Below are 42,620 nucleotides of genomic sequence, written 5' to 3' on the forward strand. Positions count from 1 at the left end.
CATTGTTCAAATTCGTTTGAATATTGCCATCGTTTGGAAGGAATTTCAGCGCTTTTTTGAAGTGCGAAATGGCCTTGTTCCAATCGCGGCTGTTGTAGGCGGAAATGCCTTTGTTGTTTTCCTGTTGTCCCTCGCGTGCGTACACGCCTGCCAAATGGACATTGCCATCTGAAACAGAAAATGCCGGAGGGGTTGGGGATGAGCCGGAGGATTCGCAATCAACGCATTGCGGAGGATTGACCGCGATCTGATTGAGCGGGCAGCCTGGGCAGGCATCGAGCAACTGTTGGAATGCCTGTGCTTGCAAGGTTCCAGAAAATCCCGACATCAATGCGCCAAAGCTGATGGCAAGCATCAGATGGAAGAAGGGAGAAGATGTTTGCTTTTTCATTGTATTTTCTTGGAATACCTTCATAATGAGATGGGTGCCGAATTATTCGGCAGTTGGGCCGATCAAGAATCCGACGCGCAAAAGCCAACAGGGTGTGATGGCGTATCCACTCGTGGCTTTCGTTCCTGGACGATAGGCAACGTTGACGGAAAGCCCGGAAACGGTCCGAATGGGCGAGAAACTGACTCCACCAAAAAGACAGGTGCGCCAATTGGGTTCCAAGTCCAAGCCTACCATGGCCCCAAGCGTCAAACGCAAGCCCATTTGTCCGATAATCAAAGTTGGCCGCATCGGCAAATACCTTACGCCGAAGTACAGTTCATGGGAATTGACGGCCTTGAGGTCCGGCACGCCGAGGTTTTCCAGATTGATTCGACGGTAATCGTATTCCAGAATGCCGCCAAAACCATTCGTCCCGAAACTGCTGCTCGCCCCAAATCCCAATTGCGAGATTTTTTGAGCCGATACCCCTTGCATCACTTTTGCATTGCCCAAGAATTCTCCATGCACCTCGATGACGCGCATGCTGAACTTTTGCTGGGCATGCGCAGATGTCATGCAAAGGACAAGCAGCAGAATCCAGACCGATTGAAAAAGATAGAAACGCATGGCAAACAAATTTTTCAGGGCCCTTCTCGGATACGACGATGGGATTGTCGTAGGCTCAAAATTCGGTATTTGCCAAAATGGACTTGCTGATGCCGCTTAGTTTTTTAGATGACTTTGGTTTTGTTTTCAAGCGTCGCTATTCCTGCTTATGGCTTGAAAATCAAAGATTCGCTTTTTGAAAATCACTTGGGATCACTTGAATTTTCTGGCTGCTTAGGCTCGAAGAAGACCAGCGCCAGCAATAGAATTCCAACGATCACGTCGACAATGTTCCAAATCGTTCGGCCCAATGCGATTTTTGCAACTGGCTGAAAAAGAATGCCAAGGGAAACGAAAAGCATCACCAATGACCGGTTCTCACGTTCATAAGCAAGGTAGGCAAACCAAAAGAAGGAGCCTGCAGCGGCGAATCGAACGAATTGGAAATACCCGTAGGGCAATGGCGCCAAACAGAGGAACAGCAGGATGGCCAGAATGATTTTGAGGATCTTTTCCATTCTAGGGTGTTTTCTAAAAAGCAGGGAAGATTGTTGGAATCACCCTGGTGATCATGGTTTGCTTTTTCTTCCTTTGACACGTGCATTTGCTCATTGTTTGTTCAGGAACATCGGTGCGGTGGACGTTGTCAGTGCCTAAATTCAGCCTCACTGAAAATTTCATAAATCGTGCCAAAGACGATAAAAAAGGCGAAAACGGAAAAGTACAAGACAGCAATCCCATACCAAAACAAAGGCCACCAAATCCCATTTCCCAGGAAAGAAGCCTGATCACGATTCCAATAGTCTAGAAAGTCCGGCACCAATGCACTGGTGAGCAAAACGTAGTGAAAAAGCCTTCCGAAGCGGCTGTGCGAAAGCTTCTCGACATAAAAAAAGAAGGAGCACGGAATCAGTACAATACCGGCAATGATCGGCCATTGATTCGATTCCACAGCTGGATTGAAAAAATACCAAATCAAGACCATCCAGCCAGCCATCACCGAGATTGCGAAGTTGCGGTTGGCGATTCGCTTGATGCGAACTTTCGTTTTCAAATCCAGGACTTCGTCCGAACCTTCGCCCATTTTGTGCCGTTTGGTTTTCCAACATCAAGCTACGAAAAAATCAGAATCAACGGGATGTGGAAACTAACCCAAACCACAAGGTGGTCATCCTCCTTAACTTGGGCCAGAAGTTCGTTGCATGCATGAATTCAAAGCCTATGAGAAATTGGAAAATCCTGGTGCCGGCATTGTTGATTGCCTTTGGGGTGGTTTCCTGTAATAGCGATGCCGCTTCGTCAGGAAATGCCGCAGGGAATACGGAATCGAATGGAAATTCGCAGGACAATTCGGGAGGCACAGCAATGGTCATGGAGGCTGGCGGATTGAAAATCACCGCATTGACAGGTTCGCCTGAATATCCGGGTGCAAAACTTGGGTTGATCAATCCACCTGCAGGCGCTGACCTCGTGGCAGGAAACAACCGATTCGAATTCAGCGTCGCCAATTTTGAACTTGGAGGATCGACTCCGGGAGCTGAAGACCAAGAAATCGCCAACAATCCGCAAGGACAATACGCGGCCTTGATCCTCAACAATGAGGCTGTGATTCAGATGAATGCCGCGTCATCGGATCAGAAACTCGAAGACGGACATTATATCATGCTTGCCTTTGCCAGCCGCAGTTATCACGAGAGTGTCAAGGCCGAAAGTGGCCACATCCTCCGGAAATTCAACGTTGGGCAACCTGAAAACTACAAGGCGGTGGACCTCAAGGCGCCGCATCTATTCTACCATTGGCCGACGGGCAATGTGACAGGAGAAAAGGTGCTTTTGGATTTTTACTTGGTCAATTGCACGCTCGGCACAGACAATTTCAAGGTGAAAGCCACCATCAACGGCACCGAATTTACCCTTACCAATTGGGCATCCTACACGATCGAAGGCCTGCCGATGGGCGAAAACAAGATCAAATTGGAACTTCTTGACGCCACGGGCGCCACTGTTGCAAGCCCCTTCAACCCCGTCGAGCGGAGCTTCACGCTCGAAGCAGGCGCCTAGGATGGCCGGTAATGCACAGCATTACCTCCTCGCTCTCACACTCACACTCCCACTCACACTGTCTTCAGTACCCCGAGCTCTTTTCCGACTTCGGTAAAAGCGGCAATGGCGCGGTCAAGATGCACTTGATCGTGTCCCGCAGACAATTGCACACGGATGCGCGCCTGACCTTTTGCGACCACAGGGTAGAAGAATCCGATGACGTAGATGCCTTTTTTGAGGAGTGCATCAGCGAATTGTTGGGCCAAAGGTGCTTCATAGAGCATGATGGGCACGATGGGGTGCTCGCCGGGCTTGATGTCAAAACCAGCGGCCGTCATTTTTTCGCGGAAATATTTGGTGTTCCAAGCGAGTTTGTCACGCAGCTCGGTACTGTTGCTGAGCATGTCAAAGACGGCAATGCCTGCACCGACGATCGCCGGAGCGAGGGTATTGCTGAACAGGTAAGGACGGCTGCGCTGACGCAACAATTCGATGATTTCCTTGCGGCCGGTGGTGAATCCGCCGAGAGCTCCTCCGAGGGCTTTGCCCAATGTGCCGGTGATGATGTCGACACGCCCGAGGACGTTGCGGTGTTCGATCGCGCCACGTCCAGTTTTCCCCAAAAATCCCGTCGAATGGCATTCGTCGACCATGACGAGCGCCTTGTATTTGTCGGCGAGGTCGCAGATTTTGTCCAGTTGGGCGATGGTGCCGTCCATGGAGAAGCTGCCGTCAGTGGCGATGAGCTTGTGGCGTGCACCTGCTGCATCTGCTGCTTGCAACTGCGCCTCCAAGTCGGCCATGTCGTTGTGCGTGTAGCGATAGCGCATTGCTTTGCAAAGGCGCACGCCGTCAATGATCGACGCATGGTTCAGCGCATCACTGATGATCGCATCCTTTTCGTCGAGCAAGGGTTCAAATACTCCGCCATTGGCGTCAAAGCAGGCTGCATATAAGATGGTGTCTTCGGTATGCAGGAATTGCGCGATTTTTTCCTCCAGTTCCTTGTGGATGTCTTGCGTGCCGCAGATGAAACGCACCGAACTCATCCCGAATCCATGGCTGTCGATGGCCTTTTTTGCGGCTTCGATCACTGCAGGGTGGCTGCTGAGTCCCAGGTAGTTGTTGGCGCAGAAATTCAGGACGGATTCTCCGGTCGAAACCGTAATCTCAGCGCCTTGTGGGCTCGTGATGATGCGTTCCTTTTTGTAAAGACCCGCTGTGCGGATGTTTTCAAGTTCCTGCTGAAGCTGCGGCTGAAGGGTATCGAACATGTTTTTTGTGATTTAGAACGGGGGCGAAATTACAGAGGAATTTGCGAAGGAGGAAATGCGATTCGTAGATGAAAGGAAGCCGAAAAGCTATACGGCCTCAACGCTTGCTTCAAAAACGGCGCAAATGCATCAAAAAGAAAAGGCGACCTTTTCAGATCGCCTTCCCCTTTATATTCTTGAACCTTGCATTCAGCGAATCACCACGCATGGCTCGCCGCGGTTAGGCAGCAAGATCGGCATGGAGAGGTCCATCACGTTGGCGGCACCGCTTTGGTAGTCGCTTGTGTACTTGATCTCGAGCACTTGAGGTGTCAAGTGGCTGTCATTGTCATAGATGGCAGCTTTCACCATCGTCAGCGCCTGCAAAGTTGCAGCAATGCTCGTAGGAGAAATTTCAGCATTCACAGGGAAGGCAGCTGTGACCTCTTCGGCCTCGATGCCCATGACGGAGCATGTGATGTGGCCTTTGAGTGCACCTTTTGCACCGGACGAAGCTCCGAGTACATACAAATCGGTCACTGTGATGCCTTTCTTGGCTGTTTGCATCACAGCTTCGATACGCATGCCGATACCCACACGTGCAATCCCGATGATTTCGCCAGTTTCGCTGTCTTTTTTGACAGGAAGCGTGGTGTACTTGATGTAGTCGGTTTTGACCACGTAAGTTGTTTTTGCCAAGGAAAGTTCAATCGCTGAATAGCTGATTTCATCCTTGGCGGTGATCATGATGATGTTCTTGTGCGAAAGTTCGTTGGGAAGCAAGTTGATGACCTGCTCGTTGTTGGCTTCATCGCTGAAAATTTCAGAGAATAGACGTCCGTCAAATACTTTGTAGTCCAGCGGAGCCGGTCCCACGCAGATGAAGTCATTGTAGGATTGCTGTGCGTAGAGGCTCATATTGGCCAATAGCACCACCAAAAGCAGGCTTTTAATCACTTTCATAGTTGAATTATAATTCCTTGTAGGATGATAAATGTGCAAATCAATTCCGTAAAAGATCGGGCTGAATTTAGGGAAAATTCAATTACAATCGCAAAGTTTGGATGTTTTTCGGTCGTGGAATTCTCCTGAATGCCCTAAAAAGCAATCGTCTTGACCGCATTTGGTTTTGCCCGCCCTGTTATCGGCAGACCATGAAGGTCTGACCAGCATCGCCGGCAGCCACAAACATGAAGGCATCGCCATCGACGCAAATTTCCGTGCCTACAGCAACCGAAATCTTGACCTTGTCTCCCTTGGCAACGACACCATTGGTCGTTGTGCCACCTGACTTCATCGTGTATTTGACGTCACGCGTGCATTTGTTTTGCAAGGTGACTTCCACGTTTGCTTCCATCCTTGCGGCTGAATGTCCGCCTTTGAAAGTTGTGCTTGGGGTGGAACCCATCGCAAAGGTCAGTGATGCTGACAGCAAAACCGAAGCGCAAACAAGTGTGAAATTTTTCATAACAAATACCTTTTGGATATCAGAACGATCCTAAAGGTTAAAGATACAAAAACCAAGCCAGATTGGTGGGAATGAATTTCTTATCAGCTGACCAATCTGATCGCTTTGTCATTCCTTTGGGGCGGAAAATGTCCCGATTGGCGTCTTTGCGTGCATTTCCCCACAACAGCTTAGCCCGTTTTGAGTACCAATTGGATCCATTGGTCGATTTCCGTGACGATTTTGTAGTTGAAGCGCTTGTTGTAATAATCGCGGTACTCGGGCTTGTTGCGCAATTCAAGACCCTTGGCCATGGAGCCGACCTCGATCATGCCATGGTCAGTTCCGGGGATCATCACAAATTTTCCCTTTCCAGGATGGTAATGATTGACGATTCGGGCGATTTCTTCCATCGAAAAGGCGTCAAAGACTTCAAAATCGGCTTCGCCAAACATGCTCAAGACATGTGCATCCGTTTTTGCCCAAGCATCGGTAAGCGTATGCCGCGAGATTTCCTGCCAATATTCCGCCCGTCGGAAAAGGATGTTGCCGGCAGCATCCAAGGCAAAGTCGCGCTCCAACAAGGCCTTCCATTGCGGATTCTGGATGATTTCGTTGAGGGGCTTGTACAAAACGTAGTGCTCATAAAATAGACGGATATAGGCTTGCATGTCCCCTTCGAAGGCAATGTAATCCTCCTCCGAACGCGGCTCCTGAAACCGCAGCATCATCAGGATGTATTCGTACCAAGTCTGAAAAACAGTTCCGTAAACCGCGATTCCCTTGGGGTGGTAATTGCCTTTTGTCGCCAAAAGTGGAGCCTGCACCCCTCCCATGGAATGACCGACAAGGAAAATGCGGTTTTCTGCGGCCCAGGGGTAGGAAAGAAGCTTCTTGTAACCCGCTTCGAATGCACTCAATTCCTTCTCAAATCCCGTCACTTCGCAGTTGCAAGGGCTTGGACCATCGCCCATTCCAGGTTTTTCCACGCGGTAAATGATGTTTCCCAAGGTTGCAAGGCTGTCAAACAACTTGCGATAGGGGCCGTTGGGGTTCATGTTGTCGATGGAAAAACAATTGTAGCCGGGAATGAAATAGATAATCGGATGCGGCCCCGCGGACTTTGGCGTCATCGTAATCGTACGCAACCATCCGTCCTCAAAAGCCGCTTCATCGTAGAGAATGTCATATTTTGCATTGCTTTGCTCCCGCGCAGCTCCCTTGATTTGTCCCTTCAGCTCCAATTCCTTCGATTTTTTGCCTGCGCTACGCCAAACTTTGATCGAAACCGGATCCCCTTCAAATTTTTGCATCAAAAGTTGGCGCAGACCGTCCCAATCGGGGACGGCCTTGCCATCGAATTGCATGAGTACATCATTGGGAAGTGCGCCAATCGCTTCCATGGTGCCGCCCGGAACGACGGCTGCGACCAACACACCTTGTTTTTGGCCGGAGGCAATCGCAAGCGAATCTGGAATCGGCGCGGGCTGCATGCCCATGAAACATTTTCGGCGCAGGTGGACCGGTTGCTGCGCAAAAAGGTTACTCCAACCCACAAACAAAACGGTGGTCAGAATAATCCAAGCAAAAAAATGCGGTGGTCGAATTCCTTTCATTTCCTAAAATTCGGCGTTTCAATCTGCCAAAAGGGGGAAAATCTTGGGAAAAGTGAAAAGTGAAAAGCAAAAAGTGAAATGAAGGTTGACGATGGGGGGCGACACGACGAGATTCGATGGGGGGATTCGCGTGGTCATAGGCTTCGAATGCATTTTGGGGTAATCTTTATTTCCAGGATGGTTTTCCTGCAAGGGAATCCCAATTGCGCTTCCGATGTTGGGACTGTGCTAAATTCACGTCAGCGATACGTTTCAGTGTTCATTAGTCATGCTGAATTCATTACGGTCAAAGTTCATTTGTCCGTTCCTTTGTAGCGGAGAAGAATCACCTCGCGTTTGGCAATGGATCCCCGGCTCAGGGCAAAATCGGATTTGTATGTATTTGGCGGCTATGTGCTCCTGGGACTAGTCGCCTTGGTCAATCCGTTGACACTGTCATGGTACCAAAATTGGGGATATTTACCACCAGTCCCCGCACATCACTTGTATGCCAACGACATACAATACCTGTTGCCAGCCTTGCTTGACATTTTGGCCTTGGTCAACGGTGGCATCATGGTTTTTGGGCAGCGTAGGTTGAGGTATTACCTGAACGACAGTTTTCCCTTCAACCTCTTTTTGTTCTCCATCTTGTTGGCGATCATGTTTTCATTGAACGTGATTCACCCCGGCAAGTACAATCTCCTTCGAATCGGCTTTTTGGTTTTGCTGGCCTTCTTCCTGACAAATACCTTGTACCAAGCCGTCGTAAAAAAGCGGGATACCGACGAAATTCATCCGTTTTACAGGAACTTGGCGGTGGCCATCTATGGGGTCTGCCTGGTTTTGTTGCTCTTTGAAGGTGTGTTCATGTTTCACAAATCCACCCACCGTTTCAATGGAACGTTGGGTTCGCGGGCATGGTTTCTGAAAAACTGGCAATTGAATACCGAGGGTTACCGGGACTCCGAATACGATTCTACAGCATTGGCAGGAAAGCGCAAGGTGCTGGTGATCGGTGACTCTTTTGTTGCAGGGCATGGCGTCAAAGATCCGAAGGATCGCTTTTCCAATCTATTGGGATCCAAGCTTCCCGCCGAATTTTACCACGTCTTCAATCTGGGTGTGGGTGGCTCCGATACGCGCGACGAAAACAAGCGCTTGCGCGCATTCCCCTACAAACCCGACTTGCTTGTCTTTTCTTGGTATCCCAACGACATTGAGCTCGACGGCGAATTGGCGGGATTGATCCTGCAACATGCGCGCAGCTACCACGACATCTGGGGACCGACGCGGTATTTCGTCCGGAGGTCATTTCTTTGGAATTATATTTATTGGCGATTCCCGCATCCCGACGAACTGAGCGACTATTTTGGCTATATCAAGCAGTGTTTTGCCTACTTGAAGGTGCGCACGATGCACCTCCGCGAAATCGACAAACTGATCGCCTACGGGGATTCCTTGCAGGTGCCGATGGCGGCGGTCGTTTTTCCTTTTTTGGAGAATGCCGAAGGAAGCGCTTTTGCCACGGACATCATCGAGCAACGGTTTCGCAAACACGGCGTACCAGTTGTGGGCGTCAGGCAAATGATCTTGGGAAAGCCGGCCATCGACTACATTGTCAATCAAAACGATCCGCATCCGAATGAAAAGTTGCACGCAATGGTCGCCGATTCATTGTTCCAGATTTTCTCCCGCCAAGGCGTGATCGTCAACGAACCGCTGAGCGCAACCCGCCCCGATCCTACTCCAGCGCCCACGTCTGTCGAAATTGAAAAGCCCGAAAAGCTACCCGCCCCGGTGAAGCCTGAAAAGAAAGCGGATTCGGTCACGAAAAAAGCGCCCGCAAAGAAACAGCCTGCGAAAAAGCCATCGCAAACCATGAAGCCCAAGAAACAAATTCCGGAAAAAGAAAAGCCGATCACCGAACCTACGGTAAAGGAAACCCCGGTCAAGGAATCGACGCCTTCCACAGAACCCGCCCAAAAGCCGGTCGAGCAGCCGACTTCTGTGAAACCCAAGCCGAAGTCGACCTCAAAGCCCAAGCCGAAGGTGGATCCCAATTGGCAGGGATCGCATCCTTTGAAGGAAAATTAAACCATTTTCAGGCCTTTTCCACCAGGATTTCGCGGTCAATCGCGCCTGCAAGCAATTCCACCTCCGCTTGCGCGTTGTCGATTTCGTGGCTGATGTCTTCGCTCGAAACCAGCATAATCCGCACGATTCTTGCCTCGATCACAACTTTGATGCTCTCCACCGAGTTGCGGTGTCCGCGGTCCAATTGATCGGCGATGCGCAAAATCCCAGCCAAAACCCTGACAAGCAGACGTTGTCGTTGCTCCAAGACCTTGAAATGGAAATGGTCGCGGGTCGGCAGGCTCTTGCGGTGATAACGCACGATATTTCCCAAAATGATGATCTCATCATGGGAAAAACCGGAAATATTGCTGTTCATCACCAGGTATTGGCCGTGTTTGTGATGGCCTGAGCGGTTCACAAATTGCCCGATGTCGTGCAGCATCGCAGCGTAGCGCAACAATTCGCGCTCCAAAGTTCCAAACGGATGCAGCGGTTTGAGCTGATCATAGATGCTCTGTGCCAATTCGCTGACTTTGAGCACGTGGGTCTTTTTGTAATCGTATTTTTCGCAGAGGTTGCGGATGGCTTTGGCGCGCAAGTTCCGCGTTGCATTGCCCATAAGCCGGTGCACACGCTCCTTCTGATCCTCGATATAGCGGTACAGAATGCCTTCCTTGAGCGCGTAGGTGGAAACCATCATTTCCTTGCAGCCGATTTCTTCGAGCAAAACCTCAATCAAAAGGCTGCCCATGTTGATCATTTCAGCCCGCAAGGGATCCATACCCGGAATGGCTTCACGCTCCAATTGCGTCGAATGAATCAGCAATTTGTTCAGCTCCCTGAAATCCTTGCCTGAGTAGCGGTAGCTGTTCAGGTTTTCCGAACTGAGGAAGTCTTTTTTGCGTTGCGCGATCATCGCGCTGATGGTTTCATACGTTCCCGAGGCGCCGACCACGAGTTTGATGTCAAACTCTTTGAGCTCGGTGAGCAAACCGGCCATCGTTTGATAAAGGTACTCGCGGATGGCGCGAATCTCGGCGGGTTTCATCGGATCGGAAGGCTGAAACCTGCCAAGCAGGCGCGCCGCGCCGATGTCTAAACTGCGCAGCAACAACGGCTTGCTGTCTCTGGCAACGATAAATTCGACGCTGCCACCGCCGATGTCCAGCACAAGCACGTCCTGATCGGGGGGCATCTGAACGCCGTTGCGTACGCCTTCAAAAATCAGTGAGGCTTCTTCATTGCCGTTGATCACCTTCACGTCCATGCCCGTCTCGGATTTGACAGCGGCAACGAAGCTCTTGCCATTGCTCGCCGAGCGAATGGCAGACGTGGCAATGGCACGTACTTCGGTAATTTGGCGCAGTGAAATGATCTGTTGCAACCTTCTAATCGCTTGCAAGCCCCTTTCATAGGCTGCATCCGAGATGCGTCCAGAATCTAGACCGTGCTCGCCCAGTTCGACGGGTTCCTTGAATTTTTCCAGGACTTTGAATTCCTCACGCTCGTCGATCTCCGCAATCAAGAGGTGAAATGTGTTTGTTCCCAGATCAATAATGGCCAATGATTCCGACATATCTCCGCACAGCTTTACGCTTGCTAGTTACTGCCTTTCGGGTTGCCTGAGAACCGCATTTTTCCACAAATCTTCGCCGGTCGTCGCAAAATTGACTACGGTAAAACCACCTTGCAATGGTTCACATCAGCTTGGCGATTTGATTGCGGAGTTTGCCTCCCTTTTTTGCCGTGGCATTGCGTGTCGATTGGCAGGCACGCTGCACCAAGACCATTGCTTCTGGCAAATCCTTCACTTCATTGGGAAAACTACCCAGCATTTCCACGACTTTTCCAATCGCAATTTCCCTGCATTCGGTGCTGTCAAAGTCATCTTCCGGCACAGCAAGCAACTCGGAAAGGATCAGGCTTTTTAGCGCGGGCTTCTCCTTCGCGATTTGTCCGAGCGCCTCAATGGCGTGGGCGGTCGTGATCAAATGGCCGCTATGCAGGAAGGAAAGCAATCTTGGAAGCTCCGATTCGACCTTGCCAAATCGATCGACCCGTGCGAGACGCCCCATCAGATCGATGGCTGTCCACTGCAAAATCTGGTTTTCGCCTTCCAACATTTGATGCCATCGTGAAAAATGCGGATACAGGAACTCTGGCGATCGCAGTGCAATCTGCAAAAGTTGCTTAGCAAAGCCGTATTTCACCTTCGGGCTTAAGGCATCAAGCTTTCCCAAATCAAAGTCGGTGGAATTTTCGGCGGAATTGGGTGGCGTTGGAATCGTCAAATTCCTGCGGTGAAGTTCGGCAATCAGCTTTGCGGGAATCTCGCGACAGCCACATACCCCCGCATGCTCTAAATGCCAATGAATGCGCTGTTCCAGCGTTGGGTTTTCGGGCATCGGGTGGCTGCGATGCCATGTGACGTTGAGTTTCATAGGCAATCCTTCGTAGGTCAAAGGTCAATACCGCTGCCTACGAAAGCATTGACTTGGATCAACTTGTGAACTGATTTTGCAAGGGTTCCAGGTATGTCTGCGGTTGAATGCAAACTTTGATGGCTGGAAATCAAGGATTAATAGATCGGAATGGTACAAGCATAAAACTTTTCAAGTTGCTTGGAGTTCGCATAGGCGAATGCGGCGTCGGAATTTTCCGCGCGCCAACCATGATCTGTGCAATTGTTCTTCAAATACCGGATGACGCTTTTGGTGGCCCTTTTGGGGCTCACAGCGTTCTTCCTGTTTTCACTCCGGGATTTCAAAGTCGAATTCAGTTTTGATTCCTTCCGACCCAAGGATGCGCCGGAATTGACCTTTTTTGAGCAGTATTCCGACTCGTTTCCCAACCATGAGAATACGATTTTGGTAGCCTTCGCAGGCCCAAACGGCAATGTTTGGAACCTTGGTTTTCTGCGGCAGGTCGATTCCGTTTTTGAGCAGATGCGCGGTCTTGCCAATGTCGATACGGTCGTTTCGCCCACGCGACTGCAACGGTACGAACGATCCGGCATGGGTGTGCGGTCACTTCCATTGTTGAACCTTGATTCGGTAGGTGGGATGGAAGCGGGCAAGCAGCGTGTCCAATCGGATGCATTGTTGGGTTCCGTGTTTTTCTCGGAAGACGGCCAATACATCAGCGGAACACTCCAAGTCGATCCGACAATTTTGGACGCCCCTGCACGCGACACACTCAGCCACGCCTTGCGCAAGGTTGTCGCCGCATCCGGTCTTACACATGTCATCTCGGGCGTACCTTATATACGCACCCAATATGTGGAGATGATCAGCTCCGAATTGGCCTTCTTTCTTTCGATTTCCATCTTCCTTGCCATCGTTGTCATGTTTTGGCTGTTCCGGAGTTGGTGGGGCGTCTTGCTCCCGCTTGTCGGCGTGGGCATTTCCATGGCGTGGACCTTTGGTTTGATGGCCGCGACTGGAAGACCGCTTGACATCATCGGCGAATTGTTGCCCACGGTGCTGTTTGTCTGCGGGGTGAGCGACATCATCCACTTGGTGACCCGCTATCAGCAAGATCTGCAAACAGGTTTGAATGCCAAGGACGCGATGCAAATAACCCTCAGGGAAATTGGCGGCGCCCTGTTGCTCACCTGCATCACCACCGCCATCGGATTTGTGACGCTATACACGTCACCTTTGCCGCCGATTCGGGCATTTGGACTGTATGCTGCCGCCGGTGTTGTTTTTGCATGGATCGCGGTGCTCGTATTCATCCCGATTGTCCTGTTGCGCATCGATCCCGAAAAGGTGCGTTCAAGCAAAGGAACCTCCAACAATCCTTGGTGGGGCCGCCAAATGAACCGGATTTTTCATTGGGTGAAACGCTGGGGCAACTGGATCATGGCGACTTCCGTGGTGATTTGCGCGGTTTCCGTGTATGGCATGTCGCTGATTTCCTACGACAGCTACCTGCTCGACGATGTCTCTCCCAGCGATCCGACCCGCGCCAACATGCAGTTTTTTGAGGATCACTTCTACGGTGCACGGTCCTTCGAAATGGCCATTCTCCCCAAAAACGGCAAACTTGTCACCGACCTCGACATCCTCCAAGACATCGATACGATTCAGGATTTTCTGGATACACAAACGCGCATCAGTCCGTTTTTCTCGACGGTCAACTATCTGAAAGGTGCCAATCAGCTGTACCGCGGCGGCAACGAACGATTTTTCAAGCTGCCCTCCTCTGAAGAAAAGGTGGAAGAATTGCTGGCCTTCGGGTACGTGGGCGGTGCGAAGGAAGTTTTGGAAATGACCATGACGCCCAGTCGTCAAATGGGCCGTCTCAGTGCAAAAATCGGCGATATCGGCAGTTATCGATTCGATTCCATCCGTCAGAACCTGAATACATTCGTCCAGAAAAACTGCCACCCTGAAAATTTCGATTACCACCTCACGGGCCTCGCGGTGATCAACGAAGCCAATGCCGACGTGCTCCGCGACGGTTTGTTTCTGGACTTGGTGATGGCTGTGGTGATGATCGCGATTTTGATGGGCATCATGTTCCGCGACTGGAAAATGGCACTTGTGGCGATGATTCCCAACATTTTGCCACTGTTGGTCACGGCCGGCATGATGGGTTTTTCAGGCATCACCTTGCGGCCATCAACTTCGATTGTGTTTTTGGTGGCCTTCGGCATCGCCACCGACGATACGATCCACTTCATGTCGCGGTTCAGGCATGAGCTGCGCATCGGCCGCGACCTCGAAACAGGCCTGCACAATGCGATGATGGGCACTGGCAAAGCCATGATCATCGCCGGTTTGATTTTGCTTTCGGGCTTTGGAAGCTTGATGACCTCAGACTTTGGAGGCACATTTGTGATTGGCCTGTTTACCACGGTGACCTTGCTTGTTGCATTGCCGGCCGACCTGTTGCTGTTGCCTGCTTTGATCCGTTTGACGGGAATCGGTAAACTAGCAGCAGATCCGACAAGGCGGTAGCCAATGGCTAGATTTGAGGCAAGCAAAAGCTTGGCTTTTTCGTAGTTTTTTGATAACGGCACATTCCTTAAATTGCGCCGCATTTTACCAAAGACACAAGGCGTTAAACGCAAAAAATATGGCAGAAATCCTCGAAATGCCCAAGCTGAGCGACACGATGACAGATGGCGTCGTTGCTGCTTGGCACAAAAAGGTCGGAGAAAAGGTCAATGCAGGCGAATTGCTTGCTGAAATCGAGACCGACAAGGCGACCATGGAATTGGATTCCTTCTACACCGGCACCCTGTTGTGGATTGCTGTGGAAGCCCAAGGATCCGTCACGGTCGGAAAACTGTTGGCAATCATCGGCAAGGAAGGCGACGATGTCAAAGCGATTCTGGCGGACTACGAAGCCAAAAAAGGCGGCGGAAAACCCAGTGTGAGTGCGAGTGTGAGTGAGGAGAAGAAGGCAGCGCCGGTTGCGGAAGCTCCGCAAACTCCTGCGGTTGCCCAGGCCGAAGCCCAGCATGCTGAATCCGACGATGACCGCGTCAAGGCATCGCCGCTGGCAAAGAGCATGGCCAAGTCGCGTGGCATCGACATCAACAGAGTTCAAGGCTCGGGTCCGGAAGGCCGCGTCGTGAAAAAAGACGTCGAAAACTACAAGGAATCCGCAGCAACCGCCAAAGGCTCGGGCATCCCGGCGATGGGCCTGCCAACCGGCAAGGAGGGCTTCACCGAAGTGCCGCTCAGCCAAATGCGCAAAACCATCGCCCGCCGATTGGTCGAAAGCAAAAATACCGCGCCTCACTTTTACCTCACGATGGAGATCGACATGGACAATGTCTGGTCTGCCCGTGCAGCCATCAATGAGTCGGCCCCGGTGAAGGTCTCCTTCAACGACATCGTGATCAAAGCCGTGGCCATGGCCTTGCGTCAGCACCCAGGCGTGAATGCGAGCTGGCGCGGAGAATCCATCCGCTACAACCAACACATCCATATCGGCATGGCCGTGGCGGTGCCCGATGGCTTGATCGTGCCGGTGATCCGCTTTGCCGACAACCTCGGCTTTTCGCAAATCGCAGGCGAAGCCAAAGCGCCTCGCCGAAATGGCCCGCGACAAAAAATTGCAGCCCAGCGATTGGGAAGGCAATACCTTCACGATCAGCAACCTCGGCATGTTTGGCATCGAGGAATTCACCGCGATCGTCAATCCACCAGATGCATGCATCTTGGCCGTCGGCGCGATCCGCGACGTACCCGTGGTCAAAAACGGCGCCGTGGTGCCTGGCAAAACAATGAAAGTGACCCTGAGCTGCGACCACCGCGTGGTCGACGGCGCGGTCGGTTCAGCTTTCTTGAAAACACTGAAAGAATACCTCGAGCAGCCCATGCGGATGCTGATTTGAGGGATTGGGTTTTAATTGAAAAAAGGCACGAAGTTGAATGACTTCGTGCCTTTTTTGATTGGTCCGCTGCAAAAATTAGAAATGGAAATTAGAAATGAGAAATGAGAAATCCCCCCATCATTTCTAATTTCTAATTTCTCATTTCTAATTGCTAACCTTTACTTCCTCAAGTGCGCATCCAAAAACTTCAGCACTTCGCCGTAGCCTTTGATTTCGTTTTCCTTTTTCACGAAGCCATGGCCTTCGTCGGGGAAGACGACGTATTCTGCGACTACGTTGTTTTTCTTGACGGCGGCGACGATTTCATCGCTTTCGACCTGCAGTACACGGGGATCGTTGGCACCTTGCAGCACCATGATCGGATGCTTGACTTGGTCGGCGTGAAACAACGGTGAAATATTATACAAACGAACGCTGTCGGCGGTGGATGGATCGCCCATTTCGGCATAAAGCGCCTTCCTGAAGGACTCCCAATACGGCGGAATCGAGCGCAAGGTCCGCAGCCAATTCGTCACGCCAAAGAAGTTGACGCCGACTTTAAATTCGTCGGGGGTTGTGGTCATCGCGCACATGGTCATGAAGCCGCCGTAGCTGCCGCCGATGATGCCGATTTTGGTCGAATCAATGTAATTTTGGGATTGCAGCCATTTTTTGCCCCAAATACAATCCTTCAGGTCCTTGTCGCCGTGGTTGCGGTCGTCCATTCGGTAAAATGACTTGCCATAACCATTGCTGCCACGGTTATTGACCGCGAGAATGGCGTAGCCGTGGTTGACCAAATATTGCACCATCGCATTGTAGCCGGTGCGCGACTGTCCGCCGGGGCCACCGTGCACCATCACCAACGCTGGCGAAACGCTGTCGGGCGTGGCCATCAGCGGCTTGTAGTAAATGGCTGGAATTTCCTGACCGTCAAAGCTCTTGAAGCGCACAACTTCGGCAGTGACCAAATCCTCGGCATTGATCTCCGGATTTAGCGTGTTGGTGAGTTTTTTGAGCTCCTTGGATGCGAAATTGTAGGCGTAGATATTCGAAGGAGCTTTGGAAGTTCCTACGGAAAGGCGCATCCAATTTTCGGCGTCGCTGATGTTCACGGCGAGGATGTCGCCATCTGGAATATCAGGGAATGCAACCTCTTGCATCGTCTTGTTGTCGAGGACCTTGAGGCTATTTTTGCCATCTTCGTTGATGGCAATGACGCGGTACTTTTCGGTTTCGCTGAGGTAGCTGTACTGCACATCCCACTTGGCTTCGTAGAGTTTGCGATGGGTTCCCGTTGCGATTTCATAATCCATCAAAACGGTGAATTCCGACTTGGCATTGGTGAGATAGTAGAAATGGCTCGCATCCTTGTTGAATCCACTTCCCAAGTAATTTCCGGGGGCCGTGCTGTCGTGGATTGCGGTCATTTTACCTGATGCGATTTCGCGGATGTACAGCTCGTTTTCGCTTGTGGTGACCGGACGGGCCAAGGAGACCATTTTCTCATCCATGGAAAGGTCAGCAACCTCGAGGGCATCGTCATTTTGGAAAATGAGCTGCGGTTTCCAATCTGCGGAACTCATTTTGTACAGGTCCATCGCCTGCGGATTGCGTTTATTGCTGCCATAATAGAAGGCATTTTTGGCCGAATTAAAATTCAAGAAATCATTGCGCGCATCGTTTCCGGGCGTGAGGTCGGTCGATATTCCATCGTGGAGGAAGTAGATATGGCTCAGCTCATTGCCGCCTTGATCGGCAGAATAGATGATTCCCTGATTGTCGAGATTCGCCTCCGGGCCGGCAGGATGAATGTAGCCCTGTGCATACAACGACTGCACGGTATCATGCGTGAGGGCCGTCATCTTGCCGTCGGCGACATTGATTTCATAGAGGTTGTAGATGCCGGTTTCGTTGCTGTGGACGAGGAGTTTGGATTCGTCTTGCGACCAAAAGCCACCGCCCACGTTCGTGTTCTTGTAGAACTGCTCGATGGTATATTGCCTGATGACGCGCGGTGGGGTGCTTTGCGTCGCATCCTTGCAGCCAAGGATACCCAATGTGAGCAGGAGTGTGAGCGCAAAAAACGCCCGACTGAGTGAATTGATTTTCATTTTCTTAAGTCTTGAGAAAGCGAAGATAACAAGAATATCGGCAGCCCGACGGGGGATGCATTTGGGGATTGGACGCGGCGGGTGTGGACTTGGTTACCGCCCCTTCGCAGAAAGCTTCGCAACCATCAACGTCAACACATGCAGCACCAGCCCCGTCACGAAAACGCCGACGAGCACATTCGCACTGTGCACGAAAACCTCCCCCCAGGAAAAGAAGGAGAAAACGAACTTGGGGATTTTCCAGAAGAGCACCCACATCGTCGGCAGCAAGGCCAACCAACCGATGACGCCCAAGAGGCGATAAGGCTTTTCAGAACCCCAAGCAATGGCGTGCATGACCCAATTCAGTGGCAGGCAAAGCAACCAATACACTCCGAACAAGGTCAAAGCAAACAGGGCAGGACTATTGTCGGTAAGCAAGGACTTTGCGGCGATCAAAAACTCGTCATGGGTGATGGAATCCGAAAACATGACGGCAAACGCATCGAGCACCAAAGCGTGGAAAGCAGAAATGGTCTCGACCAGACTGCGGTTGCCCGATTGCATTGTCATCACGACCAGAAACAGCAAGCCAATCAGCTGAAATGGAACACTTTGCAATAAGATCTTTACCCATTTGGGCTTGGTGAAAAACGCATAAGGAAGTTCCTCAACGGGAATCTGTTTGCGCTCCTCCTCCGTCATGTTCATACCGAAGACTTTGAGACTCGACCCGGTGGGAATCCAACCCAAAATGAATTTGATGCCACCAACCGTGGCACTGTGCAACGGCAGCCACCGATGATAGAAAGTGACAAATTCCAGCACGCCAATTTTGAAAAGCCTGCAAAGAAGCAAATTGAGCACGTTGCCGCCGAAAATCAGAACAGCCGAAATCATCGTACCGAGAAGGAAGGCATTGGGGGAATAGATACTCACATCAAATTCGTTTTAGAAATCCATTCTACAAAATTTCACAGCCTGAGCCTGCATCCCCAAAATACGAAGGGTATAAATCCCGGTTTCCAGGTCTGAAACATCCATTTGGAAACTCTCTGCCAACTGCGTTCCTAGCACAGCCGTTGCCATGACAACACTTCCTTGGGCGTTGATGACTTGCAAAATGCCTTCGCCTTCTGCTTGGGGCAACTGCACACGCAGCCAATCCTGCGCAGGGTTGGGGTAAACGGAAAGGCTTGGTGTTTGGTCCGCAATCCAAACCTGCTTCGCAGGCGCATACGCGACCGTGCCCGCTGCGTCTGTGTACGCGAGGCGGTACCAAGAATAGCCCTTCAAGGGCGCAATATCCAACAGCGAATATTGCGTTTGGTCGGCCCTCCTCGTTTCCATCGGTGCATAATTGCGGGCGTCTGCACTTCTTTCCACCGTGAAGGAACCTTCCGAATTGGGATTCGAATTTGCCCAGCTGAGTTCCACCTGATTCGTTGTATTGACTTGCGCATTCCAATCCGACAAACCTTGAGGAAGAATGATGCAGGTATGACACGGTGCCACACAAGGCGCTGTTTGCGAAGCCAATACCCCGTTTCCAGCCACCAACAACTGCGCGGTTCCGCTGACAGCAACGTCATATATTGCGCCCGCAATCGGGATCGTCGCCGTAGGCGCCAGGTTTACATCGTATTGATAAACATTGTTGTTGGAGCCGACAAATACGTTGCCACAATTGTCGACCGCGACGCCAGAATACTGCTCGGCGGTGCCTCCCGGAATTGCGACGCTCGTGATCAAAGCTCCCGTCGCCAGATTGCGTTTCATCAACGTCACGCCGTTGGTCGTGAAGGCAAACGTGCCGTAAACGGCAAGTCCATTGATCCCCGAAGTCGTATTCGTTCCATTGGCGTACAGCGGACCGTTGTACAATAAGCTGTAGCCATTTCCCACGTTGTAAATCGGTCCGTAGGTGTTGTTTCTGCCCAAAAATTCATTCCCGACCGCTGTCAAAACGTAATAATTGCCAGAAGCTGCGGGCTCAAACGCGCGCGGTTCCGATCCAGATACTACCACAGCCCCAGTCAGGGCGCCGGTCGTGAGATTGACTGTTGAAATCGAATTCGCGGGAACCAAAACGGCACTTGCTGAATATGCCGTCGCCATCGACAACCGCGAAAAATCGCAGGAAAAGGCGAGACGCCAGAATTCGTAGACGCCATTGTTGACGGTCCATTGCACGATGCCGCTGCTGTTCAATTTTTCGCGGTTGCCATCGCAGCAACCTTCGATGATGTAAACATTGCCGAGGTCATCGGTGATCATGTCGCCGTACCAATCGGTATGGTTGGTGTTGTAGTTCCAAACCAAGGCACCTGCGGACGTAAATTTCTTCACTTTCCACGGGCTGCTGCCGCCAAACGCGTAGATATTTCCACTGCAATCCCAGCCCACATCAAAGACCTTTCCTTGGGCTGTAAAACCCGGATTGATGATCCAAGGATCAATGAATAACGTCTGTGCGTGGTCATAATCTGCAACCTCAAAACGCAATACATTGCCCACCAATTCAAATCGAATGTCCACAGGATCACCGCTTTCCAGTAAATAAGCCGTCGGTGCGTGATCGATCAAGGCGGCATCGCCGAGGGTGGCGTGAAGATTGCCTTCGCTGTCTAGAAACATTTCGTCAGCTCCTGCGAATGCCAGCGCAATATTTGCAGCATTAGCGCCCGGCTTCACGGTCAAACTGTACTTGATTCCCTCGGATGCATGAAACGTATATTCGAGGTCTATTCCGTCATACAAACCGTTGTACTTCAGGGCTGAATAGCTGCGAGCCCCAACAAGTTGGCCTCCATTCGCAGCATAATGAAACAAAGGTGTTTGGAGGGAATCCAATCGAATGGCAGTGCCCGTGGAGCCCAACCATTCGGCGGAAATCTGAAGGGTGTCGTAGATGATTTTCTGAAGATCTTCCTTCTCGTTGTCGGGTTCGTCCTCGGATTCCTTCTCGACCATGTACCGCGGCACGGCGACGGGTTTCCGGAATCGGTAAGAGAACCCGGCGGAGGTGTAGAAAATCTCGGTTCCCTTGTTGTCCACGCCAGCAAAAACAGGCTTGCCCTCCACGTCATCAAACTGTCCGATATTTTCCACGAAATATCTGTCTTCGTAGGGATCAATGCGCCAATCAGGGCTTTGGGCAGCAAGCGAAGACCAGATAAAAAGCAAGGCAGCAAATAGGACAATTCTCATAGAATGAGCCGAATTGGGCATTTTGCCAAAGATACTTCGCCACGCGGGACTGTCCAAGTTTGGGAAAGGCCGATTTGATTCACCCAACCAATCTCGTGTGATGCCCCTTCGTTTTCATTGGATAATCTGACTGATCAAAGCAACACTGAAGATGCTGAGCAAAAACCATCCGACGAAACCTTCCAGGACAGCCATGTATTTGGCCATGCCTTGGAAAGGGATTTCGCCAAACCCGAGTTGCGTGAAGGCATTGAGGCTGTTGGTGAAGGCATCGAGCAAATGAATCGCGAGCTGTGTGACCACATGGGCGAGCAAAATCAGGCTGAAGCCCATTGTTGCCGTGAGCCGCTTCAACGTGCTTTGCATGCGCCATTTGCCCAAGGTGTTGTCAAAACTGCCATAAATCGCCTTCTGAAAGCGAAAATAAAGGCTGTCGACACGGATCCATCGCCATCCGCCGACATTGAAATAGGCGGGTAGCGTTTTTTTGTGCTCCTTGAGAAATTGTAGAAATTTATCGCGTTCCTCGTCGAGATAATTTTCCTCATCATGGTGGTCTTCGAGGATGGAAACCAGTGATTTACCTTCTGTGAACCACTTCGCATAGTTCTGCATGCGCAGCGGAATTGAAATCCGACTTTGAATACCGCAATGCCGTGGAAAGAAGAAGTAAAACAGTCCAAAGGTCAACAACACCCAAAAGGACCAAATCATAGACTTCACCGGATTGGTTCCGTAGTCGCAGAAGGTCTTCAAAAACACGTTCATCAACCATTGAAAATACACCTGAAAATCAGGATCTTTTTCGTACAGATAAGCAAGGTAGGCCGTTTCGACATCCTTCCATTCGTTGTAGCAAGCATTGGCAGAGAGGCGATTGCCTTGGTCACGGTAGGAGGAGTAAAACAAGGCATAAGTGCTGATAAGGGTGTTGAACCCAAAATTGCTGCGGAATTGGTTGATGTTGCCGCCGTGGAGCATGAGGTTTTGTTCGGGGTCGTAAATGGCAATTTTGTCGCCTGCAAGGCTCTGCCATTCGACTTTGGCATTGCTGGTGTTGAAATTGAAGGCCTCGGCCAAAATGTTGCCCTCCAAATTGCAGTCGTGGATGCTCAGTTGATTGTCGACGGCGGTGAATGAAAGATCGAGGGGAACGTTTGTCGTATTATGCGTGAAGTTGAAGGAGTTGAACGCCGAGTTTCCCAGGTTGATTTTTGCGCTGCGACGATTGGGAAGACCTTTGTCGAGGTGGAAAACACAGCGGTCGAAACTGAGGTCAAACGGATCCACGCGGTTCAATAATTCGAAAAAAGGCGGAACCGGCGGCAGGTTTTTGATGACATTCTGTGCTTCATTTACCCTCGGATTTTGCACCCATTCGGGGTTTTGGCTGAAAACGCAATTGGTAAAGCTCAAATGGTCACTGACTTTGCTCGCGGTAATTTCCATGCCATGATGGAAGGTGCAGCTGTCAAAGTCAAAAAATTCCAGCTGACTCGAATAGATATAAAGATGATGTTTGAACGTACATCCTTTGAAAATGCCCTGCAAGGATTGACAAGATCTAAAACCGACGATGTCCTCAAACACAACATTGCGCAGCAAGTACCAATAAGCAGACGGGAAAATGCAATTGTTGAATTCGACACCTTTGCGCACGATAATGGGTGGACCGTTGGTAACAAACCGTTTGTCGAGGTCATTGTCCTCCGCGCGGTCAAAAACCACCTCGACATTTCGGAGGATGACAAAATCCTTTTTGGAATGGTAGGAAACAGGATAACCGACGTTGTTTTCTGCCGGCAAATCCACCACATCGTTTGTCAGCTCCTCCATCAGGCGCCGGAATGAGACTTTTTGGCCGTCGATGCTCGAGCCCGACAATGCAGTGGGAACGCAAAGCAAAAGGCCAAAAAGAAACCGATGCATAGGAGAACCGATCAATCTCGTAAGGTGAATATGCTTCATCCTTCGCAATGCAAACCATTGCAAGGATCATTGTTCCTTGGAAATGTTTAATAATTCCATGATGATGGGATTTTGGTCCAGAAAGGCGCTGGAACGATTCAAGGCTACGACCGTATCCACATTCCATTTCGCATTTGCAAGGAATGTATTCGAAAACTTATTCCTTAGTTCAAATCTTGTTGTTTTGCTACTGAATTCCTCTGTGATTGTTAACTTGAGGAATGAATTCGAAATTGGTATTTCTTGTGTTGCTGCTCTTGCACGTCTACGGTCTGCAACTGGTAGCGGGACAGTCTTTGGGTAGCCCCTGTGCCAGGGCACAGTCCTACCATATCGTTGTCCTCGGCTCGTCGACCGCGGCAGGCTCAGGCCCAAGCAGCCCTGACAGTACCTGGGTCAACCGCTACCGCCGGCATTTGCAGACTGTAAATCCTGCCAATCTCCTTACCAACCTTGCTGTCGGCGGTTTCACGACCTACCGCATCATGCCCACGGGCTATACACCGCCGCCGGGACGGCCTACACCCGATGTGACCCACAACATCACGCAGGCCTTAAGCCTCAACCCCGATGCCATCATCATCAACATGCCCTCCAATGATGTTTCCAGCGGATTTACCGTCGCCGAGCAACTCCGCAACTTTGACACGATCATCGACCTTGCAGCTTTGGCCGGGGTACCCGTTTGGATCACGACCACCCAACCCAAAAACTACACCAATCCGCAATCGGTGCTCAAGCAAATCGAAGTGCGCGACTCGATCTATGCACGATACGGCAGCAAGGCGATCGACTTTTGGACGACGATTGCAGCCCCCAATGGCTGGATTGATACGCTTTACGATTCTGGCGACGGCACCCACCTCAACAATGCGGCGCACGGCATCCTCTGCAATCGGGTCATTGCCGAATTCATACCTGATTCGCTCTTTTTGCCGCTTCCTTTTGTGGACCTTGCGGCGCTTTCGCTCTCGCCCGTGTATGCGCCTGTATGTGGCGACCCACAAAGCATATTTCGTGCGTCGGTCGCCAATTTCGGGCAAGCCGCAACGAATTCGCCGGCCTTGACCATGCTTTGGGAAAATCTGACCACCAACCAACAAGGGCAACTCGTTGGCAGTCTGGCAGTTTTGGGAACCTGCGACAGCGATAGCTTTGACTTCATGGTCAATACCGCCACTGCCGGGTACTACCGCATGCGCGTATGGGTGGTGTACCCCGGTGATTTGGCTGCGGCCAATGATACCACCGAATTTTTAGCCCATTTTTCTGGAATTCCGACGCTGACAGGACAATCCGACACGCTTTGCGGCATCGGACAAATGCCTTTGTCGGTCATCGTGGATCCGCAAGACACTGTATTTTGGTATGATTCGCAGTCAGGTGGAAGCCTTGTCGGAAACGGACCCCTGTATTTGACGCCTAACCTTTCCACGACCACCACCTATTTTGCTGAAGCCGTCAGAGGTAACCTCTTTGAAGTCGGGCAATTGTCGACCACGCTCAATTCGGGTGTAAATTGGAATGGAGCAATGATGGATGTGCGTGCGCTGACGGCCTTGACCATCGACAGCTTTGGAATCAAAATCAATTCTTTGGGAATGCAAACCGTCGGTATTTATACCAAATCCGGCACCCATATCGGATTTCAGACCAATCCCGGAGCGTGGACCTTGCTGGGCACCACTACGGTTCAAGTGAACAATTCGGGAAATTTGACCCAAGTACCGCTTGGTGGACTTTCCCTGAATGCCGGAGACACGATGGGTTTGTATTTTTACTTGCAGAACACGGCTTCGACGCTTTCTTACAACTCCGTTTCGCAGCCTCAAACACGGAGCAATGCGGAAATTGCAATTTTTACGGGCAGCGGCGTAAGTACGGGCTTTTCCAACAGTTTCTATCCCCGTGACTTGAACGCGCGGGTGTATTACCACCATGGAAGCCGACCGCTCGGCGATTGCAGCACAGGCAGGATTCCGGTCACCGCCGTGTTGTCACAGCCTGATGTCGCCTTGCCTGCCGATACCATCATTGACTTTAATGCCAGTTTGCTGCTTTCAGCGCCTTCCGGATTTGTACAATACCATTGGTCGACAGGAGATTCAGGCAATAGCCTCCTGCTCACGGGGATGGGTTTGGGTACCGGCATCCACCACATCCTCTTGACCGTCACCGATAGCGTGGGATGTTTCGCAAGTGACACCATCGTCGTGGGCGTCGCCTATTTGCTGGCAACCACCTCGCCATTGGAAAATGATCTGGTTATATGGCCCAATCCTGCAGGCAACTTTGTCAGCGTTCGGGCCGAATCGGATTTGGAGGATGGGCTGCTGCGTTTTTTCAACCTTGCGGGCCAATTGCGCTCGGAGCATCGCCTGCTTGCAGGGCATGACGAACAAATCGACATCCGGGAGCTTGCAGCGGGTGTTTATTTCGTCGAATTCCAAACTGGTGATCGGATAAAAATTTACCGCCAAAGGCTGATTGTCCAGCGTTAGTGCGCAGGCGAATATTTGTTCTGCGCACGGTGTCTCCTGAATCGAACGCATTTTTCTATCTTGCCATTAAAAGAATACCATGAAAAAATTGCTCCTTGTCGGATGGATGCTTGCCCTGGGTTGGGTCGATTTGGCGGCACAAGACACGTTTTCCATCGTGGCGGTGGACAGCGTCACGGGCGAAGTGGGTAGCGCAGGCGCCTCTTGTGTGGACTTGTTTTCCTTCCCCGGATACACGAATCATTTTCTCGGTGACTTGATTCCGGGTGTGGGCGCGATCAATACCCAAGCGTACTACCTCGCTGGCAATCAGACGAATGCCCGCACGCGAATGAACGCTGGCGATACGCCACAACAGATCATCGATTGGTTGGTCGCCAATGACATTCAGGGAAATCCCAACATCCGGCAGTATGGTGTGGTCGGTTTGGTGAATGGAAGTCCGCAAGCGGCGGCGCATACCGGGGTGAATACCGACAATTACAAAGGTCACGTTCTGGGTCCGAATTACAGCATTCAGGGCAATATCCTGCTCGGGCAAATGGTTCTGGATTCGATGGAGGCGCAGTTCAACCGCGCCCCGGGCGACTTGGCCTGCAAACTGATGGCAGCCTTGCAGGGCGCCAATATGGTGGGCGCCGATACACGTTGCAGCGTCAATGGGACGTCCTCTTTGTTTGCATTCGTCAAGGTTTCGCAGCCCAACGATCCGTATGGCAGCCCCTCCTTTTTGGTTTCGGTCAAGACGCACAACAACGCAGGCATCGAGCCGATCGATACTTTGCAGACCTTGTTTGATGCGGTGAAGACCTGCAATGTGACGGCCATTCAACCCAGCGCGGACATCGCAAGCCTCCATGTTTTTCCTAACCCCGCGAATGACCGTCTGACGGTGGAGTGGGAGGGGGCAGGAAACAACCCGTTTGAGGTTCAAATTCTCGATGCAGTGGGGAGGGTCATCTCACGCATGGAATGTTTCCATCAGCAAACCATCAATATGGGACATCTACCCCCCGGACTTTACCGCTTGCAGGTCGTCCATGGAGAAAACAAGCAAGGCGTCACTTTGATCAAAAACTAAACGCAATCATTGAAAATATGGGATACGGAATCATGCCTTATCGGGTCAAACTGGCAGAAATCGAGCAATTGTTCGGGACGAGTGACCAGGAACTCGCAAGTCGCATCAGAAATGCCATCCAGGCGAGGCTCCAACAATTGGACAATAGTTTTGGGGATCCTTCCGCCACGGAAATTCTTACAGATTTTTTGGATGGGAAGATTTCACACCCTCAAAGCGGTCACCTGTATTGGTACGTTATCGAGGCGATGATCCGCTATTTTGGAACGTTTTTGGCCAACGGCGAATGGTATCCGGTGCGCGACGAGGAAATTTACAAAGTGGCTGGGACGAGCATGTATCACTTGCGAATTTCCAAAAAACTCCCTTCGCCGGATGACTTCCCTTCCGTCTACATGGTATTTCACGCCGATCTTGACAAGGCGTCCATGAGCATCAAGGATACCGATCATGACGCAGCGCAAAAAGCGCAATTCGAAGACTGGTGCACCAAGGCAAAATCGGCTGGCCAGGATTTGGTGATGTATTATTATTGAGCATCAAGAATATGAAAAAGCCACTCAATTTTCTTCCCGGATTCAAGGCGAGTTGCCTGACTGTCTGCATTCTCTACATCTTCCTGGCTGGCGGATTGTTTGCCCGTGGGTTGATGGTTGCGATGGCCGAATACCAAGTGCCACAAGCACAATTGGATTCGCCGCATTACTACGATGCGATCTTTTGGGTTTATTCCCATATGCTGATCCTCGGATTGCTCATCGGCGCGATTGGATGGCTGGTCAAGGAAGCCAAGGCGCAGATTTGGCTCTCTAGGCTGATTTTCATCGTCCATGTTTATTATACGATTCTGGATTTCAAGTCCTCTGATTCGGCCGTGGGGAATGCGCTTTACAAGGGGCCTGCCTCCATTTTTCCGGCGATCATCGCCCTTTTGGTGACTTTGTTGTTTTTGCACTTGAGTTTTGGGAAGGCAACTAACATCAGCCCTGGGACATCGCCGCAGGGAAATGACTGAAATTTAACCTGGCGAGACACACGAGGCCCCCGAAAACGTGCGGCACTTTACACCCGAGCCTAACAGCTCGATAACGCCCCGGGCAACAACACCATGCATTCAATACGACCTAATCCAGAATCCAAGTTTGTCAGACAGACCAACTCCCATTCGCTTACCAAAACCTCCAATACAAGGCCACGAGGGCGCCCACAATCAGGAGGCTGCCGACCAAAAAGCTTTTGGAGACCTTGAACAGGGCGATGTCCACGTCGAGCTTCTGGGCTTTGTCGCCGCTGCGGTTTTCGATCATGGAAATGACCCACATGCCGGCGATACAGAGGATGAAGACGAATCCCATCCGGTCCAGAAACGGAATTTCGTAGATACCGTCTGCTGTCAATTTGGAGAATCCCATGCCGGAGAGCCAAGACAAATCCATCATCCGTGGGAGGAACTTGAAGAGCACCGAGAACCCGAATCCGCCGATGGTAGCAAACAATGCGGCATTGCTCGTGGCCCGTTTCCAGAAGAATCCCAACAAGAACATCGCGAAGATGCCCGGACTTACAAATCCTGTATATTCTTGGATATAGTTCAATCCGCCCTTGTCAATGCCCAAATGGGGTGCAATCAGCACGGCGATGAGCATGGAAATCATCACGACAATTTGCCCGACCCGCACCTGTTGCTTTTCGCTGGCGGATTTGACGATGACTTTTTTGTAGATGTCCAAGGTAAAAATCGTCGCGATGCTGTTGATTTTCCCAGCCAAGGAGGCCACAATCGCGGCGGTCAAGGCTGCAAAGCTCAAGCCCTTCAGGCCTACGGGCAGCAAATTCAACAGGGTTGGGTACGCTTTGTCCGGTGCCATGGCGCCTTCCGGACCGATCATTTCAGCTTGGAATTGCCCATTTTTGAAGAGCACATACATGGCGATACCGGGGATGACGACGATCAAGGGCATCAGCAATTTGAGGAATGCAGCGAAGAGAATGCCGTTGCGGGCTGTTTTCAAATCCGCCCCAAGGGCCCTTTGCGTGATGTATTGATTGCAGCCCCAATAGCTGAAATTCGCGATCCACATGCCCCCTAGCAGAACAGTCAAGCCGGGCAAATCGAGGAAGTTGGGATTGTCGCGCTTCAGGATCATGTGCATGTGTTCGCTTGCCTGCGTGGACATCATGCTGAATCCGTCAAAAAATCCGCTGCCGCCGCCTTGTTCAGCGACCAAGTTCAGCGCCAAATAGGTCGTGACCAATCCGCCGAGAACGAGGAAAAAGACTTGAATCACGTCCGTGTAGCCGATGACTTTCATCCCACCGAGTGTGATCAAAATGGCAAATGCCGCGAGTCCGTAGGTGCACAATTCGAGGCTCAATCCCGAAATGCTGCTGATGGCCAAGGCTCCCAAAAACAGGATGCTCGTAAGGTTGACGACGACATAGAGCATCAGCCAAAACACCGCCATGATCATGGCCACGGTGTCGTTGTACCGCCGGCTCAGGAACTGCGGCATGGTGAAAATGCGGTTTTTGAGGTAAACCGGCATAAAAAACACGGCCACCACGATCAAGGTCGCTGCCGCCATCCATTCGTAGCTCGCCACTGCCAAACCGAGCTTAAATCCTGCCCCACTCATGCCGATGAACTGCTCGGCGGAGATGTTGGAGGCAATCAAGGAGGCACCGATGGCCCACCACGTGAGGGAACCTTCGGCCAAAAAGTAGTCTTTGGAATCAACTTCCGATTTGCGCTTCCGGAAATAGACCCACAAGCCGTAGGCGGCCACGATCACGAAGTATATCAGAAAGACGACGTAATCGAGCGGTTGGAGTTGGTGCATATCACTTACTTTGCAACAAAAGTAATCACCTTTTCACGGGCATCAAATTTTTCCAAAATCTGCTTATTTTGGAAATTGATGCGGTTTACATTGCCGATCTTCAGGCAACAATGGCTTCCCGTCGGAACGTCTTTGAGCATATTGCCGAGGCTAATTGAAATTCCATTGAAGGCGTCTTTGCCGCTACAGTTGGCACTGCCCACTTTTGTGAGGGTGCCTCCGGCTGTCTTTTGCGCAAGAATGTCGATCTGATCGATGGTGTAGCGGGCATCCTTGGGAAGGCCACTGCGAAAGCCATCGTCGGGAATGATCTTCACCATGGCATTGCTATTGGCGTTGATCGCGTTCAAGCCATCATATTCCTTTCCATCGACCATGAGTCGGATCTTTGGAGCGGGCGGCGCAATCACGCGAAAACTTAAGTCGGCGATTTTGATGCTTTGCCCATTGGTCAGCGATGATAGTGCGACGACACAGGTTTTACCCTTTGGCACGACCGTAACAATGCGCTTGTCTACGGGATTTAGGAACACTTCCGCCTCGGAGGCAGAAAATTTGGGGCTGTAATATTCACCCAGCAGCGGCACGTCAAGGGAAAAGGTATTGCCGCATTGAAAGTACAAATTCTGGACGGATTTGGATTCGAAAACAGCCTCAGGTTTTACGACAGTGTATTTTCCTTGCAACTGCAATTCCGCGATGTCGCCACTGGCAGTCGGAATTTTTGCAGTCGCCCCATAGCTTGCTTCCTTTTGATGCTGCCCGACTGGAAAGCCACCCGGCGCGGTCATGGACAGCGTCGCGCTTGTTCCACCTGGGTTCGCGCGAACGCCACTCCCAATAAATTCTGGCCGCACCTCGGAGTCAAACATGGCGACCGCCAGCGTGGTCTCAAATTTCATCCCTGCTGCAACGACCCTCGATCTCGGAATATCAAAGAAGGCCAACGAATCGACCTTGAACGTGGGCTGCACCGAGGACGCGGATAAAAAAACTTCCAGTATTTCGTTCTCCACCTGCAAAACCGACTGGCGAAGGCGCTCCAAGGTCACGAGGTCTGTGATGACGTTTGTTCCCTCAAATGTGGCAACCTCCCATGGTTTCGTTTTGTCCTCATAATTCGGTGCATCGGGATCTTTGCCGGGGTCAATCGCAATCTGTCCAAATGTTGCGAGCGGGAACTCTTGCCTTCGGTTTGGTGTTTCATGTCATTTGCGAAGTCGATGTAGCCATTCAGCTTTTCCCGAAGCATGTGCGCCTCGCCATCCCCACGCCCCTCATTCGCAGGCGAAAGGCCCCATAACGTTTGGTTGGCCACATTTTCGTCTGGCTTATCAAAGGGTTGGAAGTCGTAACCACCACCCATCTTGGCCAATTGGCGCAAAAGATTTTCGAGGTAGCGCGTCATTTCGTCCGTTTCCTCCTCAAGCTTGTCAATGTGCTTCAAAAGGAATTCGGCTTTGGAATCGCCTTGAGCGACCTGCTCATTGATTCCCGATTTGGTCATCATCGCGGTTCTACGGTTTTGCCTGAGCAGATTCTGATTTGCACCATGCAATGCCTGTCGCACCTTCTCTTGGGCAGCGCAATCCTTGGCGTTGTGATTGCCGCCTCCAAAATTGCAGGCTGTGAGGCTGCAAAGGGCAATCGCCACAAAGAAGAATGTTCTTGTTCTATTCATTCTATGATTGGTAAAATTTGAATTATCATGCCAATCCTGTGGAAGGACAGCATGACGCCAATCTAGACAAATTTCCTGCAATTGGGAAAAAGCCTGTCTCGCCGATTTGATTGAGGAGCTAGATAGACAGCCACGTTCATAGCCGCCACGGTCAGCTTTCATGCATCGGCGTTGGTGGTTGTCGATCGGTCTTCTTGCTGGGCGGCGACTGGGAGGCGTCGGCGTTGACGCGTTGTATTGCGGCTTTGCGGCGGAAGGATTTTGTTGGCGGCGTGCCGCCTTTTTATCGCCTCACCCCATCCCCTCTCCATGTCCTTCGGCATCGGAGATTTTGAAGGCCATGGAGAGGGGCGATGTCGGTCGGCGGTGCCGACTGTGAGGCGTCGGCGTCCCGCCGAAACGCCGATGCTGCAGTCAGCCTCTGGCTGGCGAGTTTGGGGAAGCAGTTCGAGGACGAGGGATCGGCTGTGCCGATTTGGGACGAGGCTTGCCTCGTCTGTCTGACCAATAGTTTTGGTGGAGAGCGCATGTTTGGCGGGGGATTGGCGGGAATTTGGCGTGCAATGCAGCACTCTGGTAGCAGGGTGGTTGCGGTTTCTGGGCGCTTGGATTGCAATCTGGGATGGCTTGATCGGTGGGTTGCCTAAAGGTCCGCCTGCGGCGGATGACATTTATTGGTGTTGCGTTGGCGTCTGCGACGCTTTGGGGTTGGCGTTGGGACATGGGGATCCTGGCCGAGGGCGGTGGCCCCGGCTATGGGATTTTGGCCTTTGCCTACGGCGATCTAAAGATTCAGGCCTTTTGCGAAAATTGTGGGTTTGGGCTTATTGTTTGCTGAGAGGTGGGGATTCCTTTTTGGGGAATAGTTTGGATAGGGCGGCTTGGAGGAACTGCTTTGGGTCTTGGTGACGCATTCGGCTGTCGGACAGGGTTTTTGGGGCTGGGACAGCGTGATGGGTGGCGCTGGGCAGGTGGCAGTGTGAGGTTGAGTGTGAGACTTGAGTCCACGCTTCGCATGGGGCATGAAGCGCGGCGATTCTGACGATGCCGTGTTTGTGGTGTTGGAGGATGCGGCGACCGACTGGGCGGATTTCGCGCCATTCGATCAGGATGGCGGTTAGGTGGTTGCGGGTGTCATCTACCGGTGGAATAGGGAGGGTGATGCCATCTTTTGGGAAAAAGTCGATGGGGATCCAATCGCTGGGGTCGGACCATTTGGTTTGGATGCTGCTGCTGTTTCTTGTTTTGACGTCTTGGCGTTGCCATTGTTTGAGGATGGCATTGTAGAAGATGTCTTTGATCTCGGTCTGACGGATGTGCAGGCGGAATTCTAGTCTTGCGTTGCCGTGGACGGGGATGGCATTTGCGGCGGCGGTGAGGCCGGTGATTTTGATCGCTGTTGGGTTGTGCTGCGGGCCCATCGGGGTCATGTGGACTTTGGCGCTGGGCGCTTCCGGGCCGCTGAGGTCGAGGCCTTTGAGGGCTGGTGCGACGTCGCAGAATTGGAATTTTTCGACGTAGGGCAGCTGTTCGCCAACGATGTGGACTTTGTTTCTGTTGGGTGCGCGGCGAATGCGGCTGGTGAACAAGTTCTGGGGATATGCTCGAAAAATGGGGCCCAGCGGGTCATCGGGGCCGCTGGCTTGGAGGCCGGCGTAGATTTGCCCGGCCATTTTGGCTGCGCCACCGAATTCCATTCGGTTGTCGTGGTAACGCTGGGTGGCGTTTTTAACGTGGATTTTGTCGGGTGCGAGGTGGACAATGTTTTTGTTGTCGCGGACGCGGAAAATGAGGTTTTGGAGTTTACCGGAGAGCAAGATGGGGCCGTGTGCTTTTGCCATTTACGTGTTGTTGGTGGATTCGATTGTTGAATATACACATTTTCTGGATCAGAATTTACAGGATTTGCAGAATTTTCTAAATAATGTATTGGTTGGTAATGCCTTGGACTGAATCGAAGGAGGACGACCTCGTCTGCTGCTGGATAAATGGTTTGTTTTCGCGCCGAAGGTGCCGTCTGTGGGTAGCCTCGGGCGGGAGCCCGAGGTTGGGTGGTTCCCACCGTTTTTTTCGCTTTGGCGGCGACCGCTTGCGGTCGACGGCAAAGCGGAGGTTGGCGGCTCTGCTGCGGAGGGGATTTTGTTTGCGGCTTTGCCGAATGAGGCGTCGGCGTCTCGCCGTAACGCCGATGCTGCATTTCAGCCTCAGGCTGACGAGTTTAAGGATCGTTTTGTAGGAATTGATTTTTATGTTTGGGTTTTGTAAATTGATGATTCAAACTTTTTGTGGCGTTGTTGACATTTTTAAACGTATCCCATTATCGCTTGACCAAGGTGCGGACCTCGCGGGACAAGCTGTTTTGGGACCTGGACGGGCGGTATTTTTATTACAAGCACCAGGACGCTGGCGGCTGGAGGTCGGGCAGGACCATGTGCAGGGGCAGGATTATCTGCATAGCATCCATGGGTGGATCAAGGGGGTGAATATGCCGGGGGATTTCTCCGGGTTGAACGAGCCCGGGCGTGACGGGGATGTGACTGCCGGGGCCAACTTGGACCGCTGGGCGGCGCGGGATGCCTATGCCTACCACTTGGGCTTCTATGACGGGGACTATGATCCGATCGGGACGGTGAACATGGGAAGCACTGCGGCTGCTTGGACTGACATGGCCGCTGACATCCTGACACTGCCAAGCCAAGGTGCGGGGCTTTACAACGGGAACATCGCCTTGATGATCACTGACCTGAACTTCCCTGCGGGGATGAGCAGTTACAGCGGGGCAAGCTACAATGCGATGGCCTACCAATATGACCAACTCAACCGCATCAAGCAGTCGCGGTCGTATATCCGGGATTTTCTGGGTTGGGATCGACTGACGGGTAACACGGGCTACTTCGATACGGACTACGGCTACGATCGCAACGGCAACATCCTCTACATGCACCGCTGCCTCCCCTATTGGACGGGCACGGACTGGGAGGCTTGGGACATGGACATTCAGGAGTACCACTACAACCGCGAACCTGGCAGCGGCCATTTGCTGGACAACAAGTTGAAGGTGGTGCGGGACGGGGTTTCTGAAACGTTGGTGGACATGGACATCGACGATCAGGCGGGTGGATCCGGGAATCCGGATGTTTTCAATTACCGCTATGACGCCATCGGGAACTTGGTGCGCGACAGCTCGGAGCATATCGACACGATCCTTTGGGACTTGCAGGGGAAGGTGCGGGCTGTGATCCGCACATCGGCTGGGCGAACGCTAGGGATGCCGGATTTGTATTTCTGGTATGATGGCATGGGCAGACGGATACATAAGCAAGTTTTGATGCCCGTGGAGGATGCTGACCCTGATACGACGGACACCTGGTATGCGCTGGACCCGCAAGGGAATGTGATGTCGGTGTATGAACAGACGAGGGCGAGCGGATGGAAGCATACGCGGGTGAAGGAGTTTCCGATTTATGGTGCCGACCGGTTGGGGATGGTGACGGCGAACCTGCTTCTGCGCAGCGAGCTGATGAGCCTTGGGCCTGTATTTGATCCGTCTTGGACGTACCGGGCTTTGGTGGTCGGAGAGGTGATGTATGATTCTCCGAAGTGGAAGGATCCTGCTGATCCTGATCAATCGGAGCGGAATGAAGGGGAGTATGTGGTCTTGGTGAACAATACTGACCGAAGGCTGCCTTTGAGTTATTTTTCCCTCGTGGAGCTGCTCTCTGGGGATACGGTGGTGCTGGACAGTGCGGATACTTTGGAGCCTCAGCAGCGGTTGGTGGTTGCTTTTACGGATAGTGTGGAGCTTTTTGGTCGCCTGGCGATGCTGCCTGAGGTGATGCAGGGGGATACGCGGTTTTCGTTGTTGCGGGCGCAAATGGACATGGCGCTGCCTGACAAGGGGGGCATCGTCGCAGTATTGTGTCAGGAACCTGGCGGCGACACGATGGAAGTGGACCGGCTGGGTTACGGGGAATATTTTGGACTTTTGGCTGAAAATGAAGAAGTTGTGGACAGTCTCATCGACTCTTTGGAGCTGAGGAGTTCTTTGACGTCTGTTTTGCGTAGAGGGTTTTCCATGGACCCCATCGTGGTCGGTGGCGGGCCTGTGTATCATGGCGGTGGTGTCGTAGGTCAGTCCGACCCTGCCGTCGAGCCATTGCCCTTGCCTGTTCCGGGAATTGGGAGCTACTTGTTGTCGCGCGGCTGGAGGCGGTATGAGTTGAAGAATCGGTTGAGCGATGTGCTGGCTGTCGTGTCGGACCTGAAGCTAGGGATGGAGTCTGGTGCGCCTGACTGGATCGTGGAGTACTACGTTGGGGATGTGTTGCGGATGCAGGATTACTATCCCTTTGGGATGGAGATGCCGCAGCGGGGTATGTGAGCGAGGAGTATCGGTATGGGTACAATGGTCAAGAAAAAGACAATGAAATTTCGGGTAACGGAAACAGCTATACAGCTTTATTTTGGAAATATGATGCAAGGTTGGGACGGCGATGGGAATTAGATCCCGTGAATAATTCAAGCATTTCGGGATATGCGACTTTCGCGGACAACCCGATCTTCATGGCAGACCCGACGGGCGCTGAACCATGGCACCCGGAGAAAGATGATAACGGAAGTCAAAAGTTGGTCGCCGATCGAGGAGACAACGCTGCAACCTTGGAAGCCTACCTTGGCACCATTGGGGTTGATTATTATCCAGAGGAATTTGAGGAATGGAGCATCCAAATCTCAAATGCCGAACAAAACCAGCAGGTAGCCGAGCTTCATTCCGACAATGGCAAGTTTGACAATTTGGTCGGGCAATTTTTAATGAGTCGATTGGACGAGAATCCCGCATGGGGGAATAAATATGGTTCCGGAGGAAATAAATGTAGTCCAGTTTCATTTGCAAGGTCATCAGCCGCAGTGGAATTCGTGTATGGCTCCGAATCCGAAAAGTTTAAATATTGGTCAGGAGCCAAAAACAAGCCATACGGCGAGGTTGGCTATTATCAGTTCCAAAACATATTTGGGCCAGGTGTCACATATGACTCGGGAAATACAGGTGATCAGAACTTGGCGAGGTTGCACGGAGACAATTTGGGACTTTCAGTGGCAATGCGAAAAATGGCCGCACCGGGTGTTCAAGTGTGGTCTGGAACGGGGTTTCATGTATCAAACTCTGAGGTTTGGGACATGCGACTAACACCTGGCGCGATTATCGGGCTTGGAGCTCATTCTGCTATATTTGTCGGCTACTCGACGGATAGCCGAGGCATCCTTCAGGTAACCTATTGGGATGACCATAATACGACCTACACATATGGGAGATTTGAAAATGATCGAAATCGCTGGGTGAAACCAAGATTGTTTCATGGCGGTAATTGGAATTAGAATAATGACACAATGAAAAGAGTTGCTCTACTTGTTGCATTCTTATTGCCACTTATGGCTTATTCTCAGGTCGTTGCCATCGCTGTAGACACTTTGCAAGGAGATTCAGAATTCAAGGGTGAAATTGATTTGGTTATTCTGCTTTCCACGAGTAAAGAAAATAGCCAAAGGGATCTTCAACGATTGATGGAGGCGGAAGACTGTAGAAGGTTTAAAAGAATAGCAATTGCAGTAGACTCTTCGATTGCTGAAATTCCGGAAATTCTATTTACGTGGACCTGGGTTTCTAAGTTGTGGATTTATGGCGATCTTGAATATTTTGCGGCTGGTTTCGAAAACCATCAAATTCCCATGCCGAATCATGAAAAAATTCCACGGAAATTCCGAAGATTCATCAATTTGGAGGAATTGCAAATTTCATTATTGCCAATCCGAAAAATTGGTATTGTTGGTCGATTGAAGAAAATTAACGTACTAAAGTTGAATTCGATTTTGTTGCGACGCCTTCCGCTCTCCGTCGGTACCTTAAAAGAGCTATCCACTTTGAGTGTTTCAAATTCTCCTTTTCAAAAATTGCCAAATTGGATCGGAAATCTCTCCAACCTAAGCGAAATCAACATCTCGAACACGGGTGTTAAATCATTGCCAAAGCAACTGTTTTCCTGCGAATTGCTAAGAACCATTGATTTTTCCTTCACAAACGTGAGTTTGGTTCCTGATGAAATTAAGAGCTTGTCTAATTTGGAAAGAATCGTTGCACCAGGAGAAATTCAATATTGCTCCCCATCGATTTGCGAATTGCCCGTCCTGAAAATATTTATAGGAGGGTTTACTGATTCTGCTGTCCGCCCAAAGTGTCTTGACGACACACTACAATGGGAAAACGCAGATTTGGTGTATGTAAAAAGGTAATAGCTCAAAGTCTCTGCTGGCCCGTATAATGGTCTAAGTTTGCAGGAATAGAGATATTGAAAGTGCCCCGCGCTCAGATTTGAGCTGAATCAAGGCGAGTTTCCTTTGCGAAGGTGGTTTCACGGGCATTGGAATATGATATTTGAAACATTATATGTCAAAATATCTGCTGGGTGTGTTCTTTGCAATGTTGGTCTGGAAATCGATGAAATTTTTGTCGGTGATAGGCCACTTGGGCCTAATCCGTATACCATCAAGCACTAAAAGCATCCGAGCATCGTATTCCTAGGCGACACCATGGAGGTGGACAGGGTTGCCTACGGGGAATACTTTGTACTTGCAACTGAAAATGCTGAAATCGCTGACAGTCTGGTTGGTTCACAAGAGATAAGGGTTAGTTTGATGTCGGTCTTGCGCACTGGTTATTCGATGGGGTCGGGGCAGGAGGGCGCCCTCTAAGTGAAAAGTAAAAATGGCCGGTTGGCCATCATTGGAGGCAATATATGGAATGCAATAACATCCTATTTAGGTTGGCAGGTTCAAGTGAGCTTGGAATGTCCTTTTGCACAAAGGCCCAAATGCGCCTCGGCCTATCGGCCTTTGTGGCTGTGTTGCTTCTGTTTTCGAATGGCAGCCTGTTCGCCGGGTCGGTGACCTATGTGAAGCCGATTGCGAATGCCAACCTGACCGCGGGACATGTGGTGACGTTGAGCGACCCTACGTGGGTGGATGAGTTCAACAACCCGGGGGATTTTGCGGTGCGGCGGGAGAATCAGGTGCGGTTGATTTATAGCCGTGATTCTTTGAGTGATGTGGACGGGGCCAACTGGACTTTGAGTGTCAACTATACGATTTTCTTTACGGGTCAGCCTCAGTTGCAGCCTGTGACCGGGACCTTGGCCATCGGGCATACTTCCTCTTTGCATAACTATACGGCTGCGCAGGTTTACGCGCCCGGGTCTCATACTGTGAGGGTAAAGCTGAACTCGGTGACGGTGGGCGGGACTACGCCTTTTCCGGAGGACGTGCACATGGAGGTGGTGACGGTGACCGAACGCTATCGGAAACTCGACATTGCGCAGCAGCCTGTCTTGAATTTCAATTCGACAACGGGGGTGTTGAGCTGGAATTACGTGCCGGGGGCGGAGGAGTATGATTTGGAATGGGCCTGGGTGGATTCTGCATCGGGCCTGGATTCGGCGGTGTCTTCAAGCGCGCTGCGCGGGGTGAACATGCCCGGGAATTATTATTTGCCGCAGCTCAATTATCGTGCGGGGACGGTTTGGTTTCGCGTGCGTGCCGTGGGGCGTTTCATCGACATGGGCAATGACTGGAGCTACAGGAGGTTTGGGGCCTGGTCCGATGCGGCGGGTTGGGAGATCGACGGGACCGACTGTTTCGAGCGGTACCGCAACCTGACCTGGACGGCGAGTTTTGCCGAGGACGGGAAATTCAAGAAGGTGGTGACGTATGTGGACGGAGCCGGGAAGACGCGGCAAAGTGTGACGCAATTGAGCAGCGACAGCACGTCGGTGGTGGTGCAGACGGAGTATGACAACGAGGGCCGGGGGGTTCTGACGACGATCCCCATCCCTGTAGCCGGGATTGACCTGCATTACCGGGATTTGCTGAACACGACCGCCGGGGGTACGTTGGCCTACGAACCCGGCGACTTCGATGACATCCTGTTGACCAATGCGATGGCGGTGAACAGCGGCTCTGCGAACTATTTTTCTTCTTCCAATACCTTGGGCGGGATGCACCGGGATTATATTCCCGACGCGAATGGGTATCCCTTCACCGAGACGGAGTTCATGCGTGACGCGACGGGCCGCGTGGCGCGGCAAAGCGGGGTCGGGGACGATCACCGGTTGGGGTCGGGGCATGAAACGCGGTTTTTCTATGCGGATGCGTCTGCGACGCAGTTGCACCGGATGTTCGGGGGGAATGTGGGGAAGGCGAGCCACTACATGATGAAGATGAGCGTGGACCCTAACGGTCAGCTGGGTCTTGCCTGGCAGGATCAGCAGGGGCGTGTGGTTGCCACGGCGCTGGCGGGTGATACCCCTGCCAATCTGGTGGCGCTGGATGACCTGCCCACCGACACGGTCACGGAGAACCTTTATGCCAACAACCGGATCGATACCCTGGAGGGTTTGAGCCATACGCAGCACATCTTCCCCAACGAGACGCCTGGCAAGCTGTATAGTTTCTACTATGCGTTTACCGGGCCCAATGTGGCGCTGGGCTGCATTTGCGAGGAATGCTCCTATACCCTGGAGATCTCGATCCGCGGGCCTGACGGGCGGTTGGTGGACCTTGACAGTGCAAGCGGCGGTCCGACGGATACCATCCTGACGGCGATCTATCCCCAGACGGGGGCCGGATGTCCGAATCCGTCGCATTCTGCGGAGATCCGTTTCAGCGCCAATTTTGACGGGATCGGGGCTTATCGGTTGGAGAAGAACCTGCGCTCGGTGCCGGTGGATTTGGACGCATTGCTGGATTCGCTGGAGGGCTGCGGGCCGAACCTGCAGGACATCATCGATGAATACATCTCGGAAATCGATACGACGGTCTGTGATGTGGATTGCTATAGCCTTGTGCCGATCTGGGTGAGCCCGGACACGGTACCGGCCCATGTGATCGGGCAGGATACGCTGGATTCGCTATGCAACGGTGCCTTTTATATCACGGGGGCCGATATCGCACAGATCGAGTGTGGCTCGATCTATATGCAGATGTGGCAGGCTTACGCCCCGGGCGGATGGTTGCATGACTCGGTGGTTTGGGCCGGGCTTGCCGGCGACTCCACACGCATCGACAGCTTGGTGCGGACGCACAGGGAATGGTGTCATTACCGGCAATGTTTGGCGGATACCGGGAGCCGGAGGTTTGATATGATCATGGCTTCGCTTCCTACCTTTAGCAAGGCGGTGCAGTACCACTATTATCCCAGCCCGACTGACAGCCTCATGGATCCTTGGTTCCAGACCACCTTTGGCTCCGGCGGCGACTTCAGGTGGCTTTTTCTGGACTCACTTCTTGACGATGCCGGGCATCCTTTCCAGGACGATCCTGACTCTGCCATCATTAACCATTTCAATCCCGACAATAGTGACTTGGATCCCGCTTATTACTCCTCCTGCGGGGGTGATCCCGACTGCGAGGATACTTTGCGGCATTTCTATACACGGGGGGCCTACTTGACAGCCAAGATCGGCTTGCAGATACGGCTCATGGAGGATTCGTTGGGCTGTCCCTATTACCAGGATGTGCATACGATCGTCCACAAGCCTGCGATGTCGGCGTTTGCGATGGAGGACATCGGGGGCTACAACAGCTTCGTGACCGCAGGGGAGTGCAATGTCGCCTGTGCGGCCAATGTGGCGCTTTGGGTGGCGGAGCTGACCGACAGTTGTCCGGCGCTGGATGAACAGGACTCGCTGGCCCTGATCGATGCCTTGTTTGACTATTGCATGGGGACCTGCCAGGATGGGAACCCGTCCGGGCTGTTGATGGATGAGGCGATCACCTCCGGCGACCTTGCTGCAGTGGTGGCGATTTTGGGCGGTTCCTGTGATCAGTTCCTGGACAGCATCGCTGTGCCGGACCCCTACATCTATACCGACAGCCTGGGCGATACGCTCAAGACGCTATGTACGTTTTGGGATCCCTGCTTTACGGCGCTGGTGGATGTGATCAATGAAAACTGGGCCTACGGGGCATGGCCCGGGCAGATCGCCATCGCCGACTACCCTGTGTTGCAGTGGTGCTACCCGGGTGACTCGCTGATTGTGGTCACCGATACCTCGGTGGTGCTGGTGGACACCAACAATGCAGTGAGTTGTCAGGTGCTGTATTTGGTGGACGCCAACGGGACGGGGATTGCGATGGACTCGGTGAAGTTCTTGCGGGTGCCCGAGCTGAACGTGAATCCCGTGGGCTTGAACCAGAGCTTCGTGCTGGGCGGGGAGACCTTCGACTATCAGCACATCGAGCTGGAGGTGACGCTGATGACCGCCGACAGCACCGACAGCCTGGTGCAGGGATTCGTGTATTCCTCGTGCGATTCGTTTTTGGTGTGGCAGGACAGTTGCCTTGCGCCCCAATTGCCGCTTGACTCTGCTTGGCTGCTGGCGGACAATCCCGAGGCGACGCACGACAGTTGCGTTGCAGCCTTGGTGGCAATTGCGACGCAGAATGCGACCAATGCCTACCAGAACCAATACAATGCCTATATCGACGGGTTGTTGCAGTCCTTTTCGCGGGCCTGCTTCTCGTCGCCGTTCCGGGGAGACTTTCGAGGTGCGGCACTTGCCGATGTACTACCAATACACGCTGTACTATTACGATCAGGCGGGGACACTGGTGCAGACGGTTCCGCCCGAGGGGGTGGAGTTGCTGGACGCTGTTGCGGCCAACCGCTGGGTGGGGGGGTATGCGGACCCGTCGGTGGATACCAACGCGCACCGGCTGCCCACACGCTACACATACAATACATTGCAGCAGACGCGCAGTGCCAAAACGCCCGACAAGGGCCTGACGCAAATGTGGTACAACAGCAAGGATCAAGTGCGGCTGAGCCGCGATGCACGGCAGGTGGCGGGCAACGACTACGGCTATGTGTGGTATGACGAATTGGGCCGCACTGTGGAAAGCGGTCAGGTGGAGGGCTATGGCGGATCGATCACGCAGGCGGTGCTGGATGATTTTGACTTTCCAGCGCGGGCCTCGCAGACGCTGACCGACATTGTGACCACGACTTACGACACGGCCTCCGGGCTGAACCAGGGTGCGGGGATGAATTTGAACCTGCGGACGCGTGTGAGCGCGGTGGTGCGGGAGGACAGCGAAGGGGATACCGTGGCTGTGTGCCTGTATCGACATGACGACCATGGGAATGTGTCGCGGACGCTGGACCGACCTGCGGGGGCTGGGGATACAGAACCTTGACTATGACTACGAGCCGGTCTCAGGCAATGTGCGCGAGGTGCGGTATCAGGACGGGTTCCGGGACTTCTTTGCGCACCGTTACAGCTATGATGCGGACAACCGCTTGACCAGGGCACGGACCTCGCGGGACAAGCTGTTTTGGGACCTGGACGGGCGGTATTTTATTTAAACACGGCCGCTGGCGCGCCTGGAGTCGGCAGGACCATGTGCAGGGACAGGATTACCTGCATAGCATCCATGGGTGGATCAAGGGGTGAACATGCCCACCGGATCTC

The 42,620-nt window shown here is 52.1% G+C and carries 31 protein-coding genes and 1 pseudogene (1 of these 32 only partly in view); 14 read left to right on the forward strand and 18 right to left on the reverse strand.

What is annotated here, in order from left to right:
* From IPN95_11930 to IPN95_11945, 4 genes are all read right to left on the reverse strand, one after another.
* Window positions 1–391, reverse strand: partial view of a tetratricopeptide repeat protein gene (locus IPN95_11930; protein MBK9450091.1) — the start only. The gene continues 1,016 nt to the left of window position 1, outside the view; 391 of the gene's 1,407 nt are visible here — the first part of the coding sequence; its start codon is at window positions 389–391; its stop codon lies off the left edge, out of view.
* A gap of 42 nt (window positions 392–433) precedes the next feature.
* Complete coding sequence (locus tag IPN95_11935; GenBank protein MBK9450092.1) at window positions 434–1,000, reverse strand: hypothetical protein; 567 nt, start codon at window positions 998–1,000, stop codon at window positions 434–436.
* A gap of 182 nt (window positions 1,001–1,182) precedes the next feature.
* Window positions 1,183–1,497: a hypothetical protein gene (locus IPN95_11940; protein MBK9450093.1), complete on the reverse strand. Its 315-nt coding sequence runs from the start codon at window positions 1,495–1,497 to the stop codon at window positions 1,183–1,185.
* A 128-nt stretch (window positions 1,498–1,625) separates the two neighbouring features.
* A complete protein-coding gene (locus IPN95_11945; protein ID MBK9450094.1) occupies window positions 1,626–2,033 on the reverse strand; it encodes a hypothetical protein in 408 nt (135 codons plus the stop codon).
* A 167-nt stretch (window positions 2,034–2,200) separates the two neighbouring features.
* Here IPN95_11945 and IPN95_11950 point away from each other — a divergent pair, with 167 nt between their 5' ends.
* Entirely contained in the window at window positions 2,201–3,040 is an 840-nt protein-coding gene (locus IPN95_11950) for a phosphopeptide-binding protein (protein ID MBK9450095.1), read from the forward strand.
* Window positions 3,041–3,093: 53 nt separating this feature from the next.
* Here the strand turns inward: IPN95_11950 and kbl are convergent, their stop codons facing one another.
* From kbl to IPN95_11970, 4 genes are all read right to left on the reverse strand, one after another.
* On the reverse strand, window positions 3,094–4,296 hold the full coding sequence (gene kbl, locus IPN95_11955) for a glycine C-acetyltransferase (protein MBK9450096.1): 1,203 nt from the start codon (window positions 4,294–4,296) through the stop codon (window positions 3,094–3,096).
* Window positions 4,297–4,485: 189 nt separating this feature from the next.
* Window positions 4,486–5,238 carry a hypothetical protein gene (locus IPN95_11960; protein MBK9450097.1) on the reverse strand — a complete coding sequence of 251 codons (753 nt, stop codon included), beginning with the start codon at window positions 5,236–5,238 and terminating at the stop codon, window positions 4,486–4,488.
* 178 nt (window positions 5,239–5,416) lie between these two features.
* Entirely contained in the window at window positions 5,417–5,743 is a 327-nt protein-coding gene (locus IPN95_11965) for a hypothetical protein (protein MBK9450098.1), read from the reverse strand.
* A 170-nt stretch (window positions 5,744–5,913) separates the two neighbouring features.
* Window positions 5,914–7,338, reverse strand: coding sequence for an alpha/beta fold hydrolase (locus IPN95_11970; GenBank protein MBK9450099.1), 1,425 nt, complete (start codon window positions 7,336–7,338; stop codon window positions 5,914–5,916).
* 342 nt (window positions 7,339–7,680) lie between these two features.
* On the opposite strand from IPN95_11970, the gene IPN95_11975 reads away from it, so the two are divergent.
* Entirely contained in the window at window positions 7,681–9,414 is a 1,734-nt protein-coding gene (locus tag IPN95_11975) for a hypothetical protein (protein MBK9450100.1), read from the forward strand.
* Window positions 9,415–9,421: 7 nt separating this feature from the next.
* On the opposite strand, the gene IPN95_11980 is transcribed toward IPN95_11975, so the two are convergent.
* Both IPN95_11980 and IPN95_11985 read right to left on the reverse strand, forming a co-directional pair.
* Complete coding sequence (locus IPN95_11980) at window positions 9,422–10,972, reverse strand: Ppx/GppA family phosphatase (GenBank protein ID MBK9450101.1); 1,551 nt, start codon at window positions 10,970–10,972, stop codon at window positions 9,422–9,424.
* A 121-nt stretch (window positions 10,973–11,093) separates the two neighbouring features.
* Window positions 11,094–11,837: a hypothetical protein gene (locus IPN95_11985; protein MBK9450102.1), complete on the reverse strand. Its 744-nt coding sequence runs from the start codon at window positions 11,835–11,837 to the stop codon at window positions 11,094–11,096.
* A 237-nt stretch (window positions 11,838–12,074) separates the two neighbouring features.
* Here IPN95_11985 and IPN95_11990 point away from each other — a divergent pair, with 237 nt between their 5' ends.
* Both IPN95_11990 and IPN95_11995 read left to right on the forward strand, forming a co-directional pair.
* Entirely contained in the window at window positions 12,075–14,360 is a 2,286-nt protein-coding gene (locus IPN95_11990; GenBank protein MBK9450103.1) for an MMPL family transporter, read from the forward strand.
* Window positions 14,361–14,478: 118 nt separating this feature from the next.
* Window positions 14,479–15,748, forward strand: a pseudogene (locus IPN95_11995) (pyruvate dehydrogenase complex dihydrolipoamide acetyltransferase).
* Window positions 15,749–15,906: 158 nt separating this feature from the next.
* Here the strand turns inward: IPN95_11995 and IPN95_12000 are convergent.
* The 4 genes from IPN95_12000 to IPN95_12015 form a co-directional block, all read right to left on the reverse strand.
* Complete coding sequence (locus IPN95_12000; protein ID MBK9450104.1) at window positions 15,907–17,841, reverse strand: S9 family peptidase; 1,935 nt, start codon at window positions 17,839–17,841, stop codon at window positions 15,907–15,909.
* A 93-nt stretch (window positions 17,842–17,934) separates the two neighbouring features.
* The gene (locus tag IPN95_12005) at window positions 17,935–18,759 is read right to left on the reverse strand and encodes a hypothetical protein (protein ID MBK9450105.1); all 825 of its coding nucleotides are present in this window, start codon (window positions 18,757–18,759) and stop codon (window positions 17,935–17,937) included.
* Window positions 18,760–18,771: 12 nt separating this feature from the next.
* The gene (locus tag IPN95_12010; protein ID MBK9450106.1) at window positions 18,772–21,030 is read right to left on the reverse strand and encodes a T9SS type A sorting domain-containing protein; all 2,259 of its coding nucleotides are present in this window, start codon (window positions 21,028–21,030) and stop codon (window positions 18,772–18,774) included.
* A gap of 114 nt (window positions 21,031–21,144) precedes the next feature.
* The gene (locus IPN95_12015) at window positions 21,145–22,959 is read right to left on the reverse strand and encodes a hypothetical protein (GenBank protein MBK9450107.1); all 1,815 of its coding nucleotides are present in this window, start codon (window positions 22,957–22,959) and stop codon (window positions 21,145–21,147) included.
* A gap of 260 nt (window positions 22,960–23,219) precedes the next feature.
* On the opposite strand from IPN95_12015, the gene IPN95_12020 reads away from it, so the two are divergent.
* From IPN95_12020 to IPN95_12035, 4 genes are all read left to right on the forward strand, one after another.
* Entirely contained in the window at window positions 23,220–25,499 is a 2,280-nt protein-coding gene (locus tag IPN95_12020; GenBank protein ID MBK9450108.1) for a T9SS type A sorting domain-containing protein, read from the forward strand.
* Window positions 25,500–25,578: 79 nt separating this feature from the next.
* A complete protein-coding gene (locus IPN95_12025; GenBank protein MBK9450109.1) occupies window positions 25,579–26,580 on the forward strand; it encodes a DUF1028 domain-containing protein in 1,002 nt (333 codons plus the stop codon).
* Window positions 26,581–26,597: 17 nt separating this feature from the next.
* Window positions 26,598–27,116: a hypothetical protein gene (locus IPN95_12030; protein MBK9450110.1), complete on the forward strand. Its 519-nt coding sequence runs from the start codon at window positions 26,598–26,600 to the stop codon at window positions 27,114–27,116.
* A gap of 11 nt (window positions 27,117–27,127) precedes the next feature.
* On the forward strand, window positions 27,128–27,595 hold the full coding sequence (locus IPN95_12035; protein ID MBK9450111.1) for a hypothetical protein: 468 nt from the start codon (window positions 27,128–27,130) through the stop codon (window positions 27,593–27,595).
* Window positions 27,596–27,749: 154 nt separating this feature from the next.
* Here the strand turns inward: IPN95_12035 and IPN95_12040 are convergent, their stop codons facing one another.
* The 3 genes from IPN95_12040 to IPN95_12050 are packed head-to-tail and all read right to left on the reverse strand — an operon-like array spanning window position 27,750 to window position 31,101.
* Window positions 27,750–29,420: a sodium/sugar symporter gene (locus IPN95_12040; GenBank protein MBK9450112.1), complete on the reverse strand. Its 1,671-nt coding sequence runs from the start codon at window positions 29,418–29,420 to the stop codon at window positions 27,750–27,752.
* A gap of 5 nt (window positions 29,421–29,425) precedes the next feature.
* Window positions 29,426–30,436, reverse strand: coding sequence for a hypothetical protein (locus IPN95_12045; GenBank protein MBK9450113.1), 1,011 nt, complete (start codon window positions 30,434–30,436; stop codon window positions 29,426–29,428).
* A 32-nt stretch (window positions 30,437–30,468) separates the two neighbouring features.
* Window positions 30,469–31,101, reverse strand: a complete 633-nt coding sequence (locus IPN95_12050; GenBank protein ID MBK9450114.1) for a hypothetical protein — start codon at window positions 31,099–31,101, stop codon at window positions 30,469–30,471.
* Between the two features lie 353 nt (window positions 31,102–31,454).
* Between IPN95_12050 and IPN95_12055 the strand changes: the two genes are divergently transcribed.
* Window positions 31,455–31,748 carry a hypothetical protein gene (locus IPN95_12055; GenBank protein MBK9450115.1) on the forward strand — a complete coding sequence of 98 codons (294 nt, stop codon included), beginning with the start codon at window positions 31,455–31,457 and terminating at the stop codon, window positions 31,746–31,748.
* A gap of 177 nt (window positions 31,749–31,925) precedes the next feature.
* Here IPN95_12055 and IPN95_12060 read toward each other — a convergent pair whose 3' ends face one another.
* Window positions 31,926–32,942 carry a hypothetical protein gene (locus tag IPN95_12060; GenBank protein ID MBK9450116.1) on the reverse strand — a complete coding sequence of 339 codons (1,017 nt, stop codon included), beginning with the start codon at window positions 32,940–32,942 and terminating at the stop codon, window positions 31,926–31,928.
* 428 nt (window positions 32,943–33,370) lie between these two features.
* Between IPN95_12060 and IPN95_12065 the strand changes: the two genes are divergently transcribed.
* The 5 genes from IPN95_12065 to IPN95_12085 all read left to right on the forward strand — a co-directional run bounded on the left by IPN95_12065 (window position 33,371) and on the right by IPN95_12085 (window position 42,514).
* Window positions 33,371–35,482 carry a hypothetical protein gene (locus IPN95_12065; protein MBK9450117.1) on the forward strand — a complete coding sequence of 704 codons (2,112 nt, stop codon included), beginning with the start codon at window positions 33,371–33,373 and terminating at the stop codon, window positions 35,480–35,482.
* 128 nt (window positions 35,483–35,610) lie between these two features.
* Window positions 35,611–36,477, forward strand: coding sequence for a hypothetical protein (locus IPN95_12070; protein MBK9450118.1), 867 nt, complete (start codon window positions 35,611–35,613; stop codon window positions 36,475–36,477).
* A 12-nt stretch (window positions 36,478–36,489) separates the two neighbouring features.
* Window positions 36,490–37,389: a leucine-rich repeat domain-containing protein gene (locus IPN95_12075; GenBank protein MBK9450119.1), complete on the forward strand. Its 900-nt coding sequence runs from the start codon at window positions 36,490–36,492 to the stop codon at window positions 37,387–37,389.
* 578 nt (window positions 37,390–37,967) lie between these two features.
* Window positions 37,968–42,026, forward strand: a complete 4,059-nt coding sequence (locus IPN95_12080) for a hypothetical protein (protein ID MBK9450120.1) — start codon at window positions 37,968–37,970, stop codon at window positions 42,024–42,026.
* A gap of 266 nt (window positions 42,027–42,292) precedes the next feature.
* A complete protein-coding gene (locus tag IPN95_12085; GenBank protein ID MBK9450121.1) occupies window positions 42,293–42,514 on the forward strand; it encodes a hypothetical protein in 222 nt (73 codons plus the stop codon).
* Window positions 42,515–42,620: the final 106 nt, after the last annotated feature.

This window comes from Bacteroidota bacterium (genome assembly GCA_016718825.1).
GTDB lineage: Bacteria > Bacteroidota > Bacteroidia > J057 > JADKCL01 > JADKCL01.

Bases quoted from the DNA above. Each gene is read 5' to 3' on its own strand.
- IPN95_11935 (MBK9450092.1), bottom strand. From the start codon at position 1,000: ATGCGTTTCTATCTTTTTCAATCGGTCTGGATTCTGCTGCTTGTCCTT.
- IPN95_11940 (MBK9450093.1), bottom strand. From the start codon at position 1,497: ATGGAAAAGATCCTCAAAATCATTCTGGCCATCCTGCTGTTCCTCTGT.
- IPN95_11950 (MBK9450095.1), top strand. From the start codon at position 2,201: ATGAGAAATTGGAAAATCCTGGTGCCGGCATTGTTGATTGCCTTTGGG.
- kbl (MBK9450096.1), bottom strand. From the start codon at position 4,296: ATGTTCGATACCCTTCAGCCGCAGCTTCAGCAGGAACTTGAAAACATC.
- IPN95_11960 (MBK9450097.1), bottom strand. From the start codon at position 5,238: ATGAAAGTGATTAAAAGCCTGCTTTTGGTGGTGCTATTGGCCAATATG.
- IPN95_11965 (MBK9450098.1), bottom strand. From the start codon at position 5,743: ATGAAAAATTTCACACTTGTTTGCGCTTCGGTTTTGCTGTCAGCATCA.
- IPN95_11970 (MBK9450099.1), bottom strand. From the start codon at position 7,338: ATGAAAGGAATTCGACCACCGCATTTTTTTGCTTGGATTATTCTGACC.
- IPN95_11975 (MBK9450100.1), top strand. From the start codon at position 7,681: ATGGATCCCCGGCTCAGGGCAAAATCGGATTTGTATGTATTTGGCGGC.
- IPN95_11980 (MBK9450101.1), bottom strand. From the start codon at position 10,972: ATGTCGGAATCATTGGCCATTATTGATCTGGGAACAAACACATTTCAC.
- IPN95_11985 (MBK9450102.1), bottom strand. From the start codon at position 11,837: ATGAAACTCAACGTCACATGGCATCGCAGCCACCCGATGCCCGAAAAC.
- IPN95_12000 (MBK9450104.1), bottom strand. From the start codon at position 17,841: ATGAAAATCAATTCACTCAGTCGGGCGTTTTTTGCGCTCACACTCCTG.
- IPN95_12010 (MBK9450106.1), bottom strand. From the start codon at position 21,030: ATGAGAATTGTCCTATTTGCTGCCTTGCTTTTTATCTGGTCTTCGCTT.
- IPN95_12015 (MBK9450107.1), bottom strand. From the start codon at position 22,959: ATGCATCGGTTTCTTTTTGGCCTTTTGCTTTGCGTTCCCACTGCATTG.
- IPN95_12020 (MBK9450108.1), top strand. From the start codon at position 23,220: ATGAATTCGAAATTGGTATTTCTTGTGTTGCTGCTCTTGCACGTCTAC.
- IPN95_12025 (MBK9450109.1), top strand. From the start codon at position 25,579: ATGAAAAAATTGCTCCTTGTCGGATGGATGCTTGCCCTGGGTTGGGTC.
- IPN95_12030 (MBK9450110.1), top strand. From the start codon at position 26,598: ATGGGATACGGAATCATGCCTTATCGGGTCAAACTGGCAGAAATCGAG.
- IPN95_12035 (MBK9450111.1), top strand. From the start codon at position 27,128: ATGAAAAAGCCACTCAATTTTCTTCCCGGATTCAAGGCGAGTTGCCTG.
- IPN95_12040 (MBK9450112.1), bottom strand. From the start codon at position 29,420: ATGCACCAACTCCAACCGCTCGATTACGTCGTCTTTCTGATATACTTC.
- IPN95_12050 (MBK9450114.1), bottom strand. From the start codon at position 31,101: ATGAATAGAACAAGAACATTCTTCTTTGTGGCGATTGCCCTTTGCAGC.
- IPN95_12055 (MBK9450115.1), top strand. From the start codon at position 31,455: ATGTCGGTCGGCGGTGCCGACTGTGAGGCGTCGGCGTCCCGCCGAAAC.
- IPN95_12060 (MBK9450116.1), bottom strand. From the start codon at position 32,942: ATGGCAAAAGCACACGGCCCCATCTTGCTCTCCGGTAAACTCCAAAAC.
- IPN95_12065 (MBK9450117.1), top strand. From the start codon at position 33,371: ATGATTCAAACTTTTTGTGGCGTTGTTGACATTTTTAAACGTATCCCA.
- IPN95_12075 (MBK9450119.1), top strand. From the start codon at position 36,490: ATGAAAAGAGTTGCTCTACTTGTTGCATTCTTATTGCCACTTATGGCT.
- IPN95_12080 (MBK9450120.1), top strand. From the start codon at position 37,968: ATGCGCCTCGGCCTATCGGCCTTTGTGGCTGTGTTGCTTCTGTTTTCG.
- IPN95_12085 (MBK9450121.1), top strand. From the start codon at position 42,293: ATGTGTCGCGGACGCTGGACCGACCTGCGGGGGCTGGGGATACAGAAC.